Annotated in this window: 34 protein-coding genes, 1 pseudogene and 1 CRISPR repeat array; of the genes and pseudogenes, 18 read left to right on the top strand and 17 right to left on the bottom strand. The window is 44.0% G+C overall.

What is annotated here, in order from left to right:
* The 4 genes and pseudogenes from JGK11_RS17020 to JGK11_RS17005 form a co-directional block, all read left to right on the top strand.
* A pseudogene (locus tag JGK11_RS17020) lies at positions 1-921 on the top strand (hypothetical protein); the annotation flags it as partial.
* A 19-nt stretch (positions 922-940) separates the two neighbouring features.
* Positions 941-2053, top strand: coding sequence for a hypothetical protein (locus JGK11_RS17015; protein WP_293212362.1), 1113 nt, complete (start codon positions 941-943; stop codon positions 2051-2053).
* A 312-nt stretch (positions 2054-2365) separates the two neighbouring features.
* On the top strand, positions 2366-3151 hold the full coding sequence (locus JGK11_RS17010; RefSeq protein ID WP_293212361.1) for a hypothetical protein: 786 nt from the start codon (positions 2366-2368) through the stop codon (positions 3149-3151).
* Between the two features lie 51 nt (positions 3152-3202).
* Complete coding sequence (locus JGK11_RS17005) at positions 3203-5164, top strand: TrbI/VirB10 family protein (RefSeq protein ID WP_293212360.1); 1962 nt, start codon at positions 3203-3205, stop codon at positions 5162-5164.
* Here JGK11_RS17005 and JGK11_RS17000 read toward each other — a convergent pair.
* Positions 5136-5468: a hypothetical protein gene (locus JGK11_RS17000; protein ID WP_293212359.1), complete on the bottom strand. Its 333-nt coding sequence runs from the start codon at positions 5466-5468 to the stop codon at positions 5136-5138. The genes JGK11_RS17005 and JGK11_RS17000 overlap by 29 nt on opposite strands.
* On the opposite strand from JGK11_RS17000, the gene JGK11_RS16995 reads away from it, so the two are divergent.
* From JGK11_RS16995 to JGK11_RS16985, 3 genes are all read left to right on the top strand, one after another.
* Positions 5443-6027: a hypothetical protein gene (locus JGK11_RS16995; RefSeq protein WP_293212358.1), complete on the top strand. Its 585-nt coding sequence runs from the start codon at positions 5443-5445 to the stop codon at positions 6025-6027. The genes JGK11_RS17000 and JGK11_RS16995 overlap by 26 nt on opposite strands.
* 41 nt (positions 6028-6068) lie before the next feature.
* On the top strand, positions 6069-8150 hold the full coding sequence (locus tag JGK11_RS16990) for a hypothetical protein (RefSeq protein ID WP_293212357.1): 2082 nt from the start codon (positions 6069-6071) through the stop codon (positions 8148-8150).
* A 293-nt stretch (positions 8151-8443) separates the two neighbouring features.
* Positions 8444-8983, top strand: a complete 540-nt coding sequence (locus tag JGK11_RS16985; RefSeq protein ID WP_293196100.1) for a hypothetical protein — start codon at positions 8444-8446, stop codon at positions 8981-8983.
* A 34-nt stretch (positions 8984-9017) separates the two neighbouring features.
* Here the strand turns inward: JGK11_RS16985 and JGK11_RS16980 are convergent, their stop codons facing one another.
* Positions 9018-9347 (bottom strand): hypothetical protein, encoded by a 330-nt coding sequence (locus JGK11_RS16980; RefSeq protein WP_293204178.1) that lies wholly within the window; start codon positions 9345-9347, stop codon positions 9018-9020.
* Between JGK11_RS16980 and JGK11_RS16975 the strand changes: the two genes are divergently transcribed.
* The 5 genes from JGK11_RS16975 (at position 9334) to JGK11_RS16955 (ending at position 16049) form a co-directional block, all read left to right on the top strand.
* Entirely contained in the window at positions 9334-11106 is a 1773-nt protein-coding gene (locus JGK11_RS16975) for a type IV secretion system DNA-binding domain-containing protein (protein WP_293212356.1), read from the top strand. The genes JGK11_RS16980 and JGK11_RS16975 overlap by 14 nt on opposite strands.
* Positions 11107-11375: 269 nt before the next feature.
* Complete coding sequence (locus JGK11_RS16970) at positions 11376-12524, top strand: hypothetical protein (RefSeq protein ID WP_293212355.1); 1149 nt, start codon at positions 11376-11378, stop codon at positions 12522-12524.
* Between the two features lie 67 nt (positions 12525-12591).
* On the top strand, positions 12592-14337 hold the full coding sequence (locus tag JGK11_RS16965; protein WP_293212353.1) for an AAA family ATPase: 1746 nt from the start codon (positions 12592-12594) through the stop codon (positions 14335-14337).
* Positions 14338-14402: 65 nt separating this feature from the next.
* Positions 14403-14951, top strand: coding sequence for a DUF192 domain-containing protein (locus JGK11_RS16960; RefSeq protein WP_293212351.1), 549 nt, complete (start codon positions 14403-14405; stop codon positions 14949-14951).
* Positions 14952-14996: 45 nt separating this feature from the next.
* A complete protein-coding gene (locus JGK11_RS16955; protein ID WP_293212350.1) occupies positions 14997-16049 on the top strand; it encodes a hypothetical protein in 1053 nt (350 codons plus the stop codon).
* Between the two features lie 528 nt (positions 16050-16577).
* Here the strand turns inward: JGK11_RS16955 and JGK11_RS16950 are convergent.
* Together JGK11_RS16950 and JGK11_RS16945 are read right to left on the bottom strand one after the other, a co-directional pair.
* Positions 16578-17255: a hypothetical protein gene (locus JGK11_RS16950; RefSeq protein ID WP_293212349.1), complete on the bottom strand. Its 678-nt coding sequence runs from the start codon at positions 17253-17255 to the stop codon at positions 16578-16580.
* The gene (locus JGK11_RS16945) at positions 17252-17725 is read right to left on the bottom strand and encodes a GNAT family N-acetyltransferase (RefSeq protein WP_293212348.1); all 474 of its coding nucleotides are present in this window, start codon (positions 17723-17725) and stop codon (positions 17252-17254) included. The genes JGK11_RS16950 and JGK11_RS16945 overlap by 4 nt, the downstream gene beginning before the upstream one ends.
* A 673-nt stretch (positions 17726-18398) precedes the next feature.
* Between JGK11_RS16945 and JGK11_RS16940 the strand changes: the two genes are divergently transcribed.
* Positions 18399-18899: a hypothetical protein gene (locus tag JGK11_RS16940; protein WP_293212347.1), complete on the top strand. Its 501-nt coding sequence runs from the start codon at positions 18399-18401 to the stop codon at positions 18897-18899.
* Positions 18900-18931: 32 nt separating this feature from the next.
* Positions 18932-22567 (top strand): hypothetical protein, encoded by a 3636-nt coding sequence (locus tag JGK11_RS16935; protein ID WP_293212346.1) that lies wholly within the window; start codon positions 18932-18934, stop codon positions 22565-22567.
* 234 nt (positions 22568-22801) lie between these two features.
* Here JGK11_RS16935 and JGK11_RS16930 read toward each other — a convergent pair whose 3' ends face one another.
* From JGK11_RS16930 to JGK11_RS16905, 6 genes are all read right to left on the bottom strand, one after another.
* Positions 22802-23455, bottom strand: a complete 654-nt coding sequence (locus JGK11_RS16930; RefSeq protein ID WP_293212345.1) for a DUF4367 domain-containing protein — start codon at positions 23453-23455, stop codon at positions 22802-22804.
* 210 nt (positions 23456-23665) lie between these two features.
* Positions 23666-24322, bottom strand: a complete 657-nt coding sequence (locus JGK11_RS16925) for a DUF4367 domain-containing protein (protein WP_293212343.1) — start codon at positions 24320-24322, stop codon at positions 23666-23668.
* 243 nt (positions 24323-24565) lie between these two features.
* A complete protein-coding gene (locus JGK11_RS16920; RefSeq protein ID WP_293212341.1) occupies positions 24566-25213 on the bottom strand; it encodes a hypothetical protein in 648 nt (215 codons plus the stop codon).
* A 276-nt stretch (positions 25214-25489) separates the two neighbouring features.
* Complete coding sequence (locus tag JGK11_RS16915; protein ID WP_293212339.1) at positions 25490-26188, bottom strand: hypothetical protein; 699 nt, start codon at positions 26186-26188, stop codon at positions 25490-25492.
* A gap of 147 nt (positions 26189-26335) precedes the next feature.
* Entirely contained in the window at positions 26336-27217 is an 882-nt protein-coding gene (locus JGK11_RS16910) for a hypothetical protein (protein ID WP_293212337.1), read from the bottom strand.
* Positions 27218-27778: 561 nt separating this feature from the next.
* Positions 27779-28729, bottom strand: coding sequence for a tyrosine-type recombinase/integrase (locus JGK11_RS16905; protein WP_293212335.1), 951 nt, complete (start codon positions 28727-28729; stop codon positions 27779-27781).
* Positions 28730-29236: 507 nt separating this feature from the next.
* Between JGK11_RS16905 and JGK11_RS16900 the strand changes: the two genes are divergently transcribed.
* Positions 29237-29800: a hypothetical protein gene (locus JGK11_RS16900; RefSeq protein ID WP_293212334.1), complete on the top strand. Its 564-nt coding sequence runs from the start codon at positions 29237-29239 to the stop codon at positions 29798-29800.
* Positions 29800-30426: a hypothetical protein gene (locus JGK11_RS16895; protein WP_293183631.1), complete on the top strand. Its 627-nt coding sequence runs from the start codon at positions 29800-29802 to the stop codon at positions 30424-30426. The genes JGK11_RS16900 and JGK11_RS16895 overlap by 1 nt, the downstream gene beginning before the upstream one ends.
* 487 nt (positions 30427-30913) lie before the next feature.
* On the opposite strand, the gene JGK11_RS16885 is transcribed toward JGK11_RS16895, so the two are convergent.
* The 3 genes from JGK11_RS16885 to JGK11_RS16875 all read right to left on the bottom strand — a co-directional run bounded on the left by JGK11_RS16885 (position 30914) and on the right by JGK11_RS16875 (position 33261).
* Positions 30914-31213, bottom strand: coding sequence for a helix-turn-helix domain-containing protein (locus tag JGK11_RS16885; protein ID WP_293183636.1), 300 nt, complete (start codon positions 31211-31213; stop codon positions 30914-30916).
* A complete protein-coding gene (locus JGK11_RS16880) occupies positions 31185-31532 on the bottom strand; it encodes a hypothetical protein (protein WP_293183638.1) in 348 nt (115 codons plus the stop codon). Before JGK11_RS16880 ends, JGK11_RS16885 begins: the two co-directional genes overlap by 29 nt.
* A gap of 355 nt (positions 31533-31887) precedes the next feature.
* On the bottom strand, positions 31888-33261 hold the full coding sequence (locus JGK11_RS16875; protein ID WP_293212332.1) for a hypothetical protein: 1374 nt from the start codon (positions 33259-33261) through the stop codon (positions 31888-31890).
* Positions 33262-33651: 390 nt separating this feature from the next.
* On the opposite strand from JGK11_RS16875, the gene JGK11_RS16870 reads away from it, so the two are divergent.
* Entirely contained in the window at positions 33652-33867 is a 216-nt protein-coding gene (locus tag JGK11_RS16870; RefSeq protein ID WP_293212330.1) for a hypothetical protein, read from the top strand.
* A 117-nt stretch (positions 33868-33984) separates the two neighbouring features.
* Here JGK11_RS16870 and JGK11_RS16865 read toward each other — a convergent pair whose 3' ends face one another.
* From JGK11_RS16865 to JGK11_RS16850, 4 genes are all read right to left on the bottom strand, one after another.
* A complete protein-coding gene (locus JGK11_RS16865) occupies positions 33985-34239 on the bottom strand; it encodes a hypothetical protein (RefSeq protein WP_293183644.1) in 255 nt (84 codons plus the stop codon).
* 21 nt (positions 34240-34260) lie between these two features.
* The gene (locus JGK11_RS16860) at positions 34261-34773 is read right to left on the bottom strand and encodes a hypothetical protein (RefSeq protein ID WP_293212329.1); all 513 of its coding nucleotides are present in this window, start codon (positions 34771-34773) and stop codon (positions 34261-34263) included.
* Positions 34774-34811: 38 nt separating this feature from the next.
* Complete coding sequence (locus tag JGK11_RS16855) at positions 34812-35543, bottom strand: hypothetical protein (RefSeq protein ID WP_293212328.1); 732 nt, start codon at positions 35541-35543, stop codon at positions 34812-34814.
* Positions 35544-35665: 122 nt separating this feature from the next.
* Entirely contained in the window at positions 35666-38932 is a 3267-nt protein-coding gene (locus tag JGK11_RS16850; RefSeq protein WP_293212327.1) for an NACHT domain-containing protein, read from the bottom strand.
* Positions 38933-39687: 755 nt separating this feature from the next.
* On the opposite strand from JGK11_RS16850, the gene cas1 reads away from it, so the two are divergent.
* Entirely contained in the window at positions 39688-41757 is a 2070-nt protein-coding gene (gene cas1, locus JGK11_RS16845) for a CRISPR-associated endonuclease Cas1 (protein ID WP_293212325.1), read from the top strand.
* Between the two features lie 221 nt (positions 41758-41978).
* Positions 41979-45153: a CRISPR direct-repeat array (repeat unit 35 nt; unit sequence CTTTAGGCTTCTTCGGAAGTCGAATTAATGGAAAC).
* Positions 45154-45569: the final 416 nt, after the last annotated feature.

The following is a 45569-nucleotide window of genomic DNA, read 5'->3' as shown; positions in this document are numbered from 1 at the left end:
CAACCATCAACCATCAACCATCAACCATCAACCATCAACCATCAACCATCAACCATCGACTGTCAACCATCAACCATCAACCATCAACCATCAACCATCAACCATCAACTGTCAACTGTTAACTATCAAAGTAGGAGTTTTGAAATGGAAACTAATGATTTAGGCTCGAACAGCGAAATTGCAGAGGCAACGCACAAACTAGAAATTAAACTCATTGCAGGTGGTTTAATTTTGGGTTTATTGGTAGCAGTCCCTCTTGTTTATGCGCCAGAGGTTCAAGCCGCTTCAGGTGCTACGAGCAATCCCTTAGAGTTAGTTTTGCAACAGTTCAGCCAGCAAGTAGAATCCCTGCATTCTTATGTAGAAAAAACGCTGATGGTCAAACTGCAAGATATTTCCAAAAATTTGGGTAACGATTTGCAGTCAGCCGTGAGTCAAGCTATGGGAGACTTGGGACTTCCCGACCCTGCAAAAAGCCGCTCCGCAGTGGAAAAAAGTATCGGTGCAAAAGATTTGCAGGTAAACAAAGCAACAGAATTAGCTAACGAAATTGACAGGGAATCTGCGAGGGCAACAGCAGCCGGAACGCTGTCAGAAGAAGGACAAAAGGAGCAAATTAAACAAGCTGCTGCAACGCAAGATTCTGTTGAAAAAGTGCAGCTATTCAGCGAACAAGCTCAAGTGGACGTGGTTACTCAAGACGTGATGAAGCGTTTAGCCAGTCAAAACAGCGAGATAGCCAACACCTTGGGTTCTGTTCGCGCAGATGCCTTGAAAGCTGAGCAGAGTCGAGCTCAAAGTAACGTCCTCCTCTCTAATATATCGAAGGCTCAAGACAGTCAAATTCAGCTTCAAAAGACCGAGCAAGCAGCTCAGGGATTAGGCAATTTGGAAACTGCATCACAAGCAAAGCTTTTTTAATTTTAGTTGTTTAACTGCCATGTTTTACTTCACTTTTTACTTCATCTTTTACTTTGCAACAGTAGGAGACGGCAATTTTGGTCAAGCTGTCACGGACATCACCAAGCAGGGAGAACAAGCCTCAAACCTAGTCAGTCAGTCGATGGACGGGCTGTGGAATGATGTTCTCGGAGGTGGTTTATATGCGGCAATTTGCAAACTGGGGTTGTTTTTTGCGATCGGCACTTTTGTTTTGTTCATGGTGAATTGGACAAAAGCTATGATGTACGATGAAAACATAGAAGCTTTCAGTGAGTTAATCTGGCCGATAATAGTCATCATATTTCTTAGCAATAGCGGCGCTAATTTGTCGAAAGGAACAATCGGCTTAAGAAATATAATTAACGAGGCCAACCGCTCTTTTTTAGAGTCAACCTCCGGCTCAATGGATTTGCAAGCTGCTTACAGGCAAGCGATGATGTCTGTTGGCATGAATGATGCTTTGAGGGGACAGCTTCAGCAGTGTTCGCTGGAGCCGCCTGCCTTGCAAAAAACCTGCCTTGAAAAAGTGCAAAAACAAGCAGAAAGTATGCCGAAATCCCCTTCGGGTGGCGGCTTGAATCCAAATTTGATAAAAGGTGCAGTGGATGGCGCAGTAGCTCAACTGCAAACACAGTTAGTTTTGTTTGTAAAAGGTCTGCTTTTAGCTTTTGGTATGGCATTTCAATGGATAGTAGAGATTTCGATGTTATTGACAGGTCTGTTAGGCCCTTTAGCAATGGGTGGGTCGCTTTTACCAGTTGGGCAGAAAGCTATTTTTGCTTGGCTTACAGGTTTTTTTAGCATTGGAATGGTGAAGATTTGCTTCAATATTATTTCCGGTCTGACAGCCACTTTATTTATCAATTCAAAATCGGGGCTGGATTTAGTATTTGCAATTTGCGTGGGGATTATTGCACCGGTGCTGTCATTAGTTTTGGCAGCAGGAGCGGGTATGGCAGTTTTTACAAGCCTGTCTACTTTGGGACAGACATTGATGTCTGGAGGGATGAGCTTTGCGGGTTCTGCCGCCGGACGGATTGCCGGGTCGTTTTCGGCTGGTAAGTCAGCAGCAAGCAAAGCAACTGATTCAGTAGTTGAAAGTACCGATTGATGCAATTTATGATGCGCTCGACCGAGTTTACCACGATGTAATTGATGAAGTTATGCTGACACGATTGATGATTAAGCAATTCATGCAATTTACGAAAATACGAGCGGTGTAATTTATGAAAATACGCTGGCTCCGATAGATGACTAGGCAATTGACGCAATTTATGAGAATGTAATTGACCCAATTCATCACATGAGCCTATTTACGACAATGTAATTAATCCGATTCACCATACGAGCCTATTTACGACAATGTAATTGATTTAATTAGAGAAGATTCAATTCACGCAAATTCACAAAGGAAAATACTGTTATGAATGCAGCAGAAAAAAATCATGATTTAAAACAAAAAAAGAAGAAATTAGATTTTTTGGATAGAGCTCGCAGCCCCTCGCAGCGTGATTGGTTGGGAGTAGTTTCGACCGCATCATTTTGCTGCCAGCTAGCAGTTCTGTTTGCGATGTTTTTGCTTTACGGGTCGATGTCGCGATTGGCTTCTAAGCCCGTGCCAACTCTGGTACAACTCAGCGACGGAGCTTCTTTTTCTGCGGCACCTATGGATGCGAAAGAGAGGTCAAGCCCAGCTATCAGCAGGTTTGTTTCTCAATCGCTTCACGCACTGCTGACTTGGGATGGCGCGTTGCCGGCGTATTCTCCTGAAGAACAAGTTAACCGCAAACCCGACCCGGGAATTGAGATCGCGAACGGAGGCAGGATCGCAACTGCTGCTTGGCAAGCGTGCTTTGTACTCTCTGAAGATTTTCGAGAACAGTTTCGTACTGCTCTCTCGAAAATGACCCCTCCAAGCGTCTTTAACGGTAGCGTCAAGGTGATATTTATTCTTACCGATTTGAGCGAGCCGGTGAAAATTGATGAGGGCAAGTGGAAAGTGCGAGTAGTTTCTTATTTGAATGTCTTGAATACTTCCGATGCAATGTCTCAAGTCATCCCATTCAATAAAGAGGTATTCGTTCGTTCTGTAGAACCGCCCAATTATCCTTTAGAAGCCGACGGCATTGTTAAAGCCATACACTCAATTAGGGCTTCTGGTTTAGAGATTTATGCAATCAGAGATTTAGATTTGGAGAACTTAAAATAAAAATCTCTGAACTTGTGTAGGTAGTAAAATAGTTAGAACTGGAGATTTAAGATGAAAGAATCTGAAGGAAAATATGCAGTGTTACCGGGAGGGAAAACCGATTCCGAAGCAGATATTTGGAACGAAGAGGAACTTGCTAAAATCTTGAATTTTGATGGGGTTTCTTTTAAGAAAGATTTAGATCCCGGTTTGGAATATGGTAGCCCTACTCGTAGTTCTAGAGAAAGTGAGTCTTCGAGTGAACCCGAAGGTGAGGGAGAGACAGAAGGTGAGACAGAAGGTGAGGCAGAAGATGAGGCAGAAGGTGAATTCTTCGGGCCACTGTCGGGCGTTTCTGGCTCAGAAGGTGTTGCAGCGGCACCCCGCCGAAATTCAATGGCGGATATGTTTGAAGATCCCAGCAATGCTGCTACGAAGCCGACTTTAGCCAAAAATCCGTTTGCCAAAGTTTCCGTGGTAGGAGCAATGCTGGGCGTGGCTTTTTTGATAGCAGCGGTTTTTTTAAGCGGGATTATGGGAGAAAAGAAGCCCGATACGGTCAAAGTGCAGGCAAGTCCTTCTCCCGAACCAAAACCCAAAGCAGAAGGTGGCGTAAAGCAGGATGTAGGCGATTACAAAACGCAGGCGGCTGTGGGTTCTCAGCAACAAAAACTGAGCGCGATCGAATCTGAAAGAAATTCCCGCGCACCGAAAACATCGAATTTGGCGGTTCCCAAGGATTCTCAGTTGGGTTCAAACCTGAAGTCTCCTAGCCCACAGAAAACGCCAGCACCCGCCGCGCCAGATCCAACCCCGGCCCCATCCGCGACTGTTTCGGATTCAGTTTCATTGCGGAGTCCGGCCGCAGCACCAGACCCGCCGCCCGATCGGTCTTACCTTCCCCCGCCACCCGCGAGAGTGCTGGATGTTGAGAGGCCAGCGCCGAGAATTCAACCGCCGCCAAGGGTGCAAAGTATTCCTGTCGTTCGGGAACAGCCACCAAGAATACAAAGCCCTTCGCCGACACCGGCCAGAGTGCCGCCGCCAGATCCCCATCGGCAGTGGGCCCAATTGGCAGCTTTGGGAAGTTTCGGACAGGGGTCTAAAAACGGGAGTTTGGAAGCTCCGACTCTTGCGAGTGCAAGCCCTTCTGTTTTAAATCCAGGGGCAGTTCGGAACGGGACTTTGGAAGCTCCGGCCGGAGTAAGTACAAGTCCTCCTGTTTTGAACCCAGGGGCAGTTCAGGAACAGCCCGTTCCCAGAGATGGAGTTACAAACTTTCGCTCTGCCGTTTCTGTTGCCGCTCAGGCTTCAAGTCCTAATGATTTGGGCGGCCGAGCAGTTCCACCTCCGACAGGTGAAACGGTTGCACCCGTAGACGCTCCGGGTCTAGTTGTTTTTGCGGGTCAGTCACTAGCCGGTACTCTTGCAGTCCCTGCTGTAGCATTTTCCGGCAGCTCTGCGTCCCCGTCTGAGGGTGTGGGCGAGAGGTTTGCTGTTTCTTTAAAAATGCCCCTGATGTCGCAAGATGGCACGGTGGCGCTTCCTCAAAGCGCTCTCATAATTTTTCAAGTAGACCGCGTACTTACCAACGGGTACGTGGAAGCTCATGCAGTGGCGGCGGTAGACGGTTTGGCTGAATACCGCTTGCCCCGCAATGCAGTGTCTGTCCGAGGGCGAAAGGGAGAACCGCTGATGGCAACGCGCCGCACTACAGGAGGTTCCGATCTGTTTCGGATGGATATGACCGCGTTTGTTTTAGGTGCTGCTCAGCAGGTTGGGGAACGGCTCAATCAACCTACGAGCGAATCTTCTACGCAAAGCGCATTTGGATCTTCGTCGAGCGTGACGAGGGGAAGTCCCAATATTTGGGGAGCCGTGATGCAGGGCGGTGCAACCCCGGTGTTGCAGCAAGTTTTGCAGCGCAACCAGCAAGCGTCTGCTGAAATTCAATCTCGGCCGCCTCTTTGGTACGTTCCGGCAAAAACTGAAGTGTTGATTTTTGTTAATTCCAGTTTTGAACTTGGGAGGTAAAAGTTGTGTTGAAGGTTCCGACAGTAGTTTGTGCGCTTTGTTTTTCGGTGCAGTCATCTGTGCTTGCAAATCCTGCGGTGTTGGCATCAGTTCCTGTATTGATTCCTTCGAGCAACACCGAATCAGTTCCTGTATTGATTCCTTCGAGCAACACCGAATCAGTTCCTGTATTGACTCCTTCGAGCAACACCGAATCAGTTCCTGTATTGACTCCTTCCCGCGACACGGTATCGGTAGAGCGTGCGCTGGGAAAGCTGGGGACTCCGTACCAGGTATTTTTGAGTCCCGGAATTGGAGTTAGCATCTCTGTCCCCGATGGGGAGTTCATAGAAAAAGTTTGGCTTGATGACCCTTCTGCAATAGTTGTCGATGCTAACGGTTGTTTGTCGGGTTTGCCGAGAATTGGTGAGTGCAAAGGCGAGGCGACAGCGTTACATCTGCGATCGATCGAGCGTTTGAATTTTCCGGGCGTTTTGGTTTCACATTCTTCATTGCTCTCAGTAATGGCAGCAACTGGTGGCGGAAAGCGCAATATTTATTTGTTTGAAGTGATACCGTCGGCTCGCGCAAAGCAAACAGTTTTTTCTATTGCTATAGAGAATCCGCAACCTGTTCCTGTCGCCCCGCAGGTAGAAGTACGTCCTACAGCGATCGCAGCTCTTGCTGTAGAAAGGGGAGCCGCGATCGCCACTTCGGCTTCGCTTTACCCCCAGAATTCACCTATTTGGAATAGAGTGCGAGATTTTGTGAGCCGTTTGAAGGGTGGTCAAAGTGTCAGGGCTGCTGCTGCCGCTTCAGGAGTTTCTTTGGAATTGCTGTACAAACTCCAAACTTTAGGAGTGTTATCCGGCTCAAATATTTAAAACTTTTGGGGGGTAAAACAATGATTTTCTTGGGTAAAACAATGAACACTTTGAGAAAGGTCAATACAAGAGATAAAGCAATATTTGGGCATTTGAAAACTTTCATTTCTGGCTTGTGGCTCTGCCTGTTTTTTAGTTTGATTTTAGTAGTCATAGGCATCAGCGTAAAAGCCCAAATTTTGCCTGCCCCCCAACAGGCGAGTCTTGGAGTACCCACATTTCCTTGGAATGGAACTCAACTGCCGGAGTGGAACAAAATTACATTCGGTTCGATGCCCGCCCTCAAAGAAGCAGGTAGTTTGTCAGTAGATCGGAGTAGTGTTCAATCCCTAGGTTTCGATCCTTCTCGCTCGTTTCCTGCTGGCACAACTTTGGACAAAGTGTTTAATTTGGGGGATTTCCAAGACAGTTTTAAAATTCAGACATTTAACCTAGAAAACATCTCCCAAATTGTCGGCACTAATTTAGACAGTTTGAAACTCTCAGATTTTGGCTTATCTAGCTTGCAAAACTTGACTTCTTTGGTGAAAGCAGTTCCAAATTTAGCTAATTTCCCGATCGCTCAAGTAAAACCAGTCTTGGATTTGCTGAAGACGAGCCTGAATTTTCAGCAATTGCAGCAGTTTAACCCCCAACAAACTTTAGGCTCTTTTCTCAAAGAATCTCCTCATTTGGGGAGCCTGTCGATGTCGAGTTTGCCCCTGCAAAATTACCCTCTCAAATCAATTCCCAATTTAGAAAAAACGCCTTTGGGAACTCTCGATAAATGGCAAGCAGCCAAGATTAGCGATGTTCCGGGTCTTAAGGATGTACCCCTATCCAAGCTTCCCGGCGGTATTTCTCCCGTCGGTACATCAGTCGGCACAGTAGATATCGTGTTTGGTACCAAAGAACAAAACAGAGCTCGAACCATGTCCGGTTCAGATGTCGAGGGTTTTGGAGTTCCCTGTCAGAAAGAATGCGCTCACGTTGAATTTTCCGGCTCGGAATTGGTGCGCGGCCGGCAGTGGGTTTCCGGCAAATACCAGACTGTTAAAGGAGGGCGCGGAATTCTTGGCAAAGTCAACGGCGGCAAAGAGCCGACCGGTAGGTTGCCATTCGGGCCTGCGTTCAAAGTAGCGGTGTGGGATGTTTCCGAGACTCAGGGCCGATTCACAACGGCGTTATTTTTGAGGTTTTGTTCGCGATCGGCATTTGTGGATTTGGGCTGTACGCCCTACTACCTCGGCCCGATTCCTTGGCTGGCTTACGAAGAGAAGTTCAGCGACGTGTTTTTGGGGTCTGTAGATGCAGTTTCTCCCAGTGCTGGAGGAGCCTCAACTCCCACTCATGCCGCGTCTCCTTCGACGCAAAAACGGGATGGCAGCAGCACCGATACAGATTCTGGCAACTCGGATACGTCGGTCGCAGGTGCATCCAAATCGGACACGTCGGTCGCAGGTGCATCCAAATCGGACACGTCGGTCGCAGGCACGTCCAAATCAGATACGTCCAGAGTCGGCACATCCAATTCAGATACATCCAGAGCATCCAATTCAGATACATCCAGAGCATCCAATTCAGATACATCCAGAGCATCCAACTCAGATACTCCCGCAAATTCCAGCGGTGTAGGAGCTCCGTATCAAGGCATTTCTCTCGATGCTTTGGGCAGTTCCATGCAGGGAATTGAGGGGAATTTCAATTCAGTGGGAACCCACACCTGCGACGGAACGGGCAACTGTGGCTCTGGTTTGGGCGCTTACGGACTCATGAGTTATAGGCCTGATGTTCGGTTCGCCATATCGTCTCGCCCTGGGGGTTCTGAGGTGTTATCGAAATTGGATAAAGGAGAAGCTGTGACTCCGGATCGCTTGAGTGAAGTTTTTCCTTCAGAAGCTCAGAAAGAAGTGTTTGAAGCGATCGCCAAAAGGTCGATCGATTCTGCCCTATCTCAGACAGATCCTCAGACCAGTCAACCATTTTCTGGTCAGCGGGCGATCGAAAGAATCGGGCAAATGCAATATGGAGGCCCAGCTATTCCAGTGGATTCTCCGGCATCAGATATTCGCGGTTATTACTCGGTGTTTGGTTACGGCAAAAAGGTAGCCGAATCTTATCAAAGTTTCAGCAAAGTGCGTTGAAGTCAAACAATTGAAGAATTGAACAATTGAAAAATTGACCGATTTGGAGATTGGTGATTTGTGATTGAAGAATTGAAAAGTTCAAGCATCTTAACTTTGAAAATAATACCGTATCCCTATTTTCAACTTTGCTTTCTGTCAAATATGTATTTTTTTGCACGTTGGAAGGAGAAACGACTTGATTAAAACTTGTGTCTCATTGATTAAAAATTGTGTCTCAAGAACGAATGTTTATCATTACGAATGCTGCGGGCAATCGTAAATAACAATTGATGTTCCATCTAGGAGGTTGTATGAACAATTTAGCGAAGGCGATAAGTGGGTTTAAGTTGAATTTGAGGCTTCGGTTGTATTTGGCAATAGCAGCGCTGGCGGTACTGTTGCTGTTGGGTTTTTCCGTGTTTCGGAATTTATCTGTTACGAATTCCGGTTTATCTACTTGGAGTAACGCATCACAAATAGAACCCAGCTTATTAAGTAATGTAGTTCAAGAAAATTACATTAATTCGGCTGGTGTCGAAACTTTTGATAAATCAAAAATGGAAGTTTTGCGGTTGCCTTTTGTTTCCAGCTCAGGTCGTGACTCTGCTCAGGTCTTTCGATTCAATTCTCAAAATTTATGCGGCGTCGGAGGCTGCTTGTATTCTATTTACATCGATCGACAAAAAGTGTTAAGCACGCTTTTGCGATCGGCCGAGCCAAAATTTAAGTTTTTGTCGGTGGTCAACAAAGGGATTCCGTGTTTAGCGATCGCACAAAAGAGTATTGATAACAGCGGTGAAGTAGAAAGTCAATACTGTTGGTTTGGTTCGAGTTTTTTGAGGGTAGAATAATGAATCGAGATAACGACTTGATTGTAACAGTAAATTACCCATCATTGGTAGGTTCCTCATCATTAGTAGGTTCCTCATCATTGGTAGGTTCCTCATCAGTAGGTTGGGAGTATCCCGATTTTGCAAAATCATCGCTGATATCCCTTGAAAGCCCTATACTGCCGTTGTATTTTGAGACAACTTGCAAAATCGGGATGCTCCCAGTAGGTTCCTTGTCATCAGTAGGTTCCTTGTCATCAGCAACTTCTTCATCATTAGGTTTATTGTCATCAGCAACTTCCTCATCATTGGTAGGTTCCTCATCCGCCGCAAGTTCCAGCGACGGGTTCCAGGCCGCTTTGAGCAATGCGATGACCTTTGCCAAATCTCAAAACGGCATGACTTTATTGGGATGCTTGGCCGCTGTTTTGATTTTGCAGATGTTTGGTGGGGGAAAAAAAGGCAAGATTGCCACATCTCGGTGGGCTGGCAAATCAGAAATATCGTCGGCCGGTCGCAAAGCCAAAAAGCAAATAGCTAAACCTACTCGAAACAGCGTTGCTTTGTACGTAGGACAGCCTGAGTTTATGGATGAAAAACTTAAAGCAATGTGGAGGGATGCAGGTTTGCTGCACGATAAACCACCCAACAAAATACACAGGACAGCAGCATGGATCGGCAAAATTGGCAGTACAGAGCGATCGTTTTATTTACCAGACGTGCAGCGAGGTGTTTCCGTAATTGGAGCTGCTGGTTGCGGCAAAACTTTTACAGTTATTGACCCGTTAATTAGATCGACTTTGGATCAGGGATTTCCCCTACTTTTGTACGATTTCAAGTATCCCGCACAGTGCAAAAGAGCCGTAGCTTACGCCATAAAGCGAGGCTATACAGTTAGAGTTTTTGCTCCCGGTCGTCCTGAATCAGAAACGTGCAATCCCCTGGATTTAATTAGAGATGAAGAAGATGCCGTTGCTGCGGGTCAGTTGGCACAAGTAATCGGTAAAAATTTTAACTCAGGAGGCGGCTCAGGAGATAAGTTTTTTGAAGAAGCAGGAGACAGTTTAGTTGAGGGTTTGTTGTTAGTAACAAAGGCTGTCGCGACTTTAACTGGTAAAAAAGAATACTGTGATTTGATGATGGCACAAGCGATTTTGAGCCTTTCTAATTTAGCCGGGAGAATGGATGAAGCTTCCAAAACTAAATTAAAAGTTTGGACAACACGCCCGCTTTCTCAGTTAATTAGCGTCAAGGATTCCGAAAAAACTGTTTCCGGTATTGTCGGTACGGCTCAGCGGATGTTTATGCGGTTTCTGAAAAAAGATTTTATTGGTGCTTTTTGCGGTGAAACTTCATTACCTTTAGATTTAGAAGGCAAGCAGATGATTATATTCGGCTTGGACAGGAACAATCGAGATATTGTCGGGCCACTGTTAGCAGCTATCCTGCACATGGTTGTCACCCGCAACGTTTCCCGCACTGTTCCCAGAAAGGATTGTTTGGTGGTAGCCCTAGACGAACTACCTACGCTTTATTTGCCAGCTTTAGTTAATTGGTTAAACGAAAATAGAGAAGACGGTTTTGTAGGCATTTTGGGCTACCAAAATATGGCGCAACTAGAGAAGTTTTACGGCAAAGACCTGGCGAGAGCCATAATTGGCGGTACGGCTCATAAGATTATCTTTAACCCGCAAGACCCGGAAAGTGCCAAGGTCTTTGCCGACTATTTGGGAGAAGAAGAAATTAGCTTTCGTTCTAAATCTACCAGTACGGGTAAGAGCGGTAATTCTACCAGTTACGGGGAACAAACCAATAAAAAATACTTGCTAGAACCCGCTCAATTTCTCAAGTTAGGAGTGGGTAGGGCAGTAGTAATTAATCCGGGGTATACCGAGGGCGGGCCTTCTAAAGAGGCTTACGTTCCCAGCATTCAAAGCATAAAAGTTCCGCAAGCCGACATCAAAGAGATGAGTTGGGCCGAGTCAAAATGGGACGCAATACGTAACACTTTGTTGGAGCAAAACAGTCGCCCCATTTCTGATGAAGAACGGCGACAGCAATTTGAAGAGCGCAGAAATCTTGCTGAAGAGCTATTTCCAGAGCCAGCAGAGTCGGGTGCTAAGGAACCTTCGATTTTATTCTAATCAGTCATGCTGATTTTGTTCCAGGTTCAGGTTTTATTCTAATCAGTCATGCTGATTTTGTTCCAGGTTCAGGTTTTATTCTAATCAGTCGTGCTGATTTGTTCCAGGTTCCGATTTTGTTCTAATCAGTCGTGCTGATTTTGTTCCAGGTTCCGATTTTGTTCTAATCAGTCGTGCTGATTTTGTTCCAGGTTCCGATTTTGTCCTAACCAGTCGTGCTGATTTTTTCCATTTGCCCTAATAAGTATTTGAAAGTGAGGTAACGTTAAATGCAATCTGTAAGTACAGGCGAAATAGTTTCATTTCAAGAGTCTTTTTTTAGATCCGTAGTTGCCGCTGTTGTCAGTGCTGAAATCGCTTTCAAGGAAGCAGAAGCAGAAGCAGCGCGACGGTTGCGGGAATTGACTCAACAAGAGGAAGATGAGCGCCACAAGTTAGAAGAAGAGGAAAGAAAAAGAAGTTTAGAAAGTGGGATGCAAATAAGCATGGGAGATGTCCTGCTTTTCGGGTATGCAGGCGGTTCCAAAATAGACACTCTTTCCGGTATGGCTGGTAGATTTTACAATCCAGGCTTGCCAAAAACTTTAGATGAACTTAAGAATGTTTCTGAAGGATCGGCATTGCCCGGTGCCGCTGATTTGCGAATTGATTTTGCGGGCAAACCTGTACTTCAAACTGATGCCGAAGGTACTGTTTTAGTTAATAAATTTGTAGGTGCTGGTTTTGAGTCAAATTATTTTGCGTCTTTTTTTAAAGTTCGCGACAGTCCGTCATTAAGCGAAGAACCCAAGCGCATTATTGAAGAACTGAATCGAGGTAAGCAAGTAGTTGTAGAACCTGTAAAGGAAGCTGTCGAGGGTTCTGTCGGAGAGAAGCAATCCGCTGTAAAACGGAGAAGTCGCACAGTAGCTACTCCAGATAAGTCGGTACTTTCGCCGTCATTCGCACCAATACTGGAAGCATCTCAATCATTTCAGTCTCAACCATCTCAATTTCACTCATTTCAACCTCAGTCATCGCAATCTCAACCATCTCAACCTCAGTCATCTCAATTTCACTCATCGCAATCTCAACCATCTCAATTTCAACCATCTCAATCATTGGGTAGCGATTCTAGATTGCGTTATGTAGTGGAGCATTTAGTTGAATTTTCAGCCTCAGTTGGTACGCCTGTTGAAGTGAAAGGGGCGCACTATATTTGGAAAGCCACTCCAGACGGTCGGTGCCGCATCGACGATCCAAATCGCCGCTGTTTGCTGATAGACGATGGTTGCGGAAACTTCCGCAGCCGCATGACTGAAGCAGATTTGGAGCGTTTTGAAAAAGCTCTTCCTGAATTGATGAAAATGAAGCCGAGTCAGTCTCGACCTTATGAGTCTAATTCTAAACAGTCGAAAAAAGCACAATTAGAACTTTAACTATCAGGATTTTGTGGTAGATAAATCCCCCACTAATTAGGGCAATGTAAAACAACGAGGATGATTTATGGCTCATACAAACGCACTGTCAGGCATTATGGCTTCTGCCGGTTGGGCAGTAGAATTTGTGGCTCCTTTGATAGAGCGACCCTCTGCATTTCAATTACTTGAAGAAGCTTCATTAGAATTTAAAATACCTTGCTATTTTTGGGACTTTGGTTCCTGTCGATTTCAAGATATTTCTCGTCCTCACAGTTTCGTAGCTCCCGATTGCTGTGGCATTTTTGATATTTTGAAGTATTTGTGCATAACAGACACTCCGGGTATATTTGTAATCGAGAATATGCAGGAACTCATGCAGATTCGCAGCATTTCCGATTTCAACTCAGAAGAAAGGCAACTGCAACTATCGGCAATAGTTGCCAATTTGTACTTTAAATTTGCAGCCAGCGATGGCAGTAATTTTTTAGTATTGCTTTCTACAAATGGGCTGCGGGTAGACGACTATTTAAAAGGTTTAGTACCTTCAGTCTTTTTGCCACTGCCCGACAGAGAGCATTTGGTTGAGTCAGCATCTCGATTGTCCGCAGAATTTGGTTTGGAGCAAGCCGATTCGGAACAGTTGATTAGCGCGATGTCTGGTTTGTTTTTGAAAGAAATTGCTAGGGGAGTAACTCTTTGGCAGCAGGGTTATTACGGAAATTCAGACATATGTAGTAGTCTGCGTCAGTATAAAATTGGCAAATTTCGGGAGTTGGGACTGACTTTTAAAGAACCTTCAATTTTGGGCGAGTTCGGGGGTTTAGACTTGCTGAGAAATGCCTTAGAAGACGTAAAATTTCAATTTTCTGGGATGGCGAGAAGCTTTTCTATTCCCCTGCCGAAAGGTTGGCTGTTGGTGGGGCCGCCCGGTACCGGCAAGACATTTGCCGCGTCTGTTTGTTCTTCTAAATTAGGCGTACCCTTGGTGAGCGTAGATGTGGGCGCTCTGATTGCTGGGGGAGCGGCGTATTTGTCCTGTGTTTTACAGCGAGTGGAAGCAATAGGAGCTAGCGTGCTCTATTTTGATGAGTTGGATAAGCTTTTTTCTTCTAATTCCAGTTCTCTTTCTGGCGAATCGGGCAACAGCATTCAAATTCTCGGCCAATTGCTGTCTTGGCTGCAAGATAAAACGGGTCACACTTTTGTAATTGCCACTCTCAACCGCCTTGCAGCACTACCCCCAGAGCTAACCCGTTCTGGCCGATTTGATGCGATTTTCTACGTGGGATTTCCGCAAGCCTGCGAGCGAAAGCAAATTGTGGAACTTCATGCTGCTCGTTTTGATAGCAGGTATAAGGATACTTCGGAATCTCCCCTTTCAGACCGCGATTGGCAGATTTTGCTGAACATGACCAACAATTTTGTTGGAGCAGAACTTGCCCGCATGGTAGAAGCCGCCGCTCAAAAAAAAGCTAGAGAAATAGCGAATATCTTGAGCGGTAAAAACTCGGAATTTTCGCTGTGGAACAAAAGAGATAGAGAGCAGATTCAAGAATTGAGGTGTTTGGTCAATTTACCCGAAAGCGATTTGTTGATTTTGCCTTTGTCAATCGAATCTAAAACTTTACATGGCATTGTCAGATTGGAACTGAATGATTTTTTAGAAGAGAGGAAGAAAATAACGCCTTTATTCGTAAGAGATACAGATAGAATCCTGGCAATGGAAAATTCATCGCGGTACGTTTCCGTGCCTGCTTCCAGTCCCGATACGAGTTTATTTGCACCCGTACTTTCTACTTTTTGGGGAGAGGAGGTATCAAGTAAATGTTGATAAATTGTTTCGACAACTTCGTCAGTGCCGACATATAAAACAGCAAAAAATGAGGGATTAAGTAAATGTTGATAAATTGGTTAAAGTTCGACTGGCAAAGATTTTCGGAAAAAGTGTTTATAGCCAACACTTTTTTGGGTTGGAGTTTGCTGCTTTTACTGCCTTCAGTTGTGGCGCTGCGAACATTCGTACAGTATAGCAAACGACAGGCGCAGTACCTGCAAGTAGGAGCTTATTTGATATCGGGAAGCAGGCGAATTGAGTTAGAAATAGCCCACAGTTCTGAGGAGAAAGAGAAGGGTTTGCAGTTTCGACCGCCACTTCCGAGCAACCGGGGAATGATGTTTGTTGTAGACCCTCCAGTATCTGTAGCAGTGGTCATGCCGAATATGGAAGCTTCTCTTGATGTGGTGTTTTTGCGCTCTGGGACTGTTGTAAAAATGGCATCGAATGTTAAATCATGTTTGCTTCGTCGCGGTGCGGCGCATTCTGATTGTAAACCCGTTTATTACCCGCATCCGGTGGATACAGTTTTGGAATTGAGGGCAGGTACTTTAAGGGAATTAGGCGTACATCCCGGTTCTGAATTAATTGTAGTCAAACGCAGTCATTAGACTGCATCAATCATTAATTCTTGGTTGTTTTTGAGGAAAAAAATCATGAAATTCTCAACTTTCTGGGGAGCCATTTTAACTGCATCGATTTTCTTAGTAGTTGCTAAGCCTGTTGTTGCAGCCGTACTGAAGAATAACGAACCCGTTGTTGGTGCCGTAAGAACGACTAGCCCAATTTATCGTTTTACCAACTTTTGGGAAAGCAGCAATCCTGTCCAGCAACTTCGAGGAGAGGAGCATTTATTTGGAGCGAATGCAGGTGAAAAAGTTCTGTTTGATTTTAGAGCAGAGGTACGCGGTTTCAATCCAGTTTTTGCAATTTTTGATTCTTCAAACCGACAGGTGGGTTTCAGTCAGTATCCCTATTTTACGTTTTTGCCAGCATCGAGCGGTTATTACAAAGTAATCGTGATGTCTAAAGACCCTTCGATGGTTCCAAATCGCTATTCGCTGCGGGCTACAGCAGTTTCTGCGACTTCGCCAACGCAGCCGTCGAATTTGCCTTCAGCAGTTCCTGGTATCTCGCCAACACAGCCATCGAATTTGCCCCCGACCGATGGGTTGGGTTCTGACGTTGCAGGTTTTTTAAGCGCTCAGCCGTTTGGAGAAGTACCTTTTCTTCCTGCTACCAATACCCCCGCTCCAAGTAGCAATTCCAGTTTTGGTGGCGGTTTTGTAGAGTCGTTGGAGCGACCAAGCGTTTCAGCTAATTTCGGCAACTCTTTCAGTTCACCAGGGGGGTTGGAGCGACCTGTTAGTCAGCCTCCGAATTTTACCTTGAGTTCTCCATCTGCGACAGGACAAAGCTGTCGCACATATTCGGTCGGCACTGTGATGTTTGGAGGTGCAATGGCAGCGCGTTATTATACTTATTGCTTGTTGCCAACGGCAATTTCTCCAACTGCGACTCCTTCTATTCCTGCTTCCTCAAATACAGTTGCTTCACCGCAACCAGTTAATAATTCATTCCCTTTTCCCCCAACGGTAAATCCTGCTTCTTTGCCTGCGGTTATCGGTAACACAGGAGTCGAAAGCGGCGGTACAGCTCCTGTAAACTCTGAAAATTATCGTCCATCTTCAGAGTTTTATCCTTATTGAGTTTAATGATAAAATACCCCGATTTTACGGGGTATTTTACATAAACTTAAGAATTAATAATTAGTGTATAGCCTTTCTCAAAAAGATGAGGTACGCCAGATTCTATGAAGCTCAAGGTTTTTGAGCTTTGATATATACCTCATCCAAGGTACTGGCATCTCTGCACCAGATACCTTCGTCCGCATGGCTGCTAATCAAGAATTACTGACCATTCTGTCTAATGTGCCAGCTATAGCAATCCTAAATCATTTGTGAATTTCTTATTCCCTCCCCTTAGTAAGGGGAGGGTTGGGGCGGGGTAAAAAGATTTACGACTCATTTAGGATTGCTATAGTTCTATTACGGATGCTGCATTTGCCATTATGGAAACTTGAATAGCAGTGACTCCGTTACATCCCATCAACGCGAGTCAACTAATATCTCAGGGCTTAGGCAACAGTAATTCCAGACAGTGCAAAGCAAAAGTTTTTTATATGCCCGAAGTGATGAGCTTCGGGATACTCTGTCGCGGTTAACTGGGCAATTTTTTTATCTAAAATCATCATTCAAGTCCAAGGAAATAACTCGATCGGGCGCGAGAAGACCTCCGACTTTGATGACTTGCAATTCTCCGGTTTCGTGAGGGTACTGTGCTTTCACTCGGGCAATTGCTGCATCTAAAGTAGAAGCCCGAGCAATATACACCTTTTCCCTAGAGTTTAGCACCCAAATAGGTTGGGGCCACTTATGCCGGGGTTGTAAAATTGAATTGTGAATTACTTGGCGAGTATACAGAACAATTTGCTCGATCGCACTTAACGAACAAAACTCCCCCAATTCCGATTCAATACACTGTTTGAGTTCTGGCCTGGGAATGTATTCTGCAACTGATTCTTTGGGCGTTAATTTCGGTTGGGGATTCGACGATCGAGTGCTTTCTTGCACTACTAGCGATTCTACAAAATAACTCACTTGGGTGACGATCGAGTCAAAATCTACCTCCATCAATAAATGACCTAAATACTCCCTCAACAAACTTCTTAACTTCTCATCGGATATATTGATGCCACAGGTTTTTAAATAAAGTGAAGGTCGATCTCCTAAATTCCGGCCGCAGCCAACTTCTCCGTTAGCTGCATCTTCAGCTTCTACCAGTTCCATCAAACGCTGGTGGCGGGTTGTATCGTCTGTTGCGGGTTGAGGCTCGGAGGGAATTGATTTACTCATCTGTCTGTCCTCAATGTTTCAAAGTAATTAAGATTGTCGGGTTCTTCAGGATCTGGACCGCAGTCTAGCAGCCCCACTCTCAATTTTCTATAAAATACTAGCGCACCAGGCAATGCGTGCAAGCCTATTCTCCCTTGGTATCCTAATTCTTCACTGCGGGCGATCGCAAAATCTATCAGAGTTCCACCTACTCCTTTATAAGTAGGTGGAACTCTGATAGCAAGTCGGTTCCAAGGAGCCGTTGCTAGGGCCCTGATATACACCAATCTATGTCTTAATTGAGACTCAATATAGCAGCGTTTTTTTAGGATATCAATTGTCATTAAACCCTGAGTTGTGCCATCACACTCAATGGCATATAGTTCATCTCCCGGTAAAAATTTAGTTCGATAACTTTTGCTCACCCAATCCCAGTATTCATATTCTTCCCCCACTACCTCTAAGGATTGGTTCCCACAGGGTAGCGGCATCTTCTAAATGCTTTTGGGTAACAGAGGTCAGGATGGCATCAACCACCTGCATATCTCGAACTCGAAGAAGCTGGATGGGGCGATTCAATTGCAACACCTAACTCGATAACTAGATTATAGCGTAATACAGTTTCTAAAGTTGATAAATTTATGTATGAGTGGGCGATACACACCTGGAATTAACTGAATAGTAAGGGGTTTGGAAACAACGTTTGGGATGACTACCGCGCCCTTGATAGCTACAGGCATACAGCTATGGGTAATACCTGGATGCAGTACAAAAAAGAAACTACAAAATATGAATGTCAAGTTTAATTACCCAGCTTGAATTGAGGCGAACCCGTTTATTACCCGCATCCGGTGGATACAGTTTTGGAATTGAGGGCAGGTACTTTAAGGGAATTAGGCGTACAGCCCGGTTCTGAATTGATTTTAGTGAGGCGCGCAAATCCCTGATTGATTTGGTGACATTTTCGTGGTTGGGGGGCGATTCCCGACGGGATAGGTGCGCTTCACGGTTTTTTTTATGGGTTTGGGAGAGTGGGGGCGATCGTTCAGCATAGATATGCCTTAAGGAATATGGTAAACTCCAAAACATCCGGCTGAGGCTGCCGGAGGAGCGAAGGTGTAAAATAATCACACTTCTTGAACATCGATAATCAAGGACAAACTAATGCCCCCAATCCGTAGATTAACTGACTTAGAAAAAACCTTAGAATTGCGATACGAGACACTTGGTGAGGCGGAGAAAGATCTCGCCATGACCACAAATACTTTTGAAATAACCAGTATCAAACAGCGCATCCGAGAACGAGTTCTACCAGATATTCGCAAGTGTGAGGCTGAATATTGGCAGCTTCTGGCGCAAGAAGCACGTACTTGTGATGTTGCAGAAGCTGAAGCCAGTGATGCCATCATCGAAGTTGTGCAGGAAGCGGAATTGATTCAAAGCCAACCTGATAAATATCCTGCTGAGCTGATGCAGAAGCTGCAAGCAATTCTAGATAAACTGAACGAACCCGGTCAACTTGCAGCAGGGAAAGCAAAGTTGGTTTTATCTCTAATTCCTGGACTTGTTTCCTATGAATTAGAGATGGATACAGAAAGTTCGTTGAGAAGGGTTTTTCAGCCCATTAAACGAATGTATAAAAAGGCATTTGACGAGGGAAAGTAGGTAGCTCCGATACTTCTTGCCCGTATCGGGGCTTGTCAGCATTCCGAGAAGAAGATAAAGACGTATTTTTTGGACGAGAAAATTTCGTGCAGCAATTGGTCGATGCTGTACTAGAAAAACCTTTAGTGACGGTTCTTGGGGATTCTGGAAGTGGCAAATCTTCCGTAGTTTATGCGGGATTGTTTCCGTTGCTACGGAAGAAAGGCAACTGGTTGATCGACTCATTCCGTACTGGCAATGAAAACAAAAGTCCTTTCTTTAACTTAGCATCAGTGCTGATTCCTCGGTTGGAAAGTCAGATGAGCTATGTAGATCAAAAAAAGGAAGCCAGTAAACTCGCAATCGAACTTCAGACAGGAAGTTTCCAGTTATCAGATGTGATTTCCGATATATTGCAAAAAAATCAATGCGATCGCATATTATTGTTTGCCGACCAGTTTGAGGAACTGTATACCCGTTGCGAGAATCAGGAAGAACAACACAGCTTTTTAAATCAAATATTGCAAGCTGTTAATCAAAGCAATAACAAATTTCATTGTGTCATAACTCTTAGGGCTGACTTTTTGGGTAAAGCTCTCTCTTATAGACCGTTTGCGGATGCGTTGCAAAATGCGGATCTAAAATTGGGACCTATGAACCGTGCTGAATTGAAAAAAGTTATAGAAAAACCTTCCCAGGCAAAAGGTGTAGAAATTGAATCGGGACTCACCGAACGTATTCTCAATGCGGTAGAGGGAAAGCCAGGGAATCTTCCCTTGCTCGAATTTGCTTTGGAAAAGTTGTGGAAGCAGCCTCAAGGAATGTTCAGCATTGAGGCTTATGAAGCTATTGGTGGTGTGGAGAATGCGCTAGCTGAAGATGCAGAGAAAGCATACAATAATTTAACGGAAGAAGAAAAGCAAAAAGCGCAACAAATTTTTATTCAGTTAATATATCCAGGAGAAGGAATCGAGCATACTAGAAGGCTGGCAACTCGTGCAGAAGTAGGGGAAGACAATTGGAATGTGGTTACAACGTTTGCCAATCGGCGTCTGATTGTTACAGGAATCCAAGAAGTTGAAAAAAAATCCGACTCTAGTTTTCAATCTCCAAGTTCTGAATTTGTTGAACGGGAAGAAACTGTTGAGCTGATTCATGAAGCTCTTATTCAGAAATGGGAACGCTTGCAGAAATGGATAGATGGCGATCGCGAATTTCGCACCTGGCAAGAACGAATGCGGGTGTATATGAGTCCGTGGATAATTAATAAAAAAGATAAAGGCTATATTTTGCAAGGGGTTCCTCTAACTGAAGCTAAAACATGGCGTGACGATCGGGAAAATTATCTCAGTCCTGACGAACGAGAATACATTGATGAAAGTTGGAAATGTTTTCAAGACAAGGAATTTGAGGAACGCATATTAATTGAAGCTAATGAAACCTTAGCAGATGCGAATCGGAAAGCAAAACTAAGAATCAAGATAGGAACTATCATTGGTTTACTTGTGGCTGTTGTATTTGGATCGTCAGCAAAAATATCTTTTGACAAACAGCAAGAAGCTCAAAAAGGTACACAGCTAGAGCAGGCAGGTGTTAACGCCTTATTCCAGTTCAAATCAGGAGAGTTAAGTTCTTTAGTCTCGGCAATGCAAAGCACTCAAGACTTACAAAACTTGATTGGGAATAGGCGTGATCTCAAAGATTATCCTGCTGTGAGTCCAGTATTGGCAGTACAAAAAATCCTGGATGATATTCACGAACAAAATTATTTTGAGGCGGGACAGGGTGAGGTCAAAGGTGCTGTATTTCTGCCAGGAGACAAAGGCTTTATAACCGCTGGCGAAGGCAAAGAAAACAAAGAAGATACTCTTCAAATGTGGAACTTGGCTGGTAAAAAAGAAGTAAGCCTTAAAGGGCATGAGGGAGGTTTTGAGAGTGGTGTGAATACCGTAAGTGTTGGAGGAAATGCCCAGAATCCAGTCATTGCTAGTGCGGGTGAAGATGGGACAGTGCGGCTGTGGGATAAATCGGGCAAGCAAATTAAGCAGTTGCTGGCTAACGGCAAGCAGAACAACGAGAGTTTTAGCGCGATCGCAGTTAGTCCTGATGGTCAGAAAATCATCGCAGGAAAGGGCAACGGCACGGTTTATCTGTGGGATAAATCTGGCAAGCAACTCAAAACTTGGGCAGCTCATGGGAACAAGGTAACAGCAATTTCCTTTAGTAAAAATGGGCAAACACTCGCAACGGCTGGAAATGATGGACTGGCTAGGATTTGGACGATTACGGGAAATAAGCTGGGTGAACTCAAACATCCGCAAATCAAAAAAATGTTGGGAGTAAGTCTGAGTCCAGATGGCCAGTTTGTGGCAACGGCTTCGGATGATAATCGAGCCAGAATTTGGACAGTGAATGGGCAAGAAGTCCGGCGACTAGAAGGGCATCAAGGATGGGTGATGGTGGTTAATTTCAGCCCTGATGGTAAGAGTGTCGCAACCGGATCTGATGACGGGAGTGTGAAGTTGTGGAATTCCAAAACGGGGCAGCAAATCCAAGATTTTCGAGGGCATCGAGGGGTGGTTTTGACTGCTAGTTTTAGCCCAGATGGGAAGCGATTAGTATCTGCGGGGCGAGATGGATTTGTGCGGTTGTGGAATTTGGCAGATAAGCCTTTACAGCGACTTGAATTGACTGGGTTTAAGGATGATGTGAATGCGATCGCATTTAGTCCCGATGGAAAAACTATTGCAGGTGCAGGCGATGAAGGTGTTATGCGGCAGTGGGATGCTACATCTGGAAAGGAAATGAAGGTTTGGAAAGAAGCAATTGTTGAGAATAAAAAGGTGCAGGATATTGCCTTTAGTCCAGATATTAAGGATGGTAAATTCATTGTGGCAGGTGGAGAAACAAATACTGCCAGAGCATGGGATTTGGCAGGAAGTTTGACTAAACCACAAGCAGAGCTGGGAGGCAACGAAGAGAAGCAAGAGCTAGATCAAATCGGTATTGCCAGTGTTGCTGTGAGTCCCAAAAGCCAGTTGATTGCGACGGGTAGCTATGACAAGACGATGCGGATTTGGAAGCCTAAAAGCCCGAATGGGGAATTGGTGGCGACGATTCCAAAACAGGAAGGGGTAGTATCTCGTGTGGTGTTCACCTCCGATGGAAAGCGGATTGTGACTGCGGATTGGGATGGTAATGTGGCGATGTGGGATTTAGCTGGTAAGCAAATTAGCAAGTGGCAGAAGGTGCATAAGAATCAAATTCGGGGATTGGGAATTACGCAGGATGGGAATCGGATTGTGACGGCGGATAAGAGTGGTGATGTGAAGATTTTGGATAGTTCAGGCAAGCCAAAGAAAGAATTTTTTAGCTATCAAAACGGGATTAATCAGTTGATACTTAGCCCGAATGATAAATTGATTGCGACTGCGGGGATGGATGGCACAGTAAGGCTGTGGGATTTTGAGGGTCGTCAGGTAGCAGAATTCCGAAATCCAAAGGGAGCGATTTGGGGGGTTGCATTTAGTCCAGATAGTCAGCAGATTGCGCTAGCTGGCGATCGAGGGTTTGTCAGCGTCCACGCAATTGAGTCACTGCCGAGTTTGATGCAGAAGGGCTGTGGGTGGCTGCAAGATTATCTGAAGTCTCATCCTGCGGAGAAAGATACTCTTAAGGTATGTCAATGAAAACCTATGACTGCACATAGCTTCATTGTTTTAACTATTTTAATTACGTCAATAGACCTCTCCTGAAAATAAAGTTAAGGGCTGCTCGTGTCACCTACCAGACAAGATTCTTTGGAGAGGCTTATCGAGGCTAAGTTTAGATATACACGCTCAGAACTTATGCAAAAAAAACCGGTTTATATGACAATAAGTTCTGATAATGTTATATGAATACGGCTTTCAAGTGTTAACAAACTAGAAAACATAATCTATAGATTTTATGACTTTAATCGCTTCTCGTTTACTAATGAGAGTGCAGCTCTCTTCACTTATTGGAGAATTAAAGTTATAACCTTGTCCGTTTATCCGAAAGCTTGTTTCCATACGGTTCTTGTCAGGGGAACGATCGTATTTAAAATACTTAACTAATGTTTTGCCTAACCCAATTGAACTCACCTCAAATGTTTCAAGGTTAACAGTAAGTGAAAGACGGCTCCCTCTATCTATAAAGCCACCAAAATAAAAGCATTGATTGTTTTGGTTTTTATATAAAATTGAATATCTTGGATCTTCTCCTTTCGATTCTTCAACTTTGGCAATACGAAATCCATCAGGAATGTATGTAGGCAAAGCAATTCTAAATTTCTTGGAGATATCAACTTTTTCATATGGATTTTTCATAGTGTATGGAAGTCCTTGAAGTTGAGAAATATCCTTAAAATTAGCTTCAGATAGTCCGAGAGATTTGGGTGTATATTTTGCACCACCTGATGTTTTTTCAGGTACTACCGGAGTGGTTGTCTGGCTGGGTGTGGCGCTTGGTGATGCTGTTGGTGCAACTGTAGTAGTTTCGCTACAGCCAACTAACAGTGCGATAAGTAATCCAGGAATTGCCAAATTTAGTTTCATGTTTAACCTTTATTTGTATGTGTGTATAGCATCAATTCCAAGTGTCAGGCAGAATAGACATCTCCCAAAAAGACAGCCTTGAACAGGCAAGATGCCTGTTCCACAATAATTATGGGAGAGGTCTAATATTACGCATAAACCCGGTTTATAGGCTCGTCCTGCATCAGTTCTGATAGCGTTAGATGAATACAGCTTTCAAGTATTAAAAACCTATAAAAGATAATCTATTGATTTTATAACTTTAGTTGCTTCTCGTTTACTAATGAGAGTGCAACTCTCTTCTGAAGACTCAAATTCATAACTTTGTCCGTTTATCCGAAAGCTTGTTTTCATAAGCTTCTTGTCAGAGGAGCGATCGTATTTAACATAGTTAACTAATGTTTGTCCTAATCCAATTGAGCTAACATCAAACGTTTCAAGGACAACAGGATGTGAATAAGGAGAACCTTTCGGTATAAAGCCCTTAAACGAAAAACATTGATTGTTTTGGTTTTTATATAAAATTGAATATCTTGGATTTTCTCCTTTGGATACTTCAAGTTTAGCACGAAATCCATCAGGAATGTATGTAGGCAAAGCAATTCTAAATTTTTTGGAGATATCAACTTTTCCATATGGATTTTTCATAGTGTATGGAAGTCCTTCAAGCTGAGAAATCTCCTTAAATTTAGCTTCAGATAGTCCCAGAGATTTGGGTGAATATTTTGGTTTTCGTGGAGTTTGAGATCTTGCCGGATTGCTAGTGCGGCTAGCTGCGTTCGCCGTTAGTATTCCCATTGTTAGCGAAACAGTAGTATTCTGATTAGTGCCACTAAAGCCAGCTAACAGTGCGATCAGTAATCCAGGGATTGCCACATTTAGTTTCATGTCTCACCTTTATCTGTATGTGTATAGCATCAATTGCAAGTGTCAGGCAGAGTCATCAGGATATTTTACGCCGAGAAATGCAAATTTTTGGAGAAATCGGGTTTTTAAACTAGAGATTTATATCATGTCCGGTTGCATCAATAGTCTTACGTGGCCGGACATGATATTACGCAAAAACCAGGTTTATAGGATAATATATCAGTTCGGATCGCATTATAAGCACGATTTTTAAGTGTTATAAAACTAGAAAACATAATCGATTGATTTTATGACTTTAATCGCTTCTTGTTTACTAATGACATTGCAACTTTCTATAGGAGAATTAAATTTATAAACTTGTCCGTCTATAATGTCTTTTGCTTTCATATAACTCTTGTCAGAATCTCGATCGTATTTAAAATAGTTAACTGATATTTTGCCTAGTCCAATTGAGCTAACCTCAAATGTTTCAACGACAACAGCATATGAACGATATTCCCGTGAATTTGTAAAATTATTCAACGAAAAACATTCATTATTTTGGTTTTTATATAAAATTGAATATCCAGGATATTCTCCTTTGAATACTTCAACTTTATCAACACGAAATCCGTCAGGAATGGATGCAGGCAAAGCAATTCTAAACTGCTTAGAGATATCAACTGCTCCAGATTCATTTTTTATACTGTATGGAAGTCCTTGAAGTTGAGAAATATCCTTAAATTGAGCTTCAGATAATCCGAGGGATTTGGGTGTATATTTTGCACCACCTGATGTTTTTTCAGGTACTACCGGAGTGGTTGTCGGACTGGGTGCGGCGCTTGGTAATGCTGATGTTGCAACTGTAGTAGTGTCGTTACAGCCAACTAACAGTGCGATCAATAATCCAGGTATTGCCAAATTTAGTTTCATGTTTAAGATTTATTTGTATGTATAGCATCAATTCCGACTGTCAGGCAGAGTCATCAGGATGTTTTACACAGATAAATCCAATTGAAGAAGTCGGGTTTCTCAGCCCGATCGCAAAATTTCTACTTCTGCCAGTATTGACAAAAAAGTGATTTTGTGTATACAGATATTTACATAAGTTTTGTATAATCGATCTATAAGCTAGATCGCACAAAGATATTTTTACGAGCAATTGCCCTACAAAATACCTTTGTGCAGAGGCCATAGCGTAATTCCCAGTTAAATTTCAACTTCTGGAGCTTCCTGGGCCAGTCGCAAATAGTATTCGTTTGGATTCTTTATTTCTGGCTGCGTTGTTGATAGCTTTTGCAGCGTTTTGTGCAGGCGTTCAAAGAACGAATTAAACTGTGCAGTGTTGTAGTCAAAGTTGTACTCTACACTTGTATTGCTGCAACCGTTCACAAACCAGTTAGTAAAACTGAGACTTTCTGGTGCTAAATTGTAGCTTTTTGTTAGAAGAAAGAGAGGTAGTTGTGTTTTCCAGTGCTGCTGTATGGTCGCTTCTGTTGGAACATTTCCTTCGTTCCAAGTCCAGTTAATACAGCGAAATTGAGATTTTTCTGGGTTGATAACTATGAGGTCTATTTCCGACCAAATTAGACAGTTTTCCCAGAGTAATTGCACCGTATAATCTTGGTGTACTTGTTGCGATGTATTCAGGCGAAATATTTCCTGGATTTGTAACTGTATCAGCTTTATACAGTTAGCAAGTTTAGGATAATTTTCTAGTATCTTTTGCACTGGAACATTCAAGGGAATTTGTTTCATTAAAAGGTGCATTTGACCTGCTTCGCTTTTGCACATTGTTACGTATCGGTGCGGGTTGTGTCTTTTTTCAAAATCCGAATATTCTAACTTGAAAGACTCTTCTTTATCTAAGATGCTGAGGCTTTCCCAATTAAGATGGATTAGTTGCATGGAAATTCTGATCTATTTTTATAGTTCGAGAATTTCTGCGCGGAGCGCTTAAATAGTATTTGTACAGAAAACCCGGCTGTAAATTGTCAGGATTCGTGCCGTAGGTTTTCCGTACAAATGCCAAAAAATGCAGTTATAAGCAGATTTTTAGGCAAGCAAAATAACTCGATTTGTATTGGTTATGACACCAACGTGGAACTGCTCTAATACTCGGTATTCCGGGTCTAGTAGAGTAGCAATAACGGTTATTGGGTTTTTGATTTCGCCTTTGTAAAAATCGAGAGCTTCTTGATAGTCAGAACTTGCGAAAACAGCTTTTGTGTTCCTACGCACTTCATACTGTTTGGGAAAGGTAAGCGTACTTGGATTTATTTCTGCAAAGTCAGCGGATGGAGGCTGTTTGTTCAGATTGATCAAGTACAGTATTTGGATGTTTTTTAACCCCCAGATTTTGATTTCGTGCTTGCAGGCTGTAACGCAATTTGGTGCGCGTAATTGGAATCCAGCAGCATATTTTTCTCGAATCAAGTATCTGCCCCATGATTCAAGTTTTGCTTTATTATTCCCTCTCAGGTAAGAAAATTGTATCTCTCCGTCAGAAGAATACACTTGACCGATTCGGTTGTCGCCACAGTAAGTTAAGTTTGCTTGTTTTTCTGTCAAGAAGCTGTTTTCCGTGTTGTCGTTGTTTTCGGGATGGCTGTCACTGTCTTGGTTGCTGTTGCCACTGTTTTCGGGATGGCTGTCGCTGTCTTGGTTGCCATCGTCGGGGGCTCTGTCGTTAGGGTCGTTGTTCCACAGGGACATGACCGACTTTTTCAATTTCTCGATCGCCAGTGGTGCTATTTCGGTTGCTGTGGCGATGGCGGAACTCAATGCAGTCATCGCATCGATAACGCTAAGTTCTGCTCCTTGCAGCGACGATATCTGCGCCTCTTTGATGCGGATTTCTTCTTGCAATACTGCAATTTCGTCAGAAAAGATTTCTCCTAACATAGCTTTTGACTCCTTGTTCTGGGGTTGTCCCACCTGAGCCACTTCCAATTCGGGACAGGTGGTTTTTACTCCAGCGCGAAGCGCTTTTAATCAAGTTGTTCAATTGCTATAAAACACGCACCGCGCGCCTTTTAAGCACGCACCGCGCCTTTTTAACACGCACCGCGCCTTTTAAACGTAAACGCGCCTTTTTAACACGCACCGCGCCTTTTAAACGTAAACGCGCGCCGCGCCTTTTTAAACACGCACCGCGCCTTTTTAAACACACACCGCGCCTTTTTAAACACGCACCGCGCCTTTTGAACACGCATCTATAGAGTCTGTGGAGGAAAATAGCGTTCGTTAATTTGGGCATTTAGCCCCTTATTCCAGGGTATTGGTACTATAGTCCCGGTGGGAAGTTGGCGACCTTTGACGCACAAAACAGTACAGATGGATCGGGTACAATACCTTTAATATAGGTACTGTGACCAAGGTAGTACCTATATTAAAAATACTTATATAATAGACCTAAGCGACTCAATGGCTATTACAGCAGTGCTTTTAGTCACTTTATAAAATTAGCTTTATAGCTGTGTCGTGAAGCTTTATAGACTAAAACTCTAAATGCTGCACCGCCCGCCGCTTAGTTTCCTCCCCACGCCTGTCATACTTTGCCGTAGTTACCGGAGAAGCATGACCCGCCAACTTTTGCACCGTAACAATATCCACCCCAGCATCAAGGAGGTCCGAGCAAAACGTGCGTCGGAAGTCGTGGGGACTAAAAGACTCCACCCCAGCGAGGAACGCCCGCCGCTGCACAATCTTCAACACACCATCCTCCGTCATGCGTCGGCGCTGAATTTCGCCCCCCTTCCGAATCGGGTACAACAGAGGCCCCGGAGCCTCTCCCCTCAACTCCAGCCACTCGGACACCAAAACGCAAGCAGACTCCGGGAGGTAAACCGTCCTGTCTTTCTTGCCCTTACCTTCTCGGATGAACAGCGCTCTGGTGGATAAGTTAAAATCTCGCCTCAACAGATTAACCGCCTCACCGCGACGGATGCCACCCCCACGCAAGATAGCAATCAGCGCCTTATCCCTAACATCAATAGGAGTCTTACCAGAGCAGCTTTGCATCAATGCAGCAATCTCAGAGAGCGTTAGCGCCCGCCCCCTAACTTTTCCCGATTGCTTGATACTCCTGACATCCACCGCCTTACTGTAATCTATTGGGTCGATTAAATCCAACCGCAGAGCTTCCTTTAACACCCGCCGCAGGGCGCACAGCATTTGGTTCACCGTCGCGGGGGCGTACTTTTTCTCCATAGCCGAGCGTAGAGCCGCAGTATGTTTGTAGCGCAATGCCGCCCAATTCAAAGTCATTGCGTCACACTCAGAGCTCGTCAGCATTCGGGCCATGATATTGAGTCCTTCTCTCATGGTTGCCTTTGACCGTTCGCTCCCCAAACTGTCGAGGTACACTGCTGCTGGATGCTGAGTCAGGGGGACCGGACAGCGCAAATTCAATGTTTCCGGCTGTTGCTCTGGGAGTAAGTCGAGCATTTACTCTTTCAAACTGACGTTATAAATACTAAATTTTACGCCGAAGGCGGCATAAAATATCGATCGATTTGGCTCTTATTTCGTGAGTCCTCGCCGGACGGTGAGCGAACTCGTGTGTTCTTTCTTGTGGCCACGGCAAGGAGTAAGGAAGGCTAAAGGCTCGAAGTCTAGATTGGCGGCCCCATCCGCGAATCGCTTACATCCCCACGGCCGGGGCACGGGGGACGCAAGCTCGTTTTTCGTTAATACTTCGGACAGTTTTTCTATGACTGAATGACTCATCCTCGCTTGACTTTGAGCCACTGTGGATAATTAAATCAAAGTCATGTCCACCCCTGACTTGCATTTAATTCGACTTTTTCGCGATCCTTTTACAATCGCCCAGATCAAAGATCGATCGCCTTTCCATGCAATATATGTTATGTTTGAGAGTAAATATAAAAGAGTTCGCGCTTTGATTATTTACTACTCTTTCCAAACTTAAGTATCCCCAAAAATATATGCACAATGCCAACTGAAGACGAGCGGTCAACATCGCCTAATGAACCCACAGAACCCGCTCAAAATAGCGATCCGTTGGCTTTCTCTTCTGAGTTAAGGTTAAATATAACAGAAGGAGTCGAATTCATTACCGATCGACTTATCTTAGGACAAAATATAACCCTCGATTTATTTGGCGGTAAAACATCTCAGATGGCCGAAGCTATCAACGTTGACTTGATAGCTGAGTCAGGAATTAAAACATCAATTGCGGAACTGTTACCAAAACTACCTAGACAGAGTATAGACCAAATTATCGCCAGTAACCCCCAGGCATATTTCCTTGAATATGCAGCACCCGTACTAAAACTAGGAGGTCGTATTTATATCAATGCCACGAAAAGAAATCCTTTCGGCAAACTCCCAAATGCCGAAACCCTAGAGCAACTGGGATTAATAGTTGTGCAAGAAAACGCGCCACTAGACACCAGATTTACCAATCAAAAATTTTCTAGGGAAACTCCCAGAAATGATGGCACTTTAGAAATTCCGTTATCTAGCTTAAAAACTACTATTTTGGAGAAAATTTAATGACTATAATTAGCAATCATTTTGACCTACTCTATTTTACCAATTGTAACTTCGATCCACCTTTAATTCGCGATTCAAAAGTCGTCATTCCCACCCGTCAACTAGGCTTACTACCAAGTCATCCACTTAATCCCCAAAATGAAATAATTTTCCTCTCAAAATCTTACCTAATTTTCGAGGGAGTGAAATCATCGGTACGTCAGTTAACCGGATATATAGAAGAACCTCCTGGTTCTCATCATTTCAAACCTCTAGAAGAAAACTCTAGAACACTCATAGATGATGATTTTCCCGATGTTGGTCAAACAGTAAGTTTGTTTGGGCTAGAAGGTGCGTTTGAAGATCCGTTAGAATGGGTTGATTGGGAAATTGAAAGTACATCATTTTATCTCATGGAACATCCATCAGATGACTGGGAATTTACAGAATTGTGGATAGATACAACTAATTTTCCTCTAAAAGTTATGCTATTGGTTAGAGATAAGCAGGGAATTAGCTGTGTTTACGATCCATCTCAAAATTATCAACTAATATTTTTAAGTTTAACTTATGAAGAGGCGAACTTATGGCTAGAAAAACAATATAAACTTGTGCCGCAGCGTTTTCCCAAAGAGGTATGTGTATAACGTCGCATTCTAATATCAACTCTCACCTACCTGGAGGGAGGTGAGAGTTGAATGCTGTTTCAGCTAATCCAGGTATCTCGTCGATTAATTCGACTTGAAACAGAGCTGCCTTCGCCGTTATCCTTTAGGTAAAGTAGGCTTTGGTGGGAGGTCAAAAACAATCACAAATGTGAATTCTTTGACTAACCGTTGCAAAACTCGAAAATGATCGTCTGCATCGTTCCTCCTGCGAAATCGCGCTACAATAATACGCTGACAATTAGGGAGCAACTTAACGATGCACCACGGATGTAATCTCTCAGAATAGGTCATTTTCACCTCAGCAGTGACGTGACAGTAACAGATTGCGTTGTTGTTGACTGCTTGTCATTACGTTAATTGAGACAATATTCTTCAAGACAGGTCACGTTGATGTTGACAATTAATTAGGTTTGTGCATCAAACAGCTCAAATTCTCTTTTAACGCATTCTCTTTGAATGCACCCTATTATTCAGAAGGCGGACACAGCAAGCTCGCCAGTATCTCTGGAATTTCCTCAAAGTGTTCGAGCAGAAAATCCATTAGAGCCAAATGACGCAAATCGACAGCAGTAGGAAATCTTCGATTTTTTCCGCGTTTAAACCAACCCCGCACCGTCGAATTAGAGCGGGAACAAATTTCGGCAATTTGCTCGTAACTTACCCCCCATTTGACATAAAACTGTCTCGGTGTCATGCCCAATTGGCATTGGCTGTAAATTGCAATTAAATTGCGTTCTCTATCTGTCAAAGTATATGGCTTTTTCATCCTGATACCTCTCTAAATCTTCCTCCCACGCCGTATCAAATTGACACCAAGCTGCACTCTTGGAATCAGGATTAAGGCAAATTATGTAGCACCATATCCAACAGCGCAGGCGCGGTTCGTAGTTGTAAAATTTGCCGATAACTATTCCCCAGTCAGCTTCTTCGCCAACATCGACCCAGCGCACCCTAAAGCCGCACTCAAAGCGCGGAGGATGAATTTTGGCAAAATTGACCGGCAACTCAGTTGAAGGTGGTATATCCTTCAAATGTTTGAGTGGCAGGGCAGAAATCAAATCTCGCTTTGTTTTTAAGATTGACATGAGTTTTTAACTGTGCAGTCAATGCACTTGATTTGTTTTGATAAGTTTTAAGGTCAATTTCTCACTCAAAAATCGCAGCGCGATATCTGCTTAAATCAAAATCAATCAAAAGGTGGTAAACAAGGCTCTCAAATCCTTAAAAATTGGTTGCGGGCGATCGCTAAAATTTCTTCTTTTAACAGGTAATTACCAATAAACTAGATTTATTGCCGATCGCCAACTGGTAGGATGAGGTAAGGTCGATCGCGCACCAAGACGCGGGCTTACTCACGTCACCGTCATCTTTCTACAGCAAGACGAAAGCAAACCTTGCTCGGCACTCACCAAGACGCGGGCTAGTGTGGCCACCCTACCACTACAGATATTGAAAAGGCGTTCCTTCATCAAGCATGACTATCGCGCAGTCAACGTCAAGCAGTCCGCTGTCTGCAATTTTCGTACCTGCAAATCTACCGATTTTGCCGGCGTTGGCTTCGGCGCTGTGTTGGGTAATTATTACTATGTCATCGGGTTTCCAAGTTAGCTCCTTGTTGGCAGCCACATCATTTGACGGGTTAACTGCGGTGCTTTTTGTCTGTTCTAGGGCTTTTTCCAATTCGGCAATTTTATGTTCGAGTGCTTGTTTTTCGGTTCGCCAGTTTTTGCTTGCACTCTGTACCCAGAAGGCTTCTTTTTCTTGGAAGAGCTGTTGCAGTCTGGCGTTTTCTTGCTGCTGTTGTTCTAGCTGAACTATGAGAGCGCTCATTTGCAATTGGTATTGTTCGATCGCGGCGGTAACTTTGGGAGAGTGCGGGTTTGAGTTGAACTGCTGTTGCGTTTCCAGTTGCTCTAGTTTGACTTTGAGAGATGTGTTTTCTTGTCGCAGTTGTTCTTCCATTTGCAAGCTGGATTCTAACTGGCTTTCGGCTGTATCCATTTCAGGTTCATGGTTTGAGGCGGCAGCAGGTGTTGATGATTCGATTAGCTGCGCGATCGCCCTCTCAATCTTGATGTCAGCGTGCAAGATGTCCTGTCTGAGCTTCTCCCTGACTTCTTTTGTGACTGAAACATCCAATTCTTCGTTCAGCGTGGCTTTCAGGTTCCGCAAATAGGCTAGTTCAAGAATCAGCCGGCGGTTGGTGGTGGAGTCGGGGGCGGGTTCAAAATTTGGTTTTGCACTTTTGGGGGTGGCACTTTTTGTTGAATGCTTGCGCTTGCTGTTGGCCTTCGGCTGTTTCCACTGCTGTACGAAAGTTTTGGCGGCTTTAACAGTCCATCCTGCGGGGTTGTCGTTTTCAGACAGAAACTTTTTGACGAGTTCGATCCCACCTCTACAAAGAACGGCGATGACGGGGGTTCCCCAACCGCGCATTTTTTCGACGAGGTGGCACTCCGTATCTCTCAACTGCCGACAAATACGGGCGATCGCCATTGCGTCTTTAGTTTGTTTGTTTGTATCGGGAAAATGGTACTGGAGCCAGTCTGACCACTTCAATCGAGCTTTTTTGACTTTTTCTTTGAGTGCAAGCAGTTTGTCCCCAAACTCGAACAGGGCAACGCTGACGGTGCGGTAGCTAGTGCGGATTTCGGAGGTTTGCTTTTCTAGTTGAACAATGGTTTCGGGACTGGTGGAACTGGAGTAGGGGTATTTTTTGAAGCTTTTGGGGATGTCCGTGGAAGAGAACGCTCCTCTGTCAAGAGTTGGGACGGTTTCCACATCGACGCTGGTGTCCGGGGATGATTGAAACATGATAGATTGTCCTTAACTTATTTAATGTGAGCTGGTCTTAGCGGGCCAGCTTTTTTGTTTTGGGAGCCAGTGGAGCTGATTGTGAGTCAGTAGTGCTGGCTTTGATTGTGAGTCAGTAGTGCTGGCTTTGATTGTGAGTCAGTAGTGCTGGCTTTGATTGTTAGCCTGTACTGCTGGCTTTGATTGTGGGCCTGTAGTGCTGGCTTTGATTGTTAGCCTGTACTGCTGGCTTTGATTGTGGGCCTGTAGTGCTGGCTTTGATTGTGAGCCTGTACTGCTGGCTTTGATTTCGAGCGGTCTGTTACGGTAACTTACTGCTATATACTGTAACAAACTGTTTTTCGCTTTGCAAGCGGTAAGATGACAGGAGTTGTATAGATTGATATAAAAGTGCCAAGCCGAAGAAAGGCAGACGTAATTACTGCCTACCTGGACAAGGAAGTCAAGCAAGTGTTGGAAGTATGGGCCGAGAGCGAGCAGCGTTCCCTGAGCTCTCTGGTGGCGTATTTATTGACTAAGGCGGCTTCCTCGTACCAGACTGAACACCCACAAAGTAGCGATCGCACGATTAATCCTGAAGGGAAAAATGAAGAATCGCAACATTAATCTCAGGGGCTCGCGCGATAATGGCTGTTGTTTGTATCATGTAGTTTGGGAATTGTATCAAACAAATTCAATCAATCTCCGGCCAAAAAATCTCATTATACCCATCCCAATCAAGAGTCAACTTGTGTTGTGTTGAATCGCCCATCTGTTTATGTATTTCATACAGCAATCATAGGTATGAAAAAATTGATTAATCAGAAACCCAGTAATGATGCCTTTTCCCGCCCGATCGCTCTGGAGTAGTTTCCAATAGTAAGATTCCTGCTGTTGTAGGAAAGCAGTAATTTCTGTTTGCTGTTGTCGCAAATGGGGATAAAAGGTTTCTTCTAAAGTGATGCTAGTATCAATCAACAACTCAATTGTTATTCTCAAACATTTATTGTTAGCCGTAAGTTAATCCCACCAGTAGGAAATAACGACTGCATCCTGAGCTTGTTGAGGATTGTCACCCCAAAGTGTTCCTTCTAGTCTAGCTATTAACCGACGTTTGAGTTGCCAGCCATACTCCTCATTCTTTCCATCACATACTTCAACTGAGTCAGCCCGCCACTTTTTGCCGAAGTCTACAAGCTGAGACACGGTTGTATCTCGGTTTTCTGTTAGCAAGTAAAGTGTGTCGGCTGGGTAGGGAATATAATGGATAATGCTAGTTTCGGGCATGGGGCGATAATTTGCCATTGCTAACAGCGTATCGAGTACGCCATTAAAGCTTAAACCTTTTTCATCGGGTGCAAAAATGGGCTTTGAGAATATGAAGCTTGCCCATAAAGAAGAGTGGTTAGCAAGGTCAGTAATGACTTCTTCACCATTAAATTCATTGAATTGGCGCTGCCAAACCAAAGCCGCAAATAGCTCTTGTGGAGTATAAGATTGGGCAATGGATTGGATTCTATTTAATTCAAACATGGCATTTTTTTTATTAAATCATGAAACAACTTGTATTCTCAAGCTTCTCGATCGCGAATAATGCGACTTTTGACCTCATTGGGAATTCTACCATCGTTTAAAATCTCATCTAGCAGCGGTGAATTTTTGCCACAGTCGTTCGCAACAGCCACAGCCACAGCGCACTGGTTCGGTACTGGCATCAGGGAATCGCCAACAATCAAATCTTCCCTGACAATAGCAGCTAAAAACTCGGAGTCAAATTTAGCAATTTTAGTCAGCAATCCTGTGACAACTAATTTATCTACTTTGCGGCTGATGTCTACAATTCGCAGTAAGGTGCGGGTGCAAGTACCAATCTGTGGCATGAATTCTCTCTTTTCTAAAAGAGCTATTTGATTTAAAGCAATCAGTGCTGAAGCTGCTCCCATGCTGATAACATCTTGATTGGAGCTTTTAACAATTCTGCGAGTTAGCTCAAAGGTGGCTTCTGCTAAATCGGGGTCAATTGTATTTACCCCTGAAGGATGATTCCAAATGGCAGTGTCTATCAATTTGTATAAAAGTTGGACTATTTCGGCAGTCGAATCGTTTGCTAAAGTTTCAAAAACAGCGATAATTTCTGAGGTTGCAACTACTTGCGAGTTGACTTTTTCAATGAAAGATTTTAAACAGTTTTGGCGGACGCCAACGAGGGGAGACTTTGCTAAAATTAGTAGCAATTGCTGTAACTGGATCTGCTTTTTTTGTTCGGCGAGGGCGAGTATGGCTGCGGAGGCATCGAGGGCCACATCTCGCGAGGAATCTAAACACAGTTTTGCGAGTTCAGAAATAGATAACGAATCCGCTGACGGTATTGCCTTGTCATTGCTCGAATCCGCTGACGTTAATGTCTTGTCATTGCTCGAATCCGCTACGTTAATGTCTTGTCATTGCTCGAATCCGCTGACGTTAATGTCTTGTCATTGCTCGAATCCGCTGACGTTAATGTCTTGTCATTGCTCGAATCCGCTGTATTTTCTGCTTGTTGGCGGTATAATTTAACTAGGGCCGATCGCACTTCTTTTGAATCAGCATTTTTTTGTAAGTAAGGTTCGAGTCCAGGAGGAACGTTATTGAGTTTTTTGAGGATTTGAGCTGTTTGTGATGATGGCAGTGTGGGAAGTAATTGTTCGAGAATTTCTGCCAAAAGCTGCTCTATCGATCGATTATTAGCCAAAGCATCGATTGCGCGGATAAATTCGATGGGAGCTCGCTCTATAGCCGGGACAATCCACTGAACCAAAGCTAATTGCAGTTCGGTGCTGAGGGGATGCAAACCATTACCATAAATTGCCAGTTCTCTGAATACTAAAGTAATAGTTGATGCCCGATTCGCTGGGATAGTTTCTATGGGAATTTTTAGTAAACTAGCAGCAACTAAATCAGTCACACCACTGTGAATTGCTGATGTAATAGCAGCGAGATTGCGCCCCGTTAAATCCCCTATATCCCTTGGCAAAATATCGCTGAATGTACTCTTTAAAATTGCTTCTAGCAAGGGTGTATCTGATGCAGCAGCGCGGCCGACAGCAGCGGCGGAAACCGCAGTCCAGTATTTGCCTAGTGGGGCGCGGAGTGCATCTTGCCAAGTGGTTCCGAAGAGGGTATCGCCCGCAGCTAAAAAGTTTGGTAGCAGGTGGCCCAGAAGTTTTGTGGTGTTTTCTTGTTCTTTGAATTGTTCGGAAATTGGTTGAGAAATAATTGTTAGCAGAAATTCTCGCTGTACTGTTGCGGGAATGCCCGGAGTTAGGTAAAGTTCAATGACGGTAGAACGAACGTTGCCACCGAAGTGAAAGTAATATTTTTTTAGGCTTTCTAAAATTTCTAAGTCAATCTTATCTGTCCGTTTGTTAGCATAATTTTCACAAAAAACACCGATAAATTTACCCCAAATCTGATAGCGTTCTTGTCGTAGTTTATTTTCGGTTGTTTGAGACTGTCGTTTATTTTCTGCTGTTTGAGACTGTCGTTTATTTTCGGTTGTTTGAGACTGTCGTTTATTTTCAGTTATTTGAGACTGTTGGTTATTTTCGGTTGTTTGAGACTGTCGTTTATTTTCGGTTATTTGAGACTGTTGGTTATTTTCAGTTGTTTGAGACTGTCGGTTATTTTCGGTTATTTGCCACTGTTGGTTATTTTCAGTTGTTTGAGACTGTCGGTTATTTTCGGTTATTTGCCACTGTGAATTATTTTCGGTTATTTGAGACTGTCGGTTGGCGATGGCTGCTAGGGCTCGATCGAACTGAGAAATTTCACCGGGTAATTCGAGATTTGCCGGCCCGGTTGCGGGGACTCGCGCTAGCAATTCGGCCGCTGTTTCGGCTGCTTTATTAATTAGTTCCGGGCCGACTCTTCCCAGCAGTTGCACTGCGAGTTCTAAAACAGTGTCTCTGTGGCGCTGTGGTGCTCCTCTGGCTGCTGCTAGCAGGGTTTCTTGGAAGCTGTAGTCTCTGATAAGGGCGATCGCCAGCAGGGACAGCAACACGGCTGAGGATTCGGGTTCGGTGCGGGAAACACTGGCAAAGGTGACGGCGCGAAAAGGCAGGATTTTGGTTGTATCTAATTCATCGGAAATTTGGGTGAATTCTGGTAGACTTAAGAGGGTTAAAAGTTGGCGAAATATCGACCAAATATAATATCTAGAATCAGCTATTTTAGCAGCAATTAAATCATATTTTAGTTGGTTTTTAGCTCGTTCGCCTTTTTCGCTAGTATTCATCCAGCGGGCAACTGTATATTCTAAAAATGTCTGGTGGAAAAATCCCGCGCGCTTTCCTCCTAAATCTTTAAAAATTCCGTCGCTTTTGAGTGAATTGTAAGCAGAGAATTCTGTTTCGCTAAGTTCTAAATCGCCCTCGTAAACAAAGTCACGCAATCTATCTCCAGAGTTTTCATACATTAGTCGTGCTAGTTTCAGGCACAGTTTTTGTTTGGCGAGGCTGAGGTGTTCGGACTGCAAGTTATGGCGAACTTTGGCAATTTTCCAATCCCAATATTTTTCGTATAGCTGGCTGACTGTTAAATCTTCGGGGACTGTTTCTTCAGCAGCAAACAAGTCGCAAAGTAAAGCTAGCAGCAAGGGATGGCAGACAATTTCTTGCAGGGATACGCTGTCGGCGGAAAGGGCAATAATTTGGTTGGCAAAAGATTGCTGGCTGGCTAAGGTGTTGAAACCGGGTTGGGTTTTAATAAATTCTTGGGCTGCGGTTCTGACTTCTTCGGTGGTGAAGGGGGTAATTTTGCAGTTGTCGCTGACGCTTTCTCGGAATCCGGCAAAGCTTTCGTGGTAGGGTTCAAAAAAGTTGCTGTAGTCGGTATCGCGACAGGTAAAGGCGACAGTTGTGCCGATTTCTAAAAGTTGGGATAAGATGCCCCGCAACACCGGAACTAAAGGTTTTGTCAGTACGATGTCTAGAGTGTCAATCAGCAAAATACCGCGATTTTGTTGGGTTGTTAGTTGTCGGGCAATTTCCACAATTGATTGTCGCTTGCCACTAATTTTTTCACCGAGTTCGAGGGCAAAGGTTTCAGCGGATTCGATTAAGTCGTCGCACCGGGCTAAGGCTAACCAGCCACTGTCTGATTCGGTTTGTTCGGCGTGCAGTTCGTCGTAGATGCTGCCGAGAATGGTGCTTTTTCCGTATCCGGCGGCCCCTAAAATTGGGACGATGCGGCGTTTGTTTTCAAGGGCTCCGGCGCGAATTTCTTTGAGGCATTTGGACAGCAGGGTTTCGCGGGGAATGGGGGGGAGAATGTAGGGATTGAGGGCTGCCCTGGCGCGGGCGGCGCTGCGTTCTGTTGCTGCAAATAGTTCGTCGCTGGGTGGGAGGTTGTAGCTGGTTGTTGATATTGTTTCTGATATTAAATTGGCGATACTTTCATCGGATACAGCGGAAGTTATTGTATCGGATTCTGTTTTTAGACCGACTATCTCTTGCCAGTCTAGTTCTAGGGTATCGCAAATATCCATGAAAATCGATCGAGAAATCGCCTTGCCGGTAAAAAATCCGTTGATAGTTGACCAAGCTGCAATTAGCAGTTCAACTGCAAGTGCTTTTTGGGTCAAATGTTTGCGTTCCAAAGCTCTTTTGGCGAGTTCGATGCCTTTGGGTGTGGCTTGGAGAGTGCGGTTTGACATAGGAGGTGTGAAGTTTTGTGGGGGCGGGTTCACCAACAATCTGTGCCTGCGATCGATTATACAATAAATCTGCCCCTTTAACGAAAAATTGCGATCGCCCCTGCATCCTATTACATCATTCCAGGTCTTGTAGGGGCGGGTTCGCCAACAATATTTGTCTCAAACCCACAATCTCATAAACCCGCCCCCACCCAACGAAAAATCCCAATCTACCCTAGATTTTGTTAGAGAATTCACGATAAAGAAACATCTCGATTGCCCCTGTATTTATTGGATTATGCCAAATAAGAAAAAATTGCGATCGCCCTTAAATTCTGTTACAGAATGTCAGGTATTGTAGTTTTTTTTCCGATACGGGGTTAATTCGTGGGGTCGGGCGGGTTTATTTAACTTGTTTGTTACCTGAAAAGTCCTTGGCGAACCCGCCCCTACAGGTTATTGGTAATGAAAAATCTCGATAAAATTAATATTTTAAAATATCAATATTTCAAAATATCAATATTTCAAAATATTAATCTTGCTTCAGTTCTTCAGTCCTCTTTTAGAGGACTTTCGCTTTGAGACAGGGGTTTAAACCCCTGTCGGACTGTGGAACAATCGACAATCGGACGGTGGGACAATCAAATAATTTTAATGAGTCAAATACCAACTCATACACAAACTCATATAAATTTCCCCATTACTCGAATCCGAACTCAAATACCCCCCTGCCAGAATCAAAGTTGTAAGGTTCAAAACCCAATTTGAGGGAGTACATGGAATTCACACCAGAACCCCTACACAGCGCTTGGCAACAAGTCCGCAAAGGCAGCCGCAGCGCCGGAATCGACGGCATTACCCTTGATTTGTTTGCCGGTGTTGCCCGATACCAATTGCAGGTTTTGCAGATGCAGTTGCAGCAGGAATCTTATTTTCCGCGCCCTGCTAAGGGTTTTTACCTGCGCAAAAACAACGGCGGCAAACGTTTGATTGGCATTCCTACGGTGAGGGACAGAGTTGTGCAGCGCTTTTTGCTGGGCGAACTGTATTGGCCGCTGGAGGATGTTTTTCTCGATTGCAGCTACGCTTACCGTCCGGGTAGGGGAATACAAATGGCTGTTAAACATTTGTATTCCTATTATCGCTTCGGGCAGACTTGGATTGTCAAGGCCGATATTGAGAAGTTTTTTGACAATCTTTGTTGGCCGCTGCTATTGGCTGATTTGGAAAAGTTGCAGTTAGAGCCGATTTTGCGGCAGTTAATCGCACAGCAACTTGGGTCGGGAATTGTTGTTAAGGGTCAGTGTTTATATGCAAATCAGGGAGTTTTGCAAGGGGCGATTCTTTCTGGGGCTTTGGCTAATTTGTATTTGAACCAGTTTGACCGACTTTGTTTGAGTCACGGTTTTAATTTGGTGCGGTTTGGCGATGATTTTGCGATTGCTTGTGCTGATTCTATTCAAGCTAATCGCTGTTTGGAACAGATTAGTGTTTGGCTGGGGAGTTTGTATCTAAAGCTTCAGCCGGAAAAGACGCAGATTTTTGCACCGGATCAGGAGTTTGTTTTTCTCGGCTATCTGTTTCGTGATGGAGAGGTTTTTGCACCGGAACCTCCCCAACCCCCCCTTGCCAAGGGGGGGCTATCAGAAGTTGTCCCCCCCCTTAGCAAGGGGGGGCTAGGGGGGGTAACGCGAGCTTCGGGAATGTCTTTTTTTCGCCCAGCAACTCGCAAAGTACCTGTGTTTTCTGGGAAGCCTTTGGCTTGCAGTATTTCTGTGAAGCGGATTGTTTTGCCGCGCGCTAATTCGGAACATTTTTGGAGGGAACCTATGAGTACGTTGTATGTTACGGATCAGGGGGCTTATCTGAGCATTCAAAACTACCAGTTTCAGGTTTATTACCAGCAGGAATTGCGGATCAAGGTTCCAGCTAGTCGGGTAAGCCAGATTATTTTGTTTGGCTGTTGTAATGTGTCTCATGGGGCGGTGTCTTGCGCGCTGCATCAGCGGATTCCGATTTTGTATTTGTCGCAGCGGGGTCGCTATTTCGGGCGAATGCAACATGATGGGCGGGCTAAGGTGGAATATTTGACAAAGCAGGTGAGTTGTTCGATGAATCCTGAGTTTGTGCGGCTACAAGCGGAGGCTATTGTGCGGGCGAAGTTACACAATTCGCGGATTCTGCTGATGCGGTTGAACCGCCGCAAGTCGAAGGATGCTAGTGAAACATCAGTTTTGCAGGCGGTGGAAATGCTGGAAATGCTGATGGAAAGTTTACCTTTGGCTGAGTCGATGGATGCGTTGCGGGGTTATGAGGGGAAGGCGGCGACTGTCTATTTTCAAGCTTTGGGTTCTTTGTTTTCGGGCCCGTTTGTGTTTGAAGTTCGCACGAAGCGCCCTCCTACTGATCCGATTAATAGTTTGATGAGTTTGGGCTACACTTTGTTGAGTCAGAATGTTTTCTCTTTTGTGGAGTCTGTGGGGCTGCACCCGAATTTTGGGAATCTTCATGTTCCTCGCGATAATCATGCAGCTTTGGTTTCTGATTTGATGGAGGAGTTTCGGGCTCAGGTTGTGGATTCTCTGGTGGCGTATTTGGTGAATAAGAAAATTTTTGTCCCTGAAGATTTCACGCCGCCGGACGAACGGGGCGGGGTGTTTCTTCAGCCTCATGCTTTGAAGAAGTTTCTCAAACATTGGGATGAAAAGTTATTGTCGGAGACGACTCATCCGCATACAGGTTATAAGGTGGCGTACCGCCGATGCTTGGAGTTGCAGGTGCGGGAGTATGTTTCGGCTTTGATGGGGGAGGTTGAGGTGTATCGTCCGATGCTCTGGGATAAATAGAATAGGGTTGACTCACAACCATGAGAGATTTTCGTGGGATAGGCAAAACGCTGAAACCCGCATTCTGTGGTTCTATCCCACGAATTGCTCTCCTGGTATGGCTTTGAAGTCTCTGATTATGGTGCTTTTTGACAAGATGTCGGCTTGGATTGAGGGTTTAACTTGCATCCCACGAAAAAGTGCTGTAGACTTAGCTCAGGGCAAAGCTTCTAGGGGCTAGCCTTTAGGCTTCTTCGGAAGTCGAATTAATGGAAACTTGTTCGCCTACCTTTGGGCAATATGTTCGGCATCTTTAGGCTTCTTCGGAAGTCGAATTAATGGAAACTTGTTTTGTCGCACCGCAGTGACAGCGGTATTTTAACTTTAGGCTTCTTCGGAAGTCGAATTAATGGAAACAAAATCTCATCAATAACCTGCCAGAGCAGATTATAACTTTAGGCTTCTTCGGAAGTCGAATTAATGGAAACATTAGTTGACATATTGTTCCTGGGATCTTTTGAACCTTTAGGCTTCTTCGGAAGTCGAATTAATGGAAACAATCTTGATCCGAAATCAAAACCTCAGCGTACTTCTTTAGGCTTCTTCGGAAGTCGAATTAATGGAAACTAGCTTCGAGTTTGAGTTTTGAGTTTGAACAACGTCTTTAGGCTTCTTCGGAAGTCGAATTAATGGAAACTATACATGTTTGACAAAGTCCACCTTTGCCTTTTTCAGGGCTTTAGGCTTCTTCGGAAGTCGAATTAATGGAAACAAAACATTACAACCGCCATTGTCGGAGGTTTTTAGGGCTTTAGGCTTCTTCGGAAGTCGAATTAATGGAAACATGAGAATTACCTCATCATCGGGAACTATGACAGTACTCTTTAGGCTTCTTCGGAAGTCGAATTAATGGAAACTTGTAGAACCGTCATAGATTTCGTCAAAACTTTCTTCTTTAGGCTTCTTCGGAAGTCGAATTAATGGAAACTCTTGCAAGGCCGCACTTGCGGTTGCAACTACCACTTTAGGCTTCTTCGGAAGTCGAATTAATGGAAACTTTAGGAGCAAGGTTAAATGCTCCTTGCAAATAGTACTTTAGGCTTCTTCGGAAGTCGAATTAATGGAAACAGTTCCTTGGTTTGTAAAACTGATATAGAAATTATCATCTTTAGGCTTCTTCGGAAGTCGAATTAATGGAAACATAAGCCACCCTTTCGGAACTTTGCCCACAAATAATCTTTAGGCTTCTTCGGAAGTCGAATTAATGGAAACCAGAGCCAGTAGTTGAGATTATAACTGTCAAAACCAAAGCTTTAGGCTTCTTCGGAAGTCGAATTAATGGAAACTCTTGTTGTAGCATCACCAAGGATCCCTGTAGCCAGCTTTAGGCTTCTTCGGAAGTCGAATTAATGGAAACAATAGAGCCTTTTGGAATGAAAGAGACTTTTCCAGCTTTAGGCTTCTTCGGAAGTCGAATTAATGGAAACAAGTATGACTTGCAGCTGGGAGGTTTTTGACCAAAACTTTAGGCTTCTTCGGAAGTCGAATTAATGGAAACTTTCAGCGGAAAATGAGTCCGAAAACTCTTTAACAACTTTAGGCTTCTTCGGAAGTCGAATTAATGGAAACAAGAAACTTCGACTTTTGTGTACTCACCACCTGCAGCTTTAGGCTTCTTCGGAAGTCGAATTAATGGAAACGTAACAAAACGGTAACTTATAGCTTTACCATTATCTCTTTAGGCTTCTTCGGAAGTCGAATTAATGGAAACCGAACATCCTAAGGTCGTACTCAATCTCTATCAAGTCCTCTTTAGGCTTCTTCGGAAGTCGAATTAATGGAAACTTGTTTTAATTGTATTTTGCGATTACGAGTTGACGGCTTTAGGCTTCTTCGGAAGTCGAATTAATGGAAACGACAGTATACCCAGTCAAACCGATTGGAATTCCCAAGCTTTAGGCTTCTTCGGAAGTCGAATTAATGGAAACCTAACAGAGTATTATATACTCCATTTAGAATTTCTTTAGGCTTCTTCGGAAGTCGAATTAATGGAAACTTGTGCACGGATCGGGGCTTGCGAAAGTGGCTACTTTAGGCTTCTTCGGAAGTCGAATTAATGGAAACGCAAAAGACAACTTCCCAGCATTTCCGAGCGTACTGCTTTAGGCTTCTTCGGAAGTCGAATTAATGGAAACCTGAAAAACTAAAGATAGAGGAAAAAATCAAAGTCAAACTTTAGGCTTCTTCGGAAGTCGAATTAATGGAAACTTGAAAGGAAACTAATTATTCGCTATTCCTAAGTCTACTTTAGGCTTCTTCGGAAGTCGAATTAATGGAAACTTTCGCCAGGTTTGTTCTTCCAAAAAACTATAAAACTTTAGGCTTCTTCGGAAGTCGAATTAATGGAAACTTATGCAGATTTAGGCTTGCGATCTGGGCTTTTTTCTTTGGCTTTAGGCTTCTTCGGAAGTCGAATTAATGGAAACAAGAATTGTGTCAGCTCCTTTCCCGAGATTTTCTGGATTCTTTAGGCTTCTTCGGAAGTCGAATTAATGGAAACATTACCTGAATCTACACGTATCTTGATGCTCTGGGGGTCTTTAGGCTTCTTCGGAAGTCGAATTAATGGAAACTACGTTACCCCTTTGATTCAGACGACTTCTCCATCTTTAGGCTTCTTCGGAAGTCGAATTAATGGAAACATTTCAACAGGCGGAGGGCAAGTACCCTTTTTCTTCGGAAGTCGAATTAATGGAAACATTTAGGCTTGCGATCTGGGCTTCTGCGAATCCAGGCTTTAGGCTTCTTCGGAAGTCGAATTAATGGAAACACGAAAATGCACCAACACCCGGTTTGAGTCCAGCTCCTTTAGGCTTCTTCGGAAGTCGAATTAATGGAAACTTTCGTTTATACTTTCCGTCATTACGACGGTAGACCCGCTTTAGGCTTCTTCGGAAGTCGAATTAATGGAAACTTTATGCCGACGACGTCTACTTGTTGTCTTTCCGTCCTTTAGGCTTCTTCGGAAGTCGAATTAATGGAAACTTTTCTTCCCGAAAGACGCAGAAGTGCATCCCATTCCAACCTTTAGGCTTCTTCGGAAGTCGAATTAATGGAAACTTGAGTGGACCTTGCCCATCGGTACGAGATTGATCGGCTTTAGGCTTCTTCGGAAGTCGAATTAATGGAAACTTCAGCTTCATCATTTTCATCAACAGAATTGGGATCATACGATCTTTAGGCTTCTTCGGAAGTCGAATTAATGGAAACAAATTTACCATTCGATATGTTCGTGCACCTGTAGTATGGGCTTTAGGCTTCTTCGGAAGTCGAATTAATGGAAACTCCTGTATTGGAAGTGAAACTTTAGCCTCGCTCCAATCTTTAGGCTTCTTCGGAAGTCGAATTAATGGAAACATTAAATCCCTAGGTATTAAAAAATATCTAGGAATTTTATTTGGTAAATATTAGGAATAGAAAGGTAATCGGGCTAAATATTATGATTCATTTGTAACCAAAAAATCTCGCATTCACGCGCAAGTCCGCCGGGGAATTAATTCCCCGTCTCATAGCGAAAGTCGGTTAAAAACCGACTGGGAAACCTCAATTAAATTATCATTAATATCAGTCCTCTTTGAGAGGACTTTCGCTATGAGACAGGGGTTTTTAACCCCTGTTGGACTCTCGGAATCGTGAGTTGGCGGCGGGTGGTCAGAAACCGGGTTTTTATGCGTTTCTAGGACTTACGCATTGACAAAATCACAAAATAGTGCATTGATAAATATGAGTGGTCTACTTTCCAGGTATTTGACAATGAGAAAAACTACCAAACC

Origin of the sequence: Microcoleus sp. PH2017_34_RAT_O_A, from assembly GCF_020737885.1 — a bacterium.
Lineage (GTDB): Bacteria > Cyanobacteriota > Cyanobacteriia > Cyanobacteriales > Microcoleaceae > Microcoleus.
The sequence above is the reverse complement of the archived record's forward strand: the minus strand, read 5'-3'. Positions and strand labels throughout refer to the sequence as shown.

Excerpts from the sequence above, each read along its gene's own strand:
- JGK11_RS16970 (WP_293212355.1), top strand. The coding sequence starts at position 11,376 with ATGCAATCTGTAAGTACAGGCGAAATAGTTTCATTTCAAGAGTCTTTT.
- JGK11_RS16885 (WP_293183636.1), bottom strand. The coding sequence starts at position 31,213 with ATGAAAAAGCCATATACTTTGACAGATAGAGAACGCAATTTAATTGCA.
- JGK11_RS16950 (WP_293212349.1), bottom strand. The coding sequence starts at position 17,255 with ATGAGTAAATCAATTCCCTCCGAGCCTCAACCCGCAACAGACGATACA.
- JGK11_RS17005 (WP_293212360.1), top strand. The coding sequence starts at position 3,203 with ATGAAAGAATCTGAAGGAAAATATGCAGTGTTACCGGGAGGGAAAACC.
- JGK11_RS16960 (WP_293212351.1), top strand. The coding sequence starts at position 14,403 with ATGTTGATAAATTGGTTAAAGTTCGACTGGCAAAGATTTTCGGAAAAA.
- JGK11_RS16940 (WP_293212347.1), top strand. The coding sequence starts at position 18,399 with ATGCCCCCAATCCGTAGATTAACTGACTTAGAAAAAACCTTAGAATTG.
- JGK11_RS16975 (WP_293212356.1), top strand. The coding sequence starts at position 9,334 with ATGACCTTTGCCAAATCTCAAAACGGCATGACTTTATTGGGATGCTTG.
- JGK11_RS16880 (WP_293183638.1), bottom strand. The coding sequence starts at position 31,532 with ATGTCAATCTTAAAAACAAAGCGAGATTTGATTTCTGCCCTGCCACTC.
- JGK11_RS16985 (WP_293196100.1), top strand. The coding sequence starts at position 8,444 with ATGAACAATTTAGCGAAGGCGATAAGTGGGTTTAAGTTGAATTTGAGG.
- JGK11_RS17015 (WP_293212362.1), top strand. The coding sequence starts at position 941 with ATGTTTTACTTCACTTTTTACTTCATCTTTTACTTTGCAACAGTAGGA.
- JGK11_RS16860 (WP_293212329.1), bottom strand. The coding sequence starts at position 34,773 with ATGTTTGAATTAAATAGAATCCAATCCATTGCCCAATCTTATACTCCA.
- JGK11_RS16930 (WP_293212345.1), bottom strand. The coding sequence starts at position 23,455 with ATGAAACTAAATTTGGCAATTCCTGGATTACTTATCGCACTGTTAGTT.
- cas1 (WP_293212325.1), top strand. The coding sequence starts at position 39,688 with ATGGAATTCACACCAGAACCCCTACACAGCGCTTGGCAACAAGTCCGC.
- JGK11_RS16955 (WP_293212350.1), top strand. The coding sequence starts at position 14,997 with ATGAAATTCTCAACTTTCTGGGGAGCCATTTTAACTGCATCGATTTTC.
- JGK11_RS16850 (WP_293212327.1), bottom strand. The coding sequence starts at position 38,932 with ATGTCAAACCGCACTCTCCAAGCCACACCCAAAGGCATCGAACTCGCC.
- JGK11_RS16965 (WP_293212353.1), top strand. The coding sequence starts at position 12,592 with ATGGCTCATACAAACGCACTGTCAGGCATTATGGCTTCTGCCGGTTGG.
- JGK11_RS16915 (WP_293212339.1), bottom strand. The coding sequence starts at position 26,188 with ATGCAACTAATCCATCTTAATTGGGAAAGCCTCAGCATCTTAGATAAA.
- JGK11_RS16990 (WP_293212357.1), top strand. The coding sequence starts at position 6,069 with ATGAACACTTTGAGAAAGGTCAATACAAGAGATAAAGCAATATTTGGG.
- JGK11_RS16945 (WP_293212348.1), bottom strand. The coding sequence starts at position 17,725 with ATGCCGCTACCCTGTGGGAACCAATCCTTAGAGGTAGTGGGGGAAGAA.
- JGK11_RS17000 (WP_293212359.1), bottom strand. The coding sequence starts at position 5,468 with ATGCTAACTCCAATTCCGGGACTCAAAAATACCTGGTACGGAGTCCCC.
- JGK11_RS17010 (WP_293212361.1), top strand. The coding sequence starts at position 2,366 with ATGAATGCAGCAGAAAAAAATCATGATTTAAAACAAAAAAAGAAGAAA.
- JGK11_RS16920 (WP_293212341.1), bottom strand. The coding sequence starts at position 25,213 with ATGAAACTAAATTTGGCAATACCTGGATTATTGATCGCACTGTTAGTT.
- JGK11_RS16895 (WP_293183631.1), top strand. The coding sequence starts at position 29,800 with ATGACTATAATTAGCAATCATTTTGACCTACTCTATTTTACCAATTGT.
- JGK11_RS16905 (WP_293212335.1), bottom strand. The coding sequence starts at position 28,729 with ATGCTCGACTTACTCCCAGAGCAACAGCCGGAAACATTGAATTTGCGC.
- JGK11_RS16900 (WP_293212334.1), top strand. The coding sequence starts at position 29,237 with ATGCCAACTGAAGACGAGCGGTCAACATCGCCTAATGAACCCACAGAA.
- JGK11_RS16925 (WP_293212343.1), bottom strand. The coding sequence starts at position 24,322 with ATGAAACTAAATGTGGCAATCCCTGGATTACTGATCGCACTGTTAGCT.
- JGK11_RS16875 (WP_293212332.1), bottom strand. The coding sequence starts at position 33,261 with ATGTTTCAATCATCCCCGGACACCAGCGTCGATGTGGAAACCGTCCCA.